Here is a 56,876-nt window from a genome sequence, read left to right as displayed (position 1 = left end):
ATTCGTCATGGTTCCGCTCATTCAGTGGTGACTTGCCCTCAGAGGTTCTACTGGCCCCGCTGATCCTTTGGGAAGGCTTTGGGTTGAACTATTACGCGCTTGTGTCATCGCTGCGCCCCTGCAACAGGGTAGTGACGTGCCTCCCGGGCGGCGGCGTGGGGCCGGTCGAGGAACGTCCGCCGCGGGTGGCGCGCCACGCTGGAACGGTTCCTTGAGGGCCGAGCCGTGATCCGTATGCTCTGCGTAGTCGGAATATGCCTGTGCGTAGTCGAAATGTGCAGGGGCATATCGCACGATTTCCGGCGGCAGAGCCTGCTGCTGCACGGCGGACGGGCAGTGCCGCAACTTCCCAGGAAGGCCTGCCATGTCGGAAAGAGCGAACGGTGACCTGTTCGGCTCGGCCCCGCTCAGCCGTCGCCGGCTGCTTCTCGCCGGCTGCCTCGGCGCCGTGTCCGTGACCGCACTCGACGGCCTGATCCGGCCGCAGTGGGCCGCGGCGTCGGCCCTGCAGCCGCAGACCCCGCTGCGCGGCGCGACCATTCCCAAGTACGTCACCGCGTTGCCCACGTTCCGCGGACAGCGGGTCAGCTCGTCCTCGATGACGACCTCCTTCGTCGAGTTCGCCCAGCACGTCCTGCCGCCCCAGATGTATCCGCCCGCGTATGCGGACGGCACCTGGGTCTGGGGGTACCAGGTCGGGAACCGGCCGCCGAGTTGGCCCGGTTGCACCGTCGAGGCGTTCGAGGGGCGTCCCACCACCGTCCGCTACGTCAACCGGCTTCCCGGGTGCGACCAGGGATCACGGGTGGCGCCGCTGCTCACGGTCGACCGGACCCTGCACTGGGCCGACCCGCTGAACCAGGGGGACTCCTGCGACCCCTACCGCGGCCCGATCCCGGCCGTCGCACACCTGCACGGCGGCGAGGTGTCTTCCGCGGTCGACGGCGGACCGCAGGCCTGGTTCACCGCGGCCGGCCAGCGCGGCTCCGGCTACGCCACGAGCGCCCCGGCGGCACCCGACGAGGCCGTCTACCGGTATCCGAACGCCCAACCGGCGACCACCCTGTGGTTCCACGACCACGCGCTCGGCGTCACCCGGCTCAACGTGTACGCCGGGCTCGCCGCCTTCTACCTGGTGCGCGACCGCTACGACACCGGCCGGCCGGACAATCCGCTCGGGCTCCCCGCCGACCCGTACGAGGTCGAGATCGCGATCCAGGACCGGGAGTTCGACACCAACGGGCAGCTGCTCTTCCCGGACGGCACCAACCCGGACGCCGACCTGGTCATCCCGCCGTCCAACCCGCACGCGCACCCGTACTGGATCCCCTCGTTCCTCGGGGACGCGATGGTGGTCAACGGCCGCACCTGGCCGGTGCTCGCCGTCGAGCCGCGCCGCTACCGCTTCCGCATCCTGAACGGGTGCAACGGCCGCTACCTGTCGATGAGCCTGACCGACGCCCCGAACGCGAGCCAGGGCAACGCGCCGTCCGCGGTGCCGTTCTGGCAGATCGGCACCGACGGCGGGCTGCTCGACACCCCGGTGGAACTCAACACGCCCGGCCGACCGGACGCGCTGCGGCTGATGCTCTCGCCGGCGGAACGTGCCGATGTGATCATCGACTTCGGCGGACTCGAGGGCAGGTCGCTGATCCTGACCAACACGGCCCGCCACTCCTTCCCCACCGGCCCGCTGCCGGACCCGTCGCTGGACGGCCAGATCATGCGGATCGACGTGAACCTCCCGCTCTCCGGCCGGGACACCACGTACGACCCGGCGACCGGCACACCGCTGCGCGGCGGCCGCGGCCGGCCGGCGCCGATCGTCCGGCTCGCCGACCCCGTCACCGGCCAGGTCGCCGCCGGCGTGACGGTGCACGCCGACCGCCAACTGGTGATCAACGAGCCGGAGACGGTCGTCTGCACGCCGCCCGTCCCCGACAGCAGCGGCACGCTCATCGCCCTGGTCAACAACAGCATGTGGACCGGCCTGCGGGCCGGGACCAGCACCCCGATCTCCGGCTCCCGGCGCGACCGGTACGGCCAGGGCCTGTGGCTGACCGAACGGCCGCGGGTCGGGGCCACCGAGGTCTGGGAGATGCTCAACAGCTCGACCTTCGCGCACCCGATGCACCTGCACCTGGTCCAGTTCCAGGTGCTCAACCGGCAGGACATCGATGTCCCGGGCTACCTCGCCGCCTGGGCCGCGGGGTTCCCCGGCGGCACCTACGAAGGCCAGCTCTGCGACGGCACGCTGAGCGAGCACGTCGCCTACCCGCCCGGCGTGGTCATCCCCGGCTACGGTCCGCCCAGCGACTACCTCACCCCGAACGCCGACGGCGCGCTCGGCGGGAACCCGGCCTTCAGCCCCCACCTGACCGGCCCGGTCACGCCACCGGACCCGACCGAGGCGGGCTGGAAGGACACGGTGAACATCAACCCGGGACAGGTGACCAGGGTGATCGCCCGCTGGGCGCCCACCACGACGGCGGTGGACCGCGTCCGCCCGGGCCGGAACCTGTTCCCCTTCGACCCGACCGAGGGACCGGGCTACGTCTGGCACTGCCACATCATCGACCACGAGGACAACGAGATGATGCGGCCGTACGCGCCGACGCACTGACGGGTCACTGGAGAGTGGGAAGTCGGCGTGTCCGACTTCCCACTCCGCACAGATACCAGGTGCACTCCACGCTCCGGGCACGGTATGTTCACGCAGCCTTGCCCTCATCTCGGACGGAACCTGGTGAACGACAGCTTTGCCGCCAGCCTCTTCGGCCTGCTCCTGCTCATCCTCCGCGTCCTCGCCCCGCTCGTCGGAGCCGTGGTCGCCGGCACGCAGATCCGCCGGCGCGGGCGCAGCGCCCGCCTCGCGCTCGCCGGATGCCTGGTGCTGGCGGCGGCGCCGATCGTCTCGGCGCTCGCCGAGGTGCTCGGGCTCGGCGTCGCGATCCGGGTGACCGGCGCACTCATGGCGAGCAACGTGCTCTCCCTGGTCACCCTGCCGTTCGAGCTGACCGGCCTCGGGCTGCTGCTCGCCGCCGCCCTGTCGGCGCCCACGCCGCTCCAGGCGCCGCCGGTCCCGCCGTACGCACCCGACCCCGCCCAGGGCCGGCGCTACTGAGACACGCCCCAGGTCGGTCCTCGCCAAAATACCGATTTCCCACCCGCCTGACGACCTGCCACAATCCCGTGCGTGTCGATCATTGACGAGGTATACGAAGCCCGCTACGGCTGGACCCGGCGGACCGTCCTGGTGACCGCCTTTGCCGTGCTCGCGACGGTGGCGGGGCTGCTGGCCCCCGGCTTCTCGATGCCGCTGCGCATCGCGGCCGTGCTGCTCTTCGGGTTCGGCGGCGGGCTGATGGCGTACGGCGCGGCCGGCCGGAAGGTGGCGCTGCGGGTGGACGGCACCGGCATCCTGCTCGGCGGCTCACCGGTGCGCTACGCGCAGACCACCGTGTTCGTGCCCTGGCACGAGGTGGCGGCCGTGGAGCTGTGGACCCAGCGGCTCCGCGGCGGCCACGGCGTCCCGCTCCACCTGCCGTACGTCGGCGTGCACCGCATCGGCGGCGCCCCGGCCGGTGCGGTGGCCCGGGCGGTCAGCGGGACGCTCACCCCGGTCTCCGCCGAGCTGGTGGCCAACAGCCGGGCCGTCAACGGGTGGCCGTTCGACACCAAGGCCTTCACCGACGCGGTGGCCCGCCACGCCCCGCAGCTCCAGATCAGGGTCGCCGCGAACTTCCCCGCCAAGCGCTGACCGGCCGGCGCCCACTCGCGGTCGTTCTCAACCAGGCTGGAAGAACGCGAGCAGCTTCCGGGCGGCGTCCGGCGAGCTCAGCAGCGCATGCATGTCCGCGGACTTCCGAGCGGCGGCCCCGGTGCGTTCGAACATCTCGCGTTCGTACGCTCCGACCGCGGCGGGAACGTCGTCCGGGTGCGCGGCCAGCGCGAGACCGAGCGCGGCGCCGTCGAGCAGCGCCAGGTTGGCGCCCTGCCCCACAGCCGGCATCAGGTGCGCGGCATCGCCGAGCAGCGTGACACCAGGCCTCGACGGCCAGGTCAGGCCGATCGGGAGGGTCGTGATCGACCGCGCCAGGACCGTGTCGTCGCAGGCCTCGATCAGCGCGGTGAACCGTGGGTCCCAGCCGGGGAGGAGTTCGATCAGCCGCGCCCGGGCGGCGGCCGGGTCGTCGAACGGGATCCCGCTGGTGGCGAACCAGTCCTCGCCGGTGTTGTAGAAGCTGACGCCGATCCGGACGCGGCCGTCGCCGTTGCGCTGCGCAGCCAGGGATATCCCGTTGCCGAGCACCCAGTAGGTGCCGCGCCCGACCATCGCCGCGAGGTCGGGGTGCGTGCGGTCGATGTCGGGAATGCCGACCTCGACGACGTTCTTGCCGGTGTGAACCGGGCGGGCGTCGGTGACCAGCGCGCGGACCCGGGAGGCCGCGCCGTCCGCGCCGACCAGCAGGTCGTACGGCGCACTGCTGCCGTCGGCGAAGTGCAGCAGGCCGCCGGCGGCGGAACGGAACGCGTGGCCCCAGCGCACCACGTCCCCGGGGAGCGAATCCAGCAACATGGTGCGCAGGTCGGCTCGGTCGACCTCGGGCCGCGCGAGCGGGGCGTCCTCGGGCGTGTCCTCCTGGAGCAGCAGGGTGCCGTCCGGCTCGAGGAGCCGCATGTCCTGGCCTTCGCCACGGGCGATCGCGTGGAACTGCTCGATCAGACCGGCCTCGCGCAGCGCCCGCTGGCCGGAGTGGATGTCGAGCATGCCGCCCTGCCCGCGGGCCTCGCGCGAGGAGTCGCGTTCGTACACGACGGCATCGATGCCGTTCACGTGCAGCACCCGGGCCAGGGCCAAGCCGCCCAGGCCGGCTCCGACGATGGCGATGGCGATGGCGATGGTCATGGTTGCCCCCGGTGCATCGGATCGGTCGATCCACCGTATCGCCACCGCCGGATCGATCGGTACTGGATCGACCGGTGCCGGGTCAGTGCGGGGCGGTCAGACCTTCTGCAGGCCGGCCTGGACGTCGTCGAAGTTCATCACCGGCATGAAGCTGATCCGGGCGCCGAGGTCCTGGAAGAACGGTTCGGCGATGCTCGGGATGTCGGACGGCTCCTTCAGGTCGAAGACGACGAACCCCGTCCGCAGCCCGTCCACCGCGCCGAAGTACGCGGCTTCCGGCTTGATCCGTTCGAAGACCGACTTCATGGTGTCGGCCAGCGTCTTGGCGACGATGGCCTCGTTCGCCTTCTCCGTGTCCAGTTGGACCGTCAGCATCATCCTCATGCTCGCACCACCTCGTGATCGGCGTTCGGCACACGCGTGCCTCTCCAGATGCTGGTCGCGGACCGTGGTGGTCGCAGCCCGGGTGGGGCATCAGGGGGACGACGGCCCGTCAGCCCGGCAGGGCGACCAGGCCCGCCTGGTACGCGGTGATCACCAGTTGGACCCGGTCCCGGGCGTCCAGCTTGGCCAGCAGGCGGGCCACGCAGGTCTTCACGGTCGCCGTGCTGATCACCAGGTCGGCGGCGATCTCGGTGTTGGAGCGGCCCAGGCCGATCAGGCTCAGCACCTCCCGCTCGCGCTCGGTCAGCCCGGGCAGCACCCGGGTGCCCGGGCCGGGTGCCGCGGCGCGGGCCGCGGGTTCGGCGCGGCCGGCGAACTCCTCGATCAGGCGGCGGGTGACGCTCGGCGCGATCAGCGCGTCCCCCGCAGCGACCACCCGGACCGCCGCCAGGATCCCCTCCAGTTCCATGTCCTTGACCAGGAACCCCGAGGCGCCGGCGCGCAGCGCGCCGTAGACGTGGTCGTCGTCGAAGGTGGTCAGCACCAGGACCCGGGCGCCGCCGGGGCCGGCCAGTACCTGGCGGGTGGCCTCGATGCCGTCCATCCCGGGCATCCGGATGTCCATCAGCACCACGTCGGGGCGCAGTTCGGCGGCCAGTCGGACCGCGCCCGCGCATCGGCCTCCGGTCTTCAGCCCCCGGGATGACGGCGGCCCCGACGACTGTCCCCGCAGGTCCGATGCCCGGCAGCCGCTCGGCCCGGCACGGTGGGGACGTGATCGACGTTCAGCACCTGACGAAGCGCTACGGCCGCACCACCGCGGTCGACGACCTGACCTTCACCGTCGAACCGGGCCACGTCACCGGGTTCTTCGGCCCGAACGGCGCGGGCAAGAGCACCACGCTGCGGATGATCCTCGGCCTGGGGACCCCGACCAGCGGCACCGCGACGGTGGCCGGGCGCTCGTTCCGCGACCGGCCGTACGGCCTGCGGCACGCCGGGGCGCTGCTCGACGCCGGCGACGTGCACGGCGGGCGGACCGCCCGGGCGCGCCTGACGGCGCTCGCCCGGTCCAACGCGATCCCGGCCGGCCGGGTGACCGAGCTGCTGGCCGAGGTCGGGCTGGCGAGCGCGGCCGACCGGCGGATCGGCGGGTTCTCGCTGGGCATGCGCCAGCGCCTGGGCATCGCCGGCGCGCTGCTCGGGGATCCGCCGGTGCTGCTCTTCGACGAGCCGTTCAACGGTCTGGACCCGGAGGGCGTGCTCTGGGTGCGCGGCCTGTTCCGCCGGCTGGCCGCCGAGGGGCGGACGGTCTTCGTCTCCAGTCACCTGATGAGCGAGATGGAGCGCACCGCCACCCGGCTGGTCGTGGTGGGCCGCGGTGAGCTGCTGGCCGCCGAGTCCGTCCGGGAGTTCGCCGCCCGGAGCACCGCGGGGCGGGTGACGGTTCGCAGCCCGGCTTCAGCGACTTGCTCGCCGCCGAATGGCTCAAGGTGTGGTCGCTGCGCTCCACTCCGTGGGCGCTGGCGGTCAGCGCGCTCGGGATCGTCGGCGCGAGCCTGAACGCGGCGGTCGCCGACTACGACCGCTGGCCCACGCTGAGTCCGCAGGAGCAGGCCTACGTCCGGCACAGCGGCGCGATCTTCGACGCCTACCCCGACACCGCGGCGATGATCGCCATGCTGGCGACCGGCTGTCTGGGCGCCGTCGCGATCGTCAGCGAGTACGCCGGCGGCCTGGTCCGCACCACTTTCGCGGCCGTGCCCGCCCGGCGCGCGGTGCTCGGCGCCAAGGTCGGTGTGCTGTCCGCGGTGATGCTGGTCTTCGGCCTGGTCACCGCCACGGTCTCGTTCGGCGCCGCGCAGGCGGTGCTGGCCGGCCGGCACGCCACGGTGGCGGCGGGCGGCACGGCGGTGGTGCAGGCCGTGGCGGCCTCCGCCCTGCTGCCGGTGGTCTGCGCGCTGGTCGGCCTGGGCGTGGGCGCGCTGGTCCGGCACAGTGCGACCGGTATGGTGGCCACGGTCTTCCTGCTGATGCTGCTGCCGGAGTTCTTCACCGCGAAGTACCGCTGGTCGGCCGACCTGGAGTACGCGATGCCGCACTACGCCTGGGCGCACCTGGCCGCTGAGCAGTTCGTCCACACGCCGCCCTACCCGTAGACCACCACCAGTGCCTGGCTGGTGTTCGCGCTCTGGCCGCTGGTGGCGGTGGCGCTGGCCGCGGTCGCCGTCCACCGCCGGGACCTCTGACCCGGGCCGCAGCCGGCTTCGCGTCACCGCACCGGGCCCAGGGGGGTGCTCGAACTCCGCGCCGGCACACGGCTGCTCGGGATTTCCGCCGGTTCGGGAATCGGGCGGAAGATCCACCGCGACCGCTGTAGTGTGCATGCAATGGAACGGGGACAGCCTGTCGTCGCTGGCGTGGCGATCGCTTTCATCGGCTACACCAGCACCTTCGCGGCCGTGCTGGCCGGCCTGCGGGCCGCCGGGGCGACTCCGGCCCAGGCCACCTCGGGTCTGGTGGCGCTCTGCCTCTCGCTCGGCCTGGGCTCGCTCTGGCTGAGCCGGCGCAACCGGATGCCGATCACCGCCGCCTGGTCGACACCGGGGGCCGCCGTGCTGGCCAGCGCGGGACAGGTGGCGGGCGGGTGGCCGGCGGCCGTGGGCGGGTTCGTGGTCGCCGGTCTGCTGGTGGTGTTGACCGGGTTCTGGCCGCGGCTGGGCGCCCTGGTGGCGGCGATCCCGGCACCGATCGCACAGGCCATGCTCGCGGGTGTCCTGCTCGAACTCTGCCTGGTCCCCGTCCAGGCGCTCGCCTCCCACCCCTGGGAGGTCGTGCCGATCCTCGCCACCTGGCTGATCGCCGTGGTGACCGCGCCGCGTTGGGCCGTGCTCGCCGCCTTCGGGGCGACCGTCGTCGTGGTCGGTGTCCTCGCCGCCCGGGGTGACGGGCTGCACGGGCCGTGGCTGCCCGGGCTCTCCCTGACGGTCCCCCACCTGTCCTGGGCCGCGATCGCCGGCATCGCGCTGCCGCTGTACGTCGTGACGATGGCGGCGCAGAACGTGCCCGGCGTCGCGATCATGAGCTCCTTCGGCTACCGGGTGCCGTGGCGGGCCGCGATGGCGGTCACCGGCGCCGGCAGCGTGCTCGCCGCTCCGTTCGGCGGGCACGCCGTCAACCTCGCGGCGATCAGCGCGGCGCTGCCCGCCTCGCCCGAGGCGCACCCGGACCCGGCGCGCCGGTGGCCGGCCTCCCAGGCGTTCGGTGTCACCTACCTCGGGCTCGCCGCGGGGACCACGGCCCTCACCAGCTTCCTCGCCGTCGCCCCGGCGGACGTGGTCGGCACCGTGGCCGGTCTGGGCCTGCTCGGGTCCCTGGGGCACGCCCTGACCGCCGCGGTCGTCGGCTCCGGCGGCCCGGCGGCGTCCGGCGGCGGGTCGGCGGCCACCGCCACCGCCGGCGCCGGCTCGCCGGCGGACCGGACGGCGGCGACCGTCACCTTCGTCGTCGCCGCCTCCGGCACCACGCTGGCCGGGGTCAGCTCCGCCTTCTGGGCGCTGGTCGCCGGCCTGCTGGTACGGCTGGCCGTCACGGCTTCGCTGCGCGGCGCCGTGGCGGAGCCAGTCGTCGAGGACGAACCGGCCTGACCGCCACGGGGAGCGCCGCAGTGCTCCAGGTCGGTCCGTGCCCGGCGCGGAGAGCCGCGCCGGGGCCGCCGCCGGCCGGCGTCAGCCGCGCGATCTGACGCCCGGAGGCAGGTTCGGCGCCTGCTCCGAGAGCGTCACCCAGACCGCGCCGTCCACGACTTCGGCCCGGTGCACCCGGACGGGCCGCTCCGCGGGCGGGGCGTCCACCGCGCCGGTGCGCAGGTCGAAGCGCGACATGTGCAGCGGACACTCCACGATGCAGCCGTCGACCCAGCCCTCCGAGAGCGCGGCGGCCTGGTGCGTGCAGGAGTCGTCCACCGCGTGGACCGTTCCGTCCGCGGTGACGAAGACCGCGAGCGGCGGTGACGTGGTGGTGACCCGGTATCCCTTGTCCGTCGAGAGGTCCGACAGCTCGCAGACCTTGATCCGATCGGCCGCCATGCTTCCCCCCTCCTCCCCGTGTCAGAGCTCGATGGAGTGGTTCTGGTACCGGACCTTGTCCCGGTAGGTCTTGCGCAGCAGGTCGTTCTGCGGGACGACGGTCAGGTTCACCGTGCCGGCGACCGTGATGCCCCGGTCGGTCAACCCGCTCGCCTTCTCCGGATTGTTGGACATCAGCGTCACCGAGCCGACGCCGAAGAACTCCAGGATCTCCGCCGCCCGGTCGAAGGACCGCGCATCGCGCTGGAACCCGAGCTGCGCGTAGGCCTCGGTCTGCGCGACCCCCTCCTCCCGGAGGCGGGCCGTGAGCAGTTCGGCCATCCGGCCGTTGCCCTTGCCGTCCTGGTCCAGCCAGATGACCAGGCCGCTGCCCGCCTCGTCGATCCTCTGTTGGGCCATGGCCATCTGCTCGCGGCAGTCGCACTCGATGCCGTTGAAGACGTGCGCGGTGGTGCAGTGCGAGTGGACCCGGCACAGCACCTCGTCCCGGCCGGCGATGTCCCCCTGGACGATGGCGATCGACTCGCTCCGGCCGTCGTAGAACAGGTACTCCGTGAAGTCGCCGAACCGCGTGTGCAACGGCCCCTGGGCCAGCAGGACGATCACTTCGCACCGTCCACCGTGGACCGGGGGCCGGTGGCGATCAGGAGCTGGGAGTGCGAGAGGTTGTTGAAGTGGACGTCCTTGTCCGCGGTGTTGGTGATCCGGGCGGCGGGGTGGGCGGTGAGGAAGCAGCCGACGAAGTTCTTCGCCATCACCATGCCGAGGTTGCGGCCGGGGCAGCTGCGCCGTCCCTTGCCGAAGGGCATCACGTACGGCTCGGCCCCCTTCTCCGTCCCCAGGAACCGCTCGGGCTCGAAGGCGCCGCCGTACTCGGCGTGCAGGGCGTGGATGTTGGGCATCACGCGGGTGCCCGCCTTCAGCAGGTACCGGCGTCCCTCGACCGCCACGTCGAAGTCCGCGACGACCTTGTTGTTGATCACCGAGCCCGGCGGGCTCAGGCGCAGCGTCTCGCTGACGCACGCCTCGACCAGCTCGTCCTGCTCCTCCCCGGTGGCGGCCGCGATCGCGTCGCGCCACTTCTCGTTCTCGGGGAGCAGGACGTACCAGAGGGTCGCCAGGATGGTGTTCTGCACGGTGTCCAGGCCGGCGATGGAGGCGGTCAGCAGGTCGTCCCGGGTGATCTCGGTCGGGATGCCGAACTGCGCGTTGCCCGTGGCCACCTGCTCCCACACCGTGCCGGGCCCGGGCGTCCGCCGGAGCACTCCGGCCAGGTGGTGCTGCAGGCTCCGGATGTTGTGCTGCAGGCGGCGCGCCTCCCGGGTGACGGGCCAGGTCGCCAGTGGGAAGTGGACCCGGTTCCAGAACCGGTTGGAGTAGAACCGCAGTCCCGTGAAGGTCTCGTTCAGGGCGAACATGAAGGGCACCTGCGACACGGCGCCGTCGGGGTCCTTGAAGGGGACCGTCAGACCCATCGCCTCCTCGCCCCAGACGAACTCCCCCATGACGTCCCGGGTGTAGTCGCCGGCGATGCGCTTCATGTCGAGCGGCGCGTCGTCCCCGGCGGCCGGGCGGCACGACTCGGCGGCCCGTCGGGCCGAGATCGCGAAGATCCTGGCCTGGTCGAAACCCTTGCCGAGGTTCCGCTTGCGGTCCCCGAAGTGTTCCGTGGTGATCTTCTGGAAGGTCATGGCGGACGGCGAGAGCTGTCCGAAGGAGTAGCGGGCGGGCGTGTCCCGGTCGATGTACCGGCCGGTGACGGACGGGCTGACCAGCACCTCCGTCGTCTGCTTGTTCACGGCGTAGAGCTGGATGTCGAACCCGCGGATGCTCCCGACGAAGTCGGTGGCCGGGTGGTCCAGGTACAGGTAGTCCCGCGTCTTGTTCCGGTTGATCAGGCCGGAGACGTCCGCCTCGGACCCGATGAACGGGTAGGTCCGGCTGAAGGCGACGCCCTGCCGCTCGTAGTACCTGCGGTCCAGGACCGTGCGCGTCACCTTGGCGGCGAAGGCGAGCGAGGCGGCGCCGGCCAGCGCCGCCGAGGCGTACAGGGGTGACTTCGGTAACTTCATGAGGACTCCTCAACAGGTCATGGTCAGGCGGGAGTCGGCGGTCGGGTCGTCGTCGACCCCGGTACCGCCGGACTCACCTGTGAACGGGCCCGCAGCGCACGGTCGGCAGCAGCGCCGGGTCAGTCCGGTCTGCCGCCGGAGCGGGTCTGCTCGGTCTCCTTCTCCAGCCGGTCCCGCGCGGCGCAGATCCGCTCGCAGCGGTCCCGGTCGACGGGGCCGTGCCAGGCACCGCCGGTCTTGACCGAACTGCCGACGACGGCGCCGTCGGTGTGGGCGAAGACGTCGCCCAGGTTGTCCGCCGTCACGCCGGATCCGGCGACGAGCGGCAGGTCCGTGGCCGCGCGGATGATCCGCAGTTGCTCGGTCCGGGGCGGGTCACCGAGCCGGGTGCCGGTGACGATCAGCGCGTCGGCGTCGAACCAGGCCGCGTCCTTCGCCTGCTCGGCCAAGGACCGGTCCGCCGTGATCGCGTGCGCCCCGAGCTTGACCTGGACATCGGCCCAGACGGTGACGTGGTCGGCGCCGATCGCCCGCCGGTAGCGCACCAGCCGGCCGGCCCGCCCCTCGACGAGGCCCTCGTTGGCCACGTAGGCGTTGACCCACTGGTTGGCACGCACGAACCGGGCGCCCGCCGCCGCGGCGACGGCGAGCGAGCGGTCGACGGCGTTCGCCAGGCAGTTGATGCCCAGCGGGACCGCGACGCTGCGCGCCACCTCGGCCGCGACGACCGCCATGGCTGCCGGGGTCTCCGGGCCGACGTCGTCGGGCTTGAGGAACGGGATGTCCCAGGCGTTCTCGATGACCAGCCCGTCGAACCCGGCCTCGACGAGCACCCGGGCCTCGTCCGTCGCCCGCCGGATCACCTCCGCCATCCCGCGTTCCGGGGTGAACCGCGGCGACCCGGGAAGCGGCAGCAGGTGGATCATGCCGACGAGGGCGAACCGCCGCCCGAAGAGCCTCGCCAGATCACCGCACTCGGGGACTCTGCCGGCAGCGGCACGGTCGGTCACGGTCGCTCCTCCTGCAGATCTCGGCGAGGCTCTGGCAGAACCCGACGAGCGTAACCGCTCCCTCACTCCCTGCGCTACACCCCGCGGAGCATCACGGCTGCACACGAATCACCCGTGCCCGAGGCGGTGCCTGAGGTTGACGGCGGAAGCCCTGGCCACGGCCGCGGGGTTCAGGAAGCGCAGCGGACCGATCAGCCGGGACGCGAACAGGTGCATGTGCCGCGCCATCGACGCGTCGCGCGCCGCCGCCGAGAACATCAGCCGCTCCAGGGGGTTGAACGGGCGGGCCGTGGCGTAGTCGGCCGCCAGGAACTGGTGGCCGCGCAACCGGCGCCGGTGTTCGCGTCCGTAGGCCGCGAGCGACCGGTCGAGGTCGCCCCGACCGGCGGCGGCCGGGCCGACCGCGGCGGCCAGCCACCGCGCGGACTGCAGGGCCCACCCGCAGCCCACGCCCCACAGCGGATCGCCGGTCAGGGCGGCGTCGCCGATCAGCGCGAGGCCCGGCGCGGTCGGCCGGCGGCTGTGCAGCGGGTAGTCGACGGTGCCGATGATCTTCGAGATGCGCTCGGCGGAGTCGACGGGCGGAGCCTCGGGCAGGGCGCGGACGAAGGCGAGGAAGCTGCCCTCCAGGTCCTCCCGGAAGGCCGGCAGGTGCTTCTTGTCCGGCAGCACCGCGAGGACCGTCACCCCGTCGTCGTTGGGGAAGGCGTACGCCATGTCGGGTTCGAGGAACCAGGTCTGACCGATTCCGCCGTGCAGCGGGAGGTTGCGGAAGTAGGCGAGGTAGCCGAATCGCCGGTTCTCGTGGTGCCGCACGGGCACCTCGGCGAACCTGGCCACGGCCGAGTCCTTGCCGTCGGCGCCCACCACCAGGCGGGCCCGCAGCTCGACCTCGCCCCCGGGGGTCGAGGCGCGCACCCCCGCGGTGCGCCCGGCTTCCCGGAGCAGCCCGGTCACCTGGTGACCGAGGAGCAGCTCGACGCCCGGAGTCTGCGCCGCATGGGCCCTGATCAGCGGGTCGAGGGTGCTGCGGCGGACGTTGTACGCGTACGGCAGCTCGGGGCCCGCCGGTCCGGCCTTCGGCTCGATCCAGCCCCAACGGGTGTACCAGCGGGCGTCGTTGCGGACCGCTCCGGCCGCCTCGAGCGCGGGTATCAGGCCGAGTTCGGCCAGCACCGGGTAGGCGTTGGCCGTCATCGCGTGGGTGCAGAGCACCTTGTACGCGGCTGGGTCCGAGCGGCGCTCCAGCAGCGCGACCCGGGCGCCGCGGCGCGCCAGCAGGATCGCCGCGGCGCTGCCGGCGAGGCTCGCTCCGCTGATCACCACGTCGTACTCGTCCCCCGCGCGCCCATGCTCGGTCATGCGCTGATCGCCCCCTTCGGAGTGCGCTGCCGTTCGTGGCAGTGCTTGCAGTGCCACTGGTGTCAGGAGCATGAGCAGTTGTCAAGAGTCGGCGTCGTCGATGGTCCGTCAGCCCAGGTCAGGAGGGGGGTCGAAGATCGAGTAGCCTTCTGTTCCGGTCGATCTGCCGACGGACAGTGGGGTGGTGGAGGCGTGGTTGCCGTGGTGGCCGGGGCCTGGACGACCGAGGGCACGGGCTGATGGGCGCGCTGGACGACCTCGGTGACAGCCTCGAAGGCCTGTACAAGGACGGCAAGAAGGGCTTCGGCATCACCGTCGACCAGGTCTCCCACCTGGGCGGCGACGCGCTCGACCTGGTCGGCCTGCACGACGCGGCCAAGGCGGTGGACGACTTCGGCGACGGTGTCGCCGACGACATGGGCGCGCAGGTCGGTGAGAAGCAGCTCGGTGAGTCGGACGACCCCAAGGACCTGGTGCACGGGGATGCCAAGGCGCTGAAGGACGCGGCGGACAAGCTGGGCAAGTTCCACGACGCGTTCGAGGAGACCGGCGGCGGCCTGCAGGCGATGGACTCCGCGCACTGGCAGGGCCAGGCCGCCGAGGCGTTCCGGGCCAAGTTCGAGCCGCACCCGCGCCTGTGGCTCACCGCAGCCGACGCCTGCGGCACGGCCGCCACCACCCTCGCCGGCTTCGCCAAGACCGTCAGTTGGGCCCAGGACCAGGCCAAGCAGGCCATCGACGCCTACAACGCGGCGAAGAAGGCCTACCAGCAGGCCCTGGACGCCCACAACACGAGCGTCGACGGCTACAACAAGGCGATCAAGACCTACAACGCGGCGGTCAAGGCCAACAAGGACCCCGGCACCAAGCCGACCGATCCGGGTGGCTTCCACGACCCGACCACCGGTCAGCTCTCGCACGCCCGGGACCTGCTGCGCGGCGCCCGTACGGCCCGCGACCAGGCGGCCACCAGCGCCGCCGCCGCGGTGCAGGCCGCCACCGGTACCGCGCCGGCGGAGCCCAGCTTCACCCAGCGGATGAAGCTGGACTCGATCGACCTGGCCGAGGGCGGCATGACCGGGGTGACCCACGTCTACGGCGGCCTGGCCAAGGGTGCGGCGGACATCGTGGACTTCGGGCGCAGCATGAACCCGATGGACCTCTACAACATCACCCACCCCGCCACCTACCTCGACCACCTCAACAGCGTGGCGGCCGGTCTGGTGCACGCCGAGTTCCACCCCACCGACGTGCTCAAGGGCGTGGTGGGCTCGGGCTGGGGCTCCGACCCGTTCGAGGCGGGCGGCAAGCTGATCACCAACATCGCCTTCGGCGTGGCGACCGACGGCGGCGGCGAGGCGGCCGCCGCCGAGGACGCCACCAAGGCCACCGTCGACACCGCCGGCAAGGACACCGCCCAGGACGCGGCGCACCCCGCCCCGGTGGCGGCTCCCCCGCCCGACCCGATGGCGGCGGCCGTCAACCCGAACGTCGACCTCGACGCGATCGGGCCGAACAAGCCGGTCTACCGGACCACTAACGAACCGCTCTACCGCGTGGGCAACCGGCCGCCCGAGGTGAACTTCAAGGTCGGCTTCGAGCCGTGGGACACCGACAAGACCGACCTGCTGGCGTACGCGAAGGGCGGCGGCTACGAGTCCGCGTTCGTCGGCACCAGCTGGGACACCAACATCAGCACCAAGCTCCCGCGCCTCTACAAGTACCTGATCGACGCGCCCGGCGGCATCGACGTCAACGCCACCCTGGGCGAGCTGTCGCCGCACCCCGGCGAGAACGAGATCGCCTTCCCCGGCGGCATCCGTCCCGAGTTCATCAAGGGCGCCTGGCGGATGGGACCCGACGGGACACCGGCGGAGTGGATTCCGAACCCCAACTACGTGCCCAGGGCTCCCTAGGCTCCGCTGTTCTCCACCCTCCTCCCCGGCCGCTCGGCCGGGCCGACCGCGAAGGCATCCCCCTCATGAACACCGAGTTGCGCAGCGACCGCCCCGACGCCCTGGCCCTGGGGCCGGCGGGCGAGGCGGTCCGCTGCCAGGTCAGCTGCCACTTCGACCCCTACGCCGACGACCGCGCGCTGTACACCGTGCGGGCGCAGGGGCCGTGGGGTGCGGTCGAGGGCACGGGCGGCGACGCCTTCGGCGCGCTGCTCGCGGTGCGCCGGCAGGTGGAGCCGCTGGGGTGGCTGCTCGCCCTGGCGGGGGCGCGCCGGGACGTGTGGCCCAGTGGGATGCTGCGCCAGTCGGGTGGCGAGGAGGGCTACCTGCTGCTGCCGCACGACGCGGCCGGCGACTCCCCGCTGGTGCCGATCCTCGACGACGCGCCGCTGGACCTCGTGGTCACCGTCGCCGAGCAGGAGGCCGCCTACGACCGGTGGTGGGAGCAGCGCCGCTCCCACACCTGAGGGAGCCCCAGCCCGTGATGCCGGCGGGCCTCAGGCTTCGTCGGCGGCGGCGAGGTCGTCGACCGGCAGGGTCACCGAGAGGCGACTGCCCGGGTTCAGGCACAGGTCCAACCCGGTGACGGCGGCGCCGAGTTCACGGCCGGTCACGGTGATGCTGCCGGCCCAGCCGGTCGGCAGGTACGCGGGCGAGGTGCAGGCCTGCAGCACCTGCCGGCCGCCCTCGCCGGCGACCACCTGCGGGCCGGACCGGTCGGCCCGCAGCAGCAGCGGGGTCTCCAGCAGCGCGGCCAGCAGCTCCGCCTCGCCGCCGTGGCCGGTGGCCGCGTTCTGCAGCGCGGCCTCCGCGGCGTTGCGCGGCGCGGGCAGCTCCAGGGCCTGCGGGGAGGGGCGGTAGTCCGGGTTGTGCTGGAAGCCGGTGATCGCACCCTGGTGGTCGACCTGCCAGGCTCCGATCACCCCGTACGGCGGCACCGACCCGTTCGGGTCGAAGGCCGGGTCGATGGCGTACAGCCACTGGCCGGGGCAGGCGCGGGCCTGCTCGCGCAGGGCGGCGGTCAGCGGCGGGGTGGCGGGCGTGCTCGGGGTGGGCGGGGTGGTCATCAGGCTTCCGATCTCGTACGGGACTTCGAGGAGCGGGCGGGGCGGGGCGGTGCGGGCCGTCAGGGGGTGAGCGCCACGCTGACCAACCCCTCGGGCAGCAGCACCACCAGGTGGCCGGCGTCGTCCACCAGCAGGGCCCGGGCCGGCGCGCCCAGGCGCAGCTCGACCGTCCGGCCCGGCTCGGCCAGGCAGCAGAGCCGGATCAGCCCGTCCGCCCACCCCGAGGCCACCACCAGACCGCGTGGCCCCAGCCCGATGGCGACCGCGGTCACCGGGCAGCCGTGCCCGTCCACCGGCTTGGGCAACGGCGGGTGGCCCGGCTTCCAGGCCCGCACCAGCCCGTCGGCGCCGCCGCTGACGAGCAGGGCCACCTGCTCGTCGCCGGTGGGGCCGTGGTCGGTCAGCAGCACGCCGTCCAACGCGGTGACCGCCCCGGTGTGCAGGGCCGCGCCGGCTCCGGTCGGCAGCCAGTGCACCGTGCCCGAGCGGTCACCGCAAGCCGGCAGGGCGGCGAGCGCGCTCACCGCGAGCCCGTCCCAGCGTTCCGACTGCGCGCCGAACAACGCCCGCGGCGCTCCCGTCGCGTCCAGCGCGGCGAAGGTGCCGTCCGCCCGGCCCGCCAGCGTGCGCAGTCGCTCGGGCAGATCCGGCCACGCGGTCGGTGCCTGCGCACCCGTGGCGGATCGAACAGCCGCACCCGGCCCCGCTCGTCGGCCACCACCACCCACCGCGCGTACGGCCCCCGGCCGAGCGCGGCCACCGCCAACTCGCCCGCCGGCAGCGGCTCCCCCGGCGCCTCCGCCGGCTCGGGGGACGTCCAGTGTGCCCAGCGCGCCCGCCAGCCGACCCCGCCGGGGGCGGGGTGCTCGACCGGGGGTGCGGTGCCCAGCAGGTGGGTGCGCAGCACCTCGGCCCGCACCGCTGCGTCCGGCTCCTCGATGAGCGCGGGGAGGGCCCGCCGCCAGGCGGCGGCCGGCGGTTCGGCCGGGCGGGCCGCGAGCGCGGCGGTGACGGCGCGCGGATCGGCCCAGGTCAGAACGGACGGCTGCGCCGACCACGGCGCCTCGGTCCCGCCGCGCACCGCGTCCAGCACCAGCAGGCCGAGCAGCCCGGCCTCCTCGGCCGGCGGCAAGGTCCCGGCGGTCACCGCCGCGTGCAGGGCGGACGCGATCCCCACCCCGAGCCCCGTACCGAGCTCCGCCCCGAGCGCCGGACCCACCGCCCGGTCTTCGGCCGGCAGTCCGCCGTCCTCGCCCACCCACCCGGCGGGCACGGACCAGGACCCGCCGACCGCGGTGTGCGACGGGACGAGCGCGGCGGCCCGCTCCACCGCCGCAGCGCCGGCCAGCGCCGACCACTGGGCCCGGCTGAGCGGTCGTCCGACGCGCGCCAGCGCCGACACGGCCGGCCGGACCTCCGCCGGCAGCGCGGCCCACCAGGCGGCCGCCACCCCGGTGCCGCAACCGGCCTCCGGGGGCACCAGGGCGGCCAGCCGGGCGAGTCCCGGATTGGGGTACACCTGCTCCGCGCCGAACGGCGACCCGGCCGCCAGACTCCGGTACCAGCGCTCGAACCGGGCCGCGTCCGTCCACTGCGGGTCGTCCAGCTCGAGCACGGCCGCGCCGGCCGGCACCGCGCACCCCGGCGCCGCCTCCAGCACGATCCGCAGGCCGCGCACCGGGGACCGGGCGCCGAGCAGCGCGGTGACGATCCGTCCGGGATCGACGGCCCGGTTCAGGTCCCAGAGCACCAGCAGTTGCGGCGCCGACCGCTCGGACAGGGCTTCCAGCAGCTGATCCACCGTCCGGGCGCCGACACCCAGCCGCCGGGCCAGCACGGCCACCGCACCCTCCAGGCCGAGCCCGGCCAGCGAGACCGCCGCCGCCGGGCGCACCGTCCCCGGCGCACCCGGCCCACCAGCCGCCGACGCCAACCAGCAGAGCAGGTGCGACTTCCCGCTCCCCTGCGCACCGGAGACCCAGCACACCCCGGGCGCCCGCTCGTCGGCCAGCCAGGCCAGCAGCGCCCGCCCGGCCCCCTGACGCCCCGCCCGCAACGGCGGCAGACCGCCGACAGCTCCCCGCACCACATCCCCTTCGTTCGTCGGGGATCAGCCTACGACCCGCGTGACCGGCCGCTGACCTGGGCCGACGGAACGGGGAGCGCCACCGGGCGGGCGGGGCGGGGCGCTCAGGACTCCTGCTGCGGGCGGCGTGCTGGAGCGGATCCCGGGGGCGGGAGCGGGCGGCTGAGGCCGTCAGGCAGGGTGTTCGACGGTGGCCGGCCAGACACCCCGTTCGGACAGGTGGAGCACCAGGGCGGCGATGTTCCAGGCGTCGTCCTCGCCGCGGTGGTGTCGGCCTTCGAGCCGGCGCCCGGCGAGTTGCAGGGCCTGCGCCATGCCGGGCCGCTTGCGCAGCCCGTAGGCCTCGGTGAAGACCGCCTTGGCGTTGGTGTGGTGCCGGCCGAAGGGGTAGGGGGTGCGGGTGTCCTGGCACTGCCGGGTGAACTGGTGGCGGTCGTAGTCGCCCCAACTGACCCACGGCCGGGCCCCTGCCCGGTGCTCGGCCGCCAGCAGCCGGCACGCCTGGGCGAAGCCGACCCCCTGCTCCACCTCGTGCTGGGTGAGGCCGGTCAGCTCGGTGCAGAACTCGCTGACCGTGGACCGGACGGGCTTCACCAGGATCCGGTGCCGGGCCAGGCGCTCGCCGGCCGCCAGGTCGATGACGGTCAGTCCGATCTCGATGATCTCGCTGACCGCGCCGGGCGGCTGGGCACCGTCCCAGCAGGTGGCTTCGACGTCCACGACGTTGACCAGGTGGTCGGTCCAGGTGCTGTCCATGGCGGGAAGCGTAGGGAGGAGCCCCGGGTGGGGCACCTGGTTTTCGGCAGGCCGGTACCGGTTGTTCTCGGCAGGCCGGTACCGGGCCGCCGGCGCTGGGCTACCGGTGCTGGGCTACCGGTGCTGGGCTACCGGTGCTGGCCGCCCTCAGCGCTCGGTCAGCCGCGCCACGCCGTGCAGCACCCGCCCGGCGGCACGGGCGGCCTCGCAGGCCGCGGTGACCTGCGCGGCCTGCGACGGGTCGGGTCCGGTGGCGGGCGGCCAGGTCCCGGGCGGGACCACGATCACCACCACGGCCGCCCGGCCGCGGGCCGCGGCCAGCCACCGCGCACTCGCGCCGAAGGAGGTGAACGCCAGCAGGCGCCGGCCGCCCAGCAGGACCACCTCCGCCACCCGCCCGTCGACCACCTGCACCGAGGCGGTGGTCGCGGGCGGGGTGCCGATGGCCGTCTCGAAGCCGGAGTCGAGCAGATCGGGCACCAGGTCGGCATGCTGCCGCGCGCCCACCTCCAGGACCAGCTCGGCGAAGGCCGGCCCGGTCCGGGGCACCCGCACCGCGAACGCCAGCTGCACGAGGACCTCCCACCCACCATCGGCGCCCCACCACTGCCCGGGGCACGACCGCACGGACGGGAGCAGCCGGGCCCGATACCACGGTCTCACGAATCACCCCCCGCGGCCGGGCAGCCGCCCCGGGCATCGCCCCGGCCGACGGCCCGAGGCGCGCGCCGCCCCTGGTGACCTGGTGGCCTGCCCGGCTGCGGTCGCCGGCTGCTTCTGGTGGACCCTGCGTCAGTCGTGCAGGTCCCACAGGCCGTCGAGGTCAGTGCGGCCGAACTCCGCGCGGATCCGGACGGTGAGCAGCTGCAGGACCAGAACGGCGAACAGGACGTCGAAGGAGACGCCGAGTTCGACGATCGGCGGCACCCAGGAGGTGGCGAGGAAGGCGACGGCGGTGATGCCGTTGTCAATCAGCAGGAAGCCGACGACCTGGGAGAGCGCGCGACGACGGGTGACCTCGGTGAAGCAGCCGATCAGGACGACGGCGAACCCGACCGGCAGAGCCCGGGTGGCGGGCGCGGGCGCGAGTTCGGTGAGCGGGTGGGCGGCGGCCCAGGCGAGCAGGACGAGCGCGGCGGCGGCCGGCAGCGAGGCGGCGGCGGTGGCCAGCGGCGCCGTCTTCTGGGCTTCCCCGCCGGCCACCAGGGCCCGGCGCACCAGGTGCGGGAGCAGGCCGGCGCGCAGGACCGCGACGAGGGCCGCGACCGCGAACAGGTCCCAGCGGTGCTGGTGAAGGCCGAGCAGGACGGCGATGGCGGCGAGCGCCAGCCCTTGGACGGCGAAGACCCGGATGATGGCGGCGAGTTCGCGTCGCCACAGGACCAGGACGGCGGCGAGCAGGAAGACGCCGCAGGCCAGGTCGAGCAGTTGGGCGTACCGGGCGGTGCTCATCGCGCCCCGGCCCGGGGACGAGGTCCACCGGCAGCACGTCGGACACCGCGCCGTCCGGTGTCGCGGATCCTGCGCAGCAGACCCATCACAGACCTCATCCACGTCGGCCAGCCATGTGACAACTTGCAGAGATTAGCAACTGCAACATCCGGCAGGACAGTGGCGATCACTGGCGTGTCGACCGACCGGTCCATGGGTGATCGCGGGCTGTGCGCGATTGCTAAAGTCGGTAATTGAACAGTTCCGCCTTGTCCGGGCCCGATGGAGACGGTGACGCCTTGAACGCCGAGACCCCCGCCACGCCTCCCGTGGTCGGTGCGCCGCTCTACCAGCTGAAGGCGGAGTTCTTCAAGACGCTCGGCCACCCGGTGCGCATCCGGGTCCTGGAGCTGCTCAGCGAGCGCGAGCGGGCGGTCGCCGAGATGCTGCCCGAGGTCGGCGTCGAGGCCTCCCACCTCTCCCAGCAGCTCGCCGTGCTGCGCCGGGCCAAGCTCGTCACCTCCCGCCGCGAGGGCTCGACCGTCTACTACAGCCTCACCAGCCCCCAGGTCGCCGAGCTGCTGCGGGTCGCGCGCGCCATCCTCGGCGGCGTCATCACCGGCCAGGCCGAGCTCCTCGACGGGCTCCTCACCCCCGCCGCGGGCAGTCCGGACGTCCGGGCGTAGCGGAGCCGGCCGGCCGGACTGCGCCTGTTGACCGGTGCTGATCGCAGCGGATCAGTCGTGCATGGATCGGTCACATGCACAATCAGCTATTTGAAAAATTCTTCATATTCATACATGCTGGCCCGTGCCCACCGCCCGGGACGCGCGCAAGGAGCCACCGTGAGCGACGCCGTCAACGACGAGAAGACCAGGCGCAAAGCCGCGCTCATCCGCGCCGCCATCTACATCGCCGGCACGCACTTCTTCGCCTTCTTCGTCATGCTCCTCTTCTTCCTGGGCAGCCACCGCCACTGAGTGATCAGGCGAGACCGTTCGCTAGGTTGGCCGCATGACGATGCCGAAGGCCGACCCCGTGAACCTGGCCGCGATGATCGAGGACCTGCGGACCCTGGTCGAGGTCGAGTCCCCGTCGCGCGACGTCGCCGCCCTGACCGCGTCGGCCAAGGCCGTCGCCGCCGTGCTGGAGAACCGCCTCGGCGGGCAGGCCGGCTTCGTCGGGAGCGACGCCGGGCCGCACGTCCACTGGTCCGCGGGTGGCGAGCCCAAGGTGCTGATCCTCGGTCACCACGACACGGTCTTCCCGCTCGGCACCCTGGCCCGCCGCCCGTTCACGGTCGAGCACGGGCACGCCACCGGACCGGGCGTCTTCGACATGCTGGGCGGTCTCGTGCAGGCCGTGCACGGAGTGGCGCTGCTCGCGGACCGGTCGGGCATCGAGATCCTGGTGACCTGTGACGAGGAGGTCGGCTCGGGCTCCTCGCGGGCACTGATCGAGGAGCGGGCCCTGGCCTGCGGCGCCGTCCTGGTCGTCGAGGGCGCGGCCGAGGGCGGGGCGGTGAAGACGGGCCGCAAGGGCTGCGGCACCTTCGAGGTCACCGTCACGGGCCGGGCCGCACACGCCGGCCTCGAGCCCGAAGCCGGCGTCAACGCCCTGGTCGAAGCCGCGCACCAGGTGCTGGACATCGCGGCGCTCGGGCGCCCCGAGGTGGGCACGACCGTCGTCCCCACCGTCGCGTCGGCCGGCACCACGGACAACGTCGTCCCTGCCGGGGCAACCGTTCTCGTGGACGTCCGGGTCGAGACCGCCGAGGAGAAGGAGCGCGTCGAGGCCGCGTTCGCGGCGCTGGCCCCGCACCTCGACGGGGCGGCGGTCTCGGTCCGGGGAGCCGTCGGCCGGCCCCCGATGCCCGGGTCGGCCTCGGCCGGGCTCTTCGCGGTGGCGCAGCGGCTGCAGCCCGGCCTCGAGGGCACAGCGGTGGGCGGCGGAAGCGACGGCAACTTCACGGCCGCCCTCGGGGTGCCGACCCTCGACGGCCTGGGCGCGGTCGGCGGCGGTGCGCACGCCGACCACGAGTACCTGGTGGTCGACGCCATGCCCGGGCGGGCGACGCTGATCGCCGGCCTGGTGAACGCGATCCGGAACGGCGAGTTCTGAAGCCGCTACTTCACCGATCCCGCCGTGAGGCCTGAGACCACGTGGCGTTCGATGGTCGCGAAGAGCACGATGACCGGGACGATGGCGACCAGGGAGGCGGCGAAGACGTAGTTCCACTGGACGCTGTAGGCGCCGATCATGTTGTTGATGCCGACGGTGAGGGGTTGGCGGTCGGGGGTGTTGGTCAGGGTCAGGCCCATGATGAACTCGTTCCAGGCCGAGATGAAGGTGAAGATGACGGCGGTGACGACGCCGGGCAGGGCCAGGGGCAGGGTGACGCGGAAGAGTGCGCCGATGCGGTTGTTGCCGTCGATCATGGCGGCTTCTTCCAGCTCGATCGGGATGGAGCCGATGTAGGCGCTGAGGATCCAGATGGCGAAGGCCAGGTTGAAGGCGGCGTTGGCGATCACCAGGACGGTGACGGTGTCGAGCAGGTTCAGGGTGGAGAACTCGCGGTAGAGGCCGACCTGCAGGGCGGTGGGCTGGAACATCTGGGTGACCAGGACCAGGAGCAGGAAGGCCTTGCGGCCGCGGAAGCTGACCCGGGCGGTGTAGTAGGCGGCGGGCAGGGCGACGACCAGGACCAGCAGGGTGGCGCCGGCGGCGATCAGCAGGCTGTTGGTGAGGTTCTGGCCGAGGGTGGTGTCGGTCCAGACCTTGGTGAAGGCGGAGAGGTCGAAGTGGCTGGGGAGGTAGGCGTTGTCGCGTAGTTGGCCGGCCGGGCGGGCGGCGGTGACCAGCATCTCCAGGTAGGGCAGCAGGAAGAGCGCGGCCAGCGCCCAGGCAACCGTGGTGACCAGGACGGTGCGGGCGGGCGGCCGCCGGGTGGGCCGCGGCAGGCGAGCGGCGGTGGTCATCGGGTCTCCTCCTGGTTCCAGCGGGTGACGAGCAGGAAGAGGGCGACCATGATGATCACGACGGCGAAGTTGACCACGGACATGGCGGCGGACTCGGCGACGTCGTAGCTGCGCAGCATGTACATGAACACGGTGCTGGTGGCGGTGTCGGCGTTGGGGCCGCCCTGGGTCATGCCCCAGATGACGGGGAAGGAGTTGAAGACGTTGATCAGGTTGATCACCAGGCCGACGAGGAAGGCGGGGCGTAGCAGGGGCAGGGTGACCTTGCGGTAGGTCTGCCAGGGGGTGGCGCCGTCGACGTGGGCGGCTTCGTAGACCTCGGTGGGGATGGTCTGCAGGCCGGCGAGCAGCGTGTAGGTGGTGAACGGCAGGGAGACGAAGACCGCGACGAAGACCAGCCAGGGCTTGGAGTGCCCGGCGTCGCCCAGCCAGGCCTGGGCGTGGCCGATCAGGTGCAGGTCGAGCAGCAGGCGGTTGAGGACGCCGGAGACCTGGTCGAGCATCCAGCGGAAGCCGATGGCGGTCATCAGCACCGAGGCGGCCCAGGGGGCGATGAGGGCCCAGCGGGTGAGGCGGCGGCCGGGGAAGTTCTGGTTGAAGAGTTGGGCCAGGGCGAGGGAGAGCAGCATGGTCAGCGCGACCACGGCGATGGTCCACACCGCGGTCCAGGTGAGGACGTCGGGCAGCCGCGGATCGGCGAAGAGTTTGCGGTACTTGACCAGGCCGGCGGGGCCGTGGTCGGTGCCGGTGGTGTCGATGCGGCGCAGCGAGGTGCTGACCATCTCGACCACCGGCCAGATCACCACGGCCAGGATGAGCAGCACCGCGGGCGCGATCCACGGCAACGGGCCGAGCCGGACGAACAGTGAGCGGCGCCGGGCGGGCGGTCCCGCGGGCGCCGCCCGCCGGGCAGCGCGACCCGGCGGGCGAACGGGGGTGGTGCTGTGGGACACGGGGTTGCTTTCCTGTCGGGTTGCCTGCCGGGTTGCCTGACGCGGACGCTGACGGACCGTCACTGTCCGGCCTGCTGGGCGGCCTGCTGCAGCGTGTCGAGGGTCTTCTTCGGGTCGCCGAGGGCGCTGCCGATCTGGGTCTTGATCTGGGCGGAGACGGCCGGCCAGGTCGGGTCGCTGAGCGGGTAGAAGGTGGCGGTGGGCAGGATCTGCAGGAACGGCTGCAGCGGCTTCTCGTCCGGATCGCTCTGGAACTCGGTCAGCGCCGACTGGGTGACCGGCATCAGGTCGTACTCCTTCTCGAACTTCACCGTGTTCTCCTTGCGGTAGGCGAAGTCGAGGAAGGCCTTGATCTGCTCCTGGTGCCCGCCCTTCTTGAAGGCCATCATCCAGTCGGCCACGCCCAGGGTGGACTTGGTGACTCCGTCCTTGCTCGGCATCGCGGCCCAGGTGACGTCCATGTTCTTCACGTCGGCCAGCTGACCGGGGAAGCCGTCGAGCATGCCGACCTTGCCGGAGGCGAAGTCCTTCTGCAGGTCGGTGCGGTTGACCGAGGCCGGGCTCTGCTCGGTCAGGCCGGCGTCCGCCCAGCTCTTCAACTGCGTGAACGTCGCAATGTTGGCAGGTGAGTTGATGGTGTACTGGCCGCTGGAGTCCTGGTAGCCGCCGTGGTTCTCCATCATCCAGATGAAGGACTCGGCCTGCGCCTCCTCGTGGCCCAGCGGGATGCCGAGCGGGACCTCGACGCCGGCCTTCTTCAGCGCGGTGGCGTCGGCGGTGACCTCGTCCCAGGTGGTCGGCGGCTTGGTCGGGTCCAGGCCGGCCTGCTTGAACAGGGTGTTGTTGATCAGGAACATCCGGGCGCTGGAGACGAACGGGATGCCGTACTGGGTGCCGTTCTGCTGGCCGGCGAGGGCCATCGTGGGCAGGAAGTCGGTGGCGGTGGAGCCGGACAGCACGTCCTGCGCGGGGTAGAGCAACCCGTCCTTGGCGTAGTCGGCGTAGCCGCCGGTCTGCAGCAGGTCCGGCTCGTTGCCGTTCTGCACCATGGTCTTGACCTGGGTGTCGATGTCGTTCCAGTTGATCACCTGCAGGTCGACCTTGATCTTCGGATTCTGCTGCTCGAAGGCGGAGATGACGCCCTGCCAGTAGGCCTGGCTCGGGTTCTGCCCGTTGGAGCCGTAGTCCGCCGCGACGAACTTGATGGTCGTGGTGCCGTCGGCGGAGGAGCCGGAGCCGCCGCCGGACCCGCAGGCCGAGAGCGCGAGCGCGCCGACCGCAGCGGCGGCCGAGAGGACGAGGAAGCGACGATTCATCGCGGGTACCGCCTTCGAACGGTGGGGGAAGAGTGCGCTCACCTGTGCGCGAAGATGACTGATTCAATGCTACTTCGAGCAGATGTGAGCGTCGATGGCGAGAGTGTGCCGCGCCGGCGCCAGCGGGACCAGAGGGCGTTACCAAAGCGTTGCCGAAGTTCCGCCGGGGCCGACCAATGCCCTCGCACGTCTTGACGCGGCGGGACACCCACCCCGAAGCTGTGCGCACACATGATTGAAACTGCTCATTAGGACGCTCATTAGTGCAGCTTCAATCAGTACCGGAAGGAACCCCCACCGTGACCAGACGCCTCCTTCACCGGGCCGCGCCCGCCCTGCTGGGCACCGCGCTGCTCGTCGCCGGCTCACCCCTCACCAGCACCCCGGCCAGCGCAAACGACGGCGTGAACCAGAGCGCCGCCAACTTCTCCGCCGCCGCCAACCCCCAGGGGCCGCTCGCCGCCGCCCCGCCGATGGGGTTCAACAACTGGGCCCGCGCCCAGTGCACGCCGCAGGCCCCGTTGGACAACTCGAACCGGGCCGGCTACTCCTTCCAGCAGTACATGGAGGACAACGCCAAGGCCCTCGCCGACTCCGGCCTGATCTCCGCGGGCTACCGGACGGTCACCGTCGACGACTGCTGGATGTACCGCAACAGCTCCGGTTACCTGCACGGCGCGCAGAACTGGGGCGGGCAGACCGACGTCCGCGACACCACCCGGCAGCCCGGCTTCGACTCCGACCTGACCGCCTACGGTGCCTACCTGCACGGCCTCGGCGCCAAGTTCGGCATCTACGAGACCTCCGGCACCCACACCTGCAGCACCGTCCCGCCGACCTCGCCCAACCTGCCCAACGGCAGCGAGGGTTACGAGCAGAACGACGCCAACTCCTTCGTCGCCTGGGGAGTCGACGAGCTGAAGTACGACAACTGCGGCCAGCAGGAGCCCATGCAGACGCTCGACGCCCGGATGTCCGGCGACCTCGCCACCGCCGTCGGCAACGCCAACGCCGCGGGTACGGCCGCCCCCAACGTGATGTTCGACATCTCCGCCCCGGCCGCCTACGGCAACGGGCCCACCAAGTTCGCGGCCATGGACTGGGTGCGCGGCCTCGGCCAACTGTGGCGGGTCGGCCCGGACATCTACAACGACCAGGACAACGCCGCCACCGACCCGTGGAACGAGCCGCTGGGCGTCCAGTCCTCCTACAACGTCGGTGCCTACCAGAGCTTCGACAACTCCCTGGAGCTCAGCCGCTACCAGGGCCCGGGCAACTGGAACGACGCCGACATGCTGCTGATCGGCGACAACGGCATGACCACCGCCGAGGAGCGCAGCCAGATGTCGCTCTTCTCCGCCCTCGCCGCTCCCCTGGTGATCTCCACCGACGCCCGCAAGTTCGAGCCCTCGTACATCTCCTCGCTCGCCGCCACCGACCCGGCGACGGCCACGCACCTGCAGAACTCGGTCGCCATCCTGGGCAACTCCGAGGTCATCGCGGTGGACCAGGACCCGCTGGGGGCCGGCGGCTACCGCGTCCTCGGCGGCGGCGCGAACGGCGACGGCACCCCGGCCGCGAGCAGCGGCATCGACGTCGTGGTCAAGCCGCTCGCCGACGGCAGCCGCGCCGTCGTGGTGACCAACAAGGGCGACTCCACCGCCGACTACACGCTCGACCTGCCCGGCCTCGGCTTCGACGCCACCAGCGGCAGCTACACCGTGCGCGACCTGTGGGCGCACAGCACCAGCAGCTCGACCGGCACGGTCGCGCTCACCATCGCCCCGCACGACAGCGCGATGCTGAAGATCACCCCGCCGAGCGGCACCGGCTTCACCCCGCGCGGCCAGATCACCGCCTCCCGCGACAGCTGGGGCAAGGCCTCGCTCTGCCTGGACAACTACCAGTCCCGGACCACCGGCACCGCCGTCGACGTCTACCCGTGCTCCGGCGGCAGCAACCAGCAGTGGCAGCTGAACGGCGACGGCTCCGTCCAGCTGCTCCAGAGCGGCACCACCAACCTCTGCCTGACCGCCCCGAGTTCGACCAGCGCAGGCGTGGTCAACGGGCAGCAGGGCCAGTGGGTCGGCGTCGCCCCGTGCGGTTCCGCACCCGGGTACCAGAGCTGGACGTACAACCGCGACGGCAACATGAAGCTGGCCGGCACCAGCAGCTGCCTCGACGTCTACAGCGGCACCACGACCACGCCCGGCACCCCGGTCGACCTGTACGACTGCGGCGCCGCCCCCGACGCCGTCCAGACCAACCAGACCTGGGCCGCCCCCTTCGCCGCACCGCCCGGCGCCTGAGCCCCCGACCAGCGGGGGTGCGGGAGGAGAGCCCGCACCCCCGGCACACCGCGCAGCAGAGCGCACCGGACACCACTCCAGGAGGACCCCGTGACGTACGTCGCCGACGAGATCGCCAGCCAGCCCGCATGCTGGCGCCGGGCCATGGGCCTGGCGCCCGACGGCCTGCCCCCGACCGGCGAGCGGGTGGCCGTCATCGGCTGCGGCACCTCGCTCTACATCGCCCAGGCCTACGCCGCCCTGCGGGAGGCCGCGGGCCTCGGCGAGACGGACGCCTTCGCGGCCTCGGAGTTCCCGGCCGGCCGCCGCTACGACCGGCTGCTGGCGATCAGCCGCTCCGGCACCACCACCGAGGTGCTGGACACCCTGCGGCGGGCCGTGCTGGACGGCACCCCCACGGTCGCGATCACCGGGGACCCGGCCACGCCGATCAGCTCGGCCGCCGCCACCGTGGTCGACCTGGGGTTCGCCGACGAGAAGTCCGTGGTGCAGACGCGCTTCGCCACCACGGCGCTGGTCCTGCTCCGCGCCCAGCTGGGCCTGCTGCCGGCCGACCTGCCCGAGCAGGCCGAGCGCGCCCTGCTCACGCCGCTCCCCCGCGGGGCCGCCGAGGCCGTCCAGTTCACCTTCCTCGGTACCGGCTGGACGGTCGGCCTCGCCCACGAGGCGGCCCTCAAGGTCCGCGAGGCGTCCGGGTCCTGGACGGAGTCCTACCCGGCGATGGAGTACCGGCACGGACCGATCAGCGTCACCGGCCCGGACAGCGTGCTCTGGTTCTTCGGCGCGCCGCCGGCCGGCCTGCTGGACCAGGTCCGGGCCACCGGGGCCGTCGCCTCGGTCGCGCCGTTCGACCCGCTCGCCGACCTGATCCGGGCCCAGCGCCTCGCAGTCGAGCTGGCCACCGTCCGTGGCCTCGACCCCGACCGGCCGCGGGGCCTCACCCGCTCGATCATCCTGGCCGCGTCGTGACCGTCATCGCGCTGGACGTCGGCGGCACCCAGATCAAGGCCGGGGTGCTGGCCGACGACGGCTCACTGGTGCACGCCGAACGCCGGGCCACCGGTGCCGAACGCGGGCCGGACGCCGTCATCGAGACCGTCCTCGGCTGCGCCGCCGAGCTCGCCCGCGGGTGCGCACCCGTCGCGGCGGGCATCGCGGTCCCCGGCCTGGTCGACGAAGCGTCGGGCACGGCCGTCTTCGCGCCCAACCTCGGCTGGCACCAGGTGCCGGTGCGCGACTGGCTCGCGGAGGAGCTCGGGCTCCCGGTCGCCTTCGGCCACGACGTCCGCGCCGGCGGGCTGGCCGAGGCCAGGCTCGGCGCGGGCCGCGGCAGCCGCTCCTTCCTGTTCGTCCCGGTCGGCACCGGCATCGCCGCCGCCGTCGTGCTCGACGGCGAGCCGCTGCACGGCGCCCACGGCTTCGCCGGGGAACTCGGCCACCTGGTGGTCCGACCCGGCGGGGAGGCGTGCCCCTGTGGCAACCGGGGCTGCCTGGAGACGGTCGCCTCCGCAACCGCCATCGCCCGCCGCTACGCCCGCGCCACCGGGCAGCACGGGTTCAGCGCCAAGAACGTCCAGGGGATCGCCAGGACGGGCGACCCGGTCGCCGCCGCGGTCTGGCGCGAGGCCGTCGAGGCGCTCGCCGACGGCCTGGCCGCCGCGGTCAACCTGCTCGACCCCGAACGGATCGTCATCGGCGGCGGCCTGGCGCAGGCCGGGGCCTCCTACTTCACCCCGCTGCGCACCGCGCTGGCCGAGCGCCTGACCTTCCGGCACGCGCCCCCGGTCGTCCCGGCCCGACTCGGCCACCAGGCGGGCTGCCTGGGCGCCGGACTGCTCGCCCAGGACCTCCGGCCCTCCCCCAGCACCGCGGTGTCCCGCAGGCCGACGCCGGGGAAGCTCGGATGATCCTCACCGTCACGCTCAACGCCGCGCTCGACCTCACCCACCGGGTCGACCGGCTGCGCCCGCACGCGAGCAACCGGGTCCGGTCGGTCGCCGCCCGCGCGGGCGGCAAGGGCGTCAACGTCTCCCGGGTACTGCACGCACTCGGCCACCAGACCGTCGTGACCGGGCTGGCCGGCGGCCCGACCGGCGCCGCCGTCCGCCGCGACCTGGCAGCCGCCGGGATCGCGGACGAGCTGGTCCCGATCACCGGCGAGAGCCGCCGCACCGTCGCCGTCTTCGACGAGCAGCAGGGCGACACCACCGTCCTGCTGGAGCCGGGGCCGATGGTCACCGGCGCCGAATGGGAGCGGTTCCTCGACCGCTTCGAGCAGCTGGTCACCCGGGCGGCGGCCGTGGTGCTCTCCGGCAGCCTGCCCGGCGGCCTGCGGCACGACGCGTACGCCGAGCTGATCCACCGCGCTCGCGCCCACCGGGTCCCCGCCGTGCTCGACACCGCCGGGCCGGCTCTGCTCGCCGCTCTCGGCGCCGGCCCCGCCCTCGTCAAGCCCAACGGCGACGAACTCGCCGCCGCGGTCGGACGGGCCGATCCGCGGGCCGGCGCGGAGGCCCTGCGCACGGCCGGCGCCGGGGCGGTGGTCGCCTCGCTCGGACCGCAGGGCCTGATCGCCCACACCCCGCACGGCTGTTGGCGGGCCGGGCCGCCGCACGGAGTCGCCGGCAATCCCACCGGCGCCGGGGACGCCGCCGTGGCGGCCCTCACCCTCGGCCTGGTCTCCGGCACCCCGTGGCCCGACCGGCTCACCCAGGCGGTCGCCCTGTCGGCCGCCGCCGTCGCCGCCCCGCTGGCCGGCGACTTCGACCCCGAACTGCACCGCCGCCTGCTCCCGCAGGTGACGGTCGAGCCCCTCCCCCCGTACGAAGGAGACACCCCATGCCCCTGACCGGAACCGGCGAGATCGTCGCCCGAGCCGCCGGCGAGCGGCGGGGGGTCGGCGCGTTCAACGTCATCCAGCTCGAGCACGCCCAGGCCGTCGTGGCCGGCGCCGAGGCCGCCGGCGCCCCGGTGATCCTGCAGCTCAGCGAGAACGCCGTCCGCTACCACGGTGCGCTCTCCCCCATCGGCACCGCCGTGCTCGCCGCCGCCGAGGCCGCGGCGGTCCCGGTGGCGGTCCACCTCGACCACGCCACCTCCGCGGACCTGGTCCGCGAGGCCGTCGACCTCGGCTTCACCTCGGTGATGTTCGACGCCTCCGTGTGCGAGTACGACGACAACGTCCGGACCACCGCCGAGGTCGTCGCCCGCTGCCACGACGCGGCCGTCTGGGTGGAGGCCGAGCTCGGCGAGGTCGGCGGCAAGGACGGCGTGCACGCGCCCGGGGCGCGGACCGTCCCGGAGGAGGCGGTCGCCTTCGTGGCCGCCACGGGTGTGGACGCGCTCGCCGTCGCCGTCGGCACCTCGCACGCCATGCTCACCCGCGACGCCGCGCTCGACTTCGAGCTGATCGCCGCGCTGCGCGCCGCCGTTCCGGTGCCGCTGGTGCTGCACGGCTCCTCGGGCGTCGCGGACGAGCACCTGGCGGCGGCGGTGCGGCACGGCATGACCAAGGTCAACATCGCCACGCACCTCAACCAGGTCTTCACCGCTGCCGTCCGCGAAGCCCTCGGCGCGGACCGGCGGCTGGTCGACACCCGACGCTACCTCGGCGCCGGCCGCTCGGCCATGGCCGCCGAGGTCGCCCGGCTGGTCGGCGTCCTGGACGCGGCGACCGGGGTCCCTGCCGCGCACGGCTGCTGAGCGGCCTGCCGGCACGGGTGCCGGGGCCGGGGGCCGTGCCTGCGCCCGGTCCGGAGCGCGCCCGCTACCCGGTCGGCTGCTCCCTCGGCGCAGCAGCCGACCGCTCCAGCGCCTCCAGCAGCACGTCGCGGAGCCTGGCGATGTCACCGGCCATGTCGATCGACGGGTCGAGCAGCCACTGCTGCTGGAGCCCGTCGGTCGCGGCGATCAGCACCCGGGCGGCCCAGTCCGGGTCGGCGGCGGCGCCGGGTGCGGCCGACGGCTGATCGGCCGGGCGGCCGGCCGCGAACGCGTTCGCGTAGCGCCGCCGCAGCACCTGGTAACGCTCGGTGAAGAACTCGTGCGCCGGGTGCCCGGGCTCGGCCGCGGCGGCGGACAGGTCCACGAACAGCTTGACCAGGCCGGGCGTGCCGGCGTTCTCGGTCAGCATCTCGGCGTGCCAGAGCGCCGCCTCCTCGCCGAACTTCTGCGCGGCGACGACGTCCCGGGCCTCCAGGACCGCGGTGAGCAGCGCCTCCCGCCCACCGAAGTGGTGCAGGACGCCGGCGTCGGTCAGCCCGACCCGCTCGGCGATGTCCCGGACCGAGACGCCCCGGCTGCCGGCCTCCGCGTAGGCCGCCAAGGCGGCCTCCAGGATCAGCTGCCGCCGCGCCGCACTCTTCGCATAGGGACCACGTGGACCACGAGTACTCACCCGAGCACTCTAGGGCCTGGCTGACGATTCCCGCCGGGCGCGCGACGCCGGGCATCCCTCCCCCAGCCTTCGGCCGGGAGGTGCCCCCACGGACGCACCGGCGAATCATCCAAGTACGACCCAGTACGAGGACGATCCGCCGGCACGCCCAGCCGGGCGCCCAACGCCGCGCTGATCCGACGCGAATCGTCAGCCAGGCCCTGGCCCGCGCGGCAGCAGGCCGTTCCCCAAAACCTTGCTTCGCTAAGTTTTGGGATTTACCGTGGCAGGACGGGCTCGGCGCCCACGGCCGGCCCAGTCCCACCGAAAGGCCCTGCCATGTTCGCCTGTGCCGAAGGCATGCCGTTTCCGGACGGATTCCTGTTCGGGGCGTCCACCTCCGCCCACCAGACCGAAGGCGGCAACACCACCAGTGACTGGTGGCACCTGGAGAACCGCGACGGTACGCCGCTCCCCGAACCCAGCGGCGACGCCGCCGACAGCTACCACCGCTGGCCCGTCGACATGGACCTGCTCGCCGAACTCGGCTTCACCGACTACCGGTTCGGCGTCGAATGGGCCCGGATCGAACCCGAACCCGGGCAGTTCTCCCGAGCCGCCATCGCGCACTACCGCCGCATGGTCGACGGAGCGCTCGACTGCGGCCTGCGCCCCATGATCACCCTGCACCACTTCACGCTGCCGCACTGGTTCGCCGAGCGGGGCGGCTGGGCGGCCCCCGACGCCGTCGACCGCTTCGCCCGGTACGCGGCCGCGATCGCGCCGATCCTCGGCGAGGGGGTCGAGTACGTCTGCACCATCAACGAGCCCAACCTGGTCGCCGCCCGCACCGCGCCGGGCGCCCTGTCCCCGCCCAGCACCGGACTCCCGCTGCCCTCCGCCGAGTTGACCGAAACGCTCATCGCGGCGCACCGGGCCGCCGGCGCCGCCGTCAAGGCGATCGCACCCGCCGTCCGGACCGGCTGGTCGGTGGCCAACCAGGTCTGCCAGGCCGTCCCCGGCGCCGAGGAGACCATGCTCGCCTACCGCCGCCCCCGCGAGGACGTCTTCATCGAAGCGGCCCGCGAGGACGACTGGATCGGCGTGCAGGCCTACACCCGCACCCGCGTCGGGCGCCACGGCCCGCTGCCCGTCCCCGAAGGCGCCGAGGTCACCCTCACCGGCTGGGAGTACTACCCCGCCGCCCTCGGCCAAGCCCTGCGCCACACCGCCGCGCTGGTCGGCGACGTCCCCATCATCGTCACCGAGAACGGCATCGCCACCCGCGACGACCACCGCCGGGTCGCCTACACCCACCGAGCCCTCCAGGACCTGGCCCGGGCCCTCGCCGACGGCCTGGACATCCGCGGCTACCTGCACTGGAGCGCCCTCGACACCTACGAGTGGGGTTCCTACCGACCCACCTTCGGACTGATCGCCGTCGACCCGCACAGCTTCCTGCGCGTGCCCAAGCCGTCCGCCCGCTGGCTCGGCCGGATGGCCCGCAGCGGCACGCTCCCCCCACCGACCCTCTGACCCGCGGCACCCGGCAGCACCCCCAGCACCCCCAGCACCCGCAGCACCCGGCCGTCCCGGCCCCGTCACACGTCGCGCTGCGCCGCCACCGACGGCACGTGATGATGGAGCCGTCCGAGAGGAACCCCGCCATGCCCCAGCAACCGCCGTCCCTGGCCCAGGCGCCCCTGCTGCCCCCCGCCTTCCTGCCGCCGCCCGAGCCCGTGACCGCCGCCGACGGCACCCGCCGCTTCGACGGCGCCACCTACGCCAGGACCTCCGGCTACCGCCCGCGCCTGCTGGACCTGCACCGGCCGGCGGGCGACGAGGTCGTGCCCCTGGTGGTGTGGATCCACGGTGGCGGCTGGGCCGACGGCGACCGCCGCTACCCGCCGCCCACCGTCCCCGCCGAACTCCTCTTCGGCTCGCTGGTGCGCGCCGGGCTGGCCGTCGCCACCATCGACTACCGGCACAGCCTCGAAGCCCCCTTCCCCGCCCAGTTGCACGACGTCCGCTACCTGCGCCACTTCGCCGACCACCTCCGCCTCGACCCCGACCGCGTCGGCCTGTGGGGCGAGTCGGCCGGCGCGCACCTCGCCGCGCTCGCCGCGCTGGCCCCCGCCACGACGCCCGAGGGCCTGGACCTCGAAGGCCGGGAAGGTGTCAGCGGGAGCGCCGGCAGCGGGCGCATCCGCGCCGTCGTCGACTGGTACGGCCCCACCGAACTCGGCGCGGCGGCCGACGCCTTCCCGGCCGTTCTGGCGCTGCCGCCGGTCGGCAACCCGGTCACCGCCCTGCTCGGCGCGGAATCCGGCAGCCGGCCCGACCTGCTGCGTGCCGCCAGCCCGCTGAACCACGCCGACCACCCCGCACCGCCGTTCCTGATCATCCACGGCACCGCCGACCAGGTCGTGCCGTACGCCCAGAGCCGGCTGCTCGCCGACCGGCTCGCCCAGCACGGCGAGGTCGAGTTGGTCCCGGTCCCGGGCGCCGACCACATCTTCGCCGACGCCTCGGACGTCGAATCCCTGGTCACCCGCAGCGTCGACTTCCTCGCCGGGCACCTGGCCGCCCGGCCCTGACCCGACCCGCCGGCCTGCCGGGGCACCCGGCGCCCGGCGCCCACTCAGGCCGCCGGGTGCCCCGGCCGGCGCGGCCGGCTCAGCGGGCGATGCCGAGGGTGGCCGCGATGGCCGGGGCCAGGGTGCGGACCACGTCCTCGGTGTCCAGCGCGGTCACCGCGGGCAGCCGGATCAGGTAACGGCTGACGGCCAGTCCGAGGAGCTGGGCGGAGAAGACGCCGCCGGCCCGGGCGGCGGTCTCCGGGCCGAGCGCGGTGACCAGCGCCGGGGCCACCTGACGGGCGAAGACCTCGTGCAGTCGGCCGGCGGCCTTCTCGTTGGTGACGGCGGAGCGCAGCAGCATCAGCAGCGCGTCGTCCACCGGGGCGTGCTCCCAGCGGTGCAGGAAGTGGCGGACCATCAGCTCGGGGAGCTCGCCCGGCGGGACGGTGGTCAGGTCGGGCAGCTGCAGGTCGACGGTCAGCGCGGCGTCGAAGAGCTGCTCCTTGCTGCCGAAGTAGCGCATGACCATGGACGGGTCGATCTCCGCGTCCGCGGCGACCGCGCGGATGGTGGTGCGCTCGTAGCCGTGCGCGGCGAAGTGCTCGCGGGCGCTGCGCAGGATCACGGCGCGGGTGGCCTCGGCGGAGCGGCGGGCGGGGGCGGGCCGGCCGGCCTGACGCTGGCGATCACCCTCGCCGAGGCCGGCATCGACTTCGTCCTGCTGGACGCCCTGGCCGAGGGCGCCAACACCTCGCGGGCCGCCGTGGTGCACGCCCGCACCCTGGAGGTCCTGGACCGACTGGGCGCCGCCGAGGAGTTGGTGAGCACCGGCCTGACGCTGGATCACTTCGCCGTCCGCGACGGCTCCCGCCCGCTGGCCCGGGTCTCCTTCGCCGAACTGCCGACCGCGTACCCGTTCGCGCTGCTCACCCCGCAGGACCGGACCGAGCGGGTGCTGCTGGCGCGACTGCGGGCGCTCGGCGGGGACGTCCACCGGCCCTGGCAGGTCGCCGGCGTGGTGCAGGACGCGGACGGGGTCACCCTCACCACGACCACCGGGGAGCACCTGCGCGCCGACTACGCGGTGGGGGCCGACGGCATGCACAGCACGGTGCGCGAGGCAGCCGGGATCGGCTTCACCGGGGCCGGCTACGCGGAGTCGTTCGTGCTGGCCGACGTGCGGATGGACTGGGCGCCGGGGGCCGACGAGGTCGCCATGACCTTCGGGAACGCCGGGATGTTCGTGGTCGCGCCGCTGCCCGGAGGGCGCTACCGGGTGGTGGCGATCGTGCCACAGGCGCCGGCCCGGCCGGACCTCGCCTTCGTGCAGCGACTGTTGGACGAGCGGGCGCCGGGCCAGGCGGTGGTCCACGAGGTGGTCTGGTCCTCGCGCTTCCGGGTGCACCACCGGGTGGCCGACCGCTACCGCGCCGGGCGGCTCCTCCTGGCCGGCGACGCGGCCCACGTGCACAGCCCGGCGGGCGGGCAGGGCATGAACACCGGCATCCAGGACGCCTACGCGCTCGGTCGCGCCTTCGCCACCGGCACCCTGGACGACTACGAGGCCCGGCGGCGCCCGGTCGCCCTGCGGGTGGTGGCCTTCACCGACCGGATGACCCGGATGGCCACGGCCACCGGCGCGAAGCGGGCGGTGCGCAACGCCGTGCTGCCGCTGCTCTCCCGGATCCCGGCCGTCCAGCGCAAGCTGGCGCGCGAACTCGCGGAGCTGGACTACCGCTGAGCGCGCGGGCCGGCGCACCCACCGGCCGGCAAGCGCGAGCTGCGCGCCGGGTCGCCGGGTCGCCGGGGCCCTGTTGACTCGTCAGTAACAGAACACTAGCTTTTGACATGCTCCGCACAACCTACACGGTTGGCCCGAGCTCGACACTTTCGCGCAGATTTCCTCATCGGATCAGCAGCCAAGGAGTGTTCTGACATGACGCAGTCCCAGTGGTCCTCCCGCGGCGGGCGTCGCCTGCGCGCCGCCATCGCCGTGACCGGCATCGCCGCCGCCTGCCTGGGCGTGCTGCCGGCGGCCTCGGCCTCGGCGGCGCCCCGCATCGTCGTTCCCGGATCCCTCTGGATCGAGAACGGCGCGTTCACCAACTTCGTGCTCTGCGCCGACGCCACCGACCAGTCGGTCCTGCTGGAGTCCACCCAGGCCGCCGCCAACAACCTGTACTGCCAGTGGATGCAGATCGGCCCCGACTCCCAGTTCGGCCTGTGGAACCTCGGCAAGAACCAGGTGATGGCCTACACGGGCGGCAACCAAGGCGCCGTGGTGATGGAGCAGTCCGGCTCCTCCGGCCTGGGCTCCAACGCGGAGCAGTGGTCCTGGGGCGGGCAGGAGGACTGGGGCGCCTACGCGTTGCAGTCGTTCTACGACAGCGGACAGAACGTCGACGCCATGTCCCCCGGCGGGGACTACCCCCGTACCGACGCGGTCCACACCCGCGGCTGGCGCCACGGCTACCAGCGCGAGCTGACCTGGAACAAGGTCGCCGCACAGTGACCCCGTAGCCCGTATCCCGCAGCCCGTACTCCTGGGCCCCGGCCCGCCCGGTCCTCACGCAGCGTCACCACGAGGTTCGCTGCGGTGGCGGCCGGGCGGCGCCGGGGGCACCGTCGTTCCAGGCGGGCCGATGCCACGGCCCAGGACCCGGAGCTCCGACGATGCGACTCTCAAGGCTTCTCGTGTCCGTCACCGCTGCCGCGACACTGGCCGCCGCCGCCGGCTGCGTCAGCGCCCTCGGGGACCCCTCGTCGCCCGGCTCCGGATCCCCGGGCTCGCCCGCGGCCGGCGCCGCGTCGGGCTCGCTCGCCTCCACCCCGCCGACCCAGCCGGCGGCGCAGCTGTCCCAGGCCCAGGTCTCCGGGGCGCTCGCGCAGCTGGACGGCGTGGTCCAGAACGCCATGCAGCACACCGGTGTGCCGGGAGTCGCCGTCGGCGTGGTCTACCAGGACAAGGCCGTGTACACCAAGGGCTTCGGCGTGCGCCAGGTGGGCAAGCCCGACCAGGTCGATGCGGACACCGTCTTCCAGCTGGCCTCGGTGTCCAAACCGCTGTCGTCCACCGTGGTGGCGCAGGCCGTCGGCCAGAAGGTCGTGGGGTGGGACAACCCCGTGGTCGGCTACGATCCCGGCTTCGCGCTCAAGGACCCGTACGTGACCGCCAACGTGACGGTGGCCGACCTGTTCTCGCACCGCAGCGGCCTGCCGGACCACGCCGGCGACCTGCTGGAGGACCTGGGCTACGACGCCGGCTACATCACCTCGCACCTGCGGCTGGAGCCGCTGAGCCCGTTCCGGGCCAGCTACGCCTACACCAACTACGGCCTCTCCGAAGCGGGCTTCGCGGTGGCCGACGCGGACAAGACCACCTGGCCCGACCTGGCCGCCAACGCCGTGTTCAAGCCGCTCGGCATGAACCACAGCAGTTTCCGGCGCGCCGACTACGACCAGGCCGGCGACAAGGCGAGCGCGCACGTCCAGGTCAACGGGCAGTGGCAGGTGTCGACGACCGAGAACGCCGACTCCCAGGCCCCGGCGGGCGGCGCCAGCTCGACCGTCAACGACATGACCAACTGGATGCGGCTGCAGATCGACAACGGCTCCTTCGGCGGCAAGCAGGTCGTCGACCCCGCCGCCCTGGACCAGACCCGCGTCCCGCACTCGATCTCCAACCCCCCGCGCAGCTCCGACGCCGCGCCCCAGTTCTACGGTCTGGGCTGGAACGTCACCTACGACGACCACGGCCGGCTCAGGCTGAGCCACTCGGGCGGCTTCGAGCTGGGCGCGGCGACCACCGTCTACCTGCTCCCCACCGAGCAGCTGGGGATCGTGGTGCTCACCAACGGAGCGCCCATCGGCGTCCCGGAGGCGATCGCCAACTCCTTCCTCGACATCGCCCAGAACGGCAGGCAGACGGTCGACTGGCTCACCTTCTACGGCGGGCTCTTCCAGGCCGTGAACAGCGCGGGCACCTCCCCCACCGACTACGGCAAGCCGCCCGCCTCCCCCCAGCCCGCGAAGGCGGCCGGCGCCTACACCGGCACCTACACCAACGACTTCTACGGACCGGCCACCGTCACCGACACCGGGAACGGGCAACTCGCCCTGGTCCTCGGCCCGCAGCAGCAGACCTTCCCGCTGACCCACTACACCGGGGACACCTTCAGCTACCAGACCAAGGGCGAGAACGCCGTCGGCCTCTCCGGCGTCACCTTCCACCCCGGGTCCAACGGCACCAGCGGCACCGTCACCATCGAGAACCTCGACACCACCGGCCTGGGCACGTTCAACCGCTCCTGACCGTCGGACCCCGGCCGGCTGCCTCGTGGCGGCGGCTCACCTGGGCCGGCTGCCCGGGGTCCACCACCACAGCAGCCAGCCGCCGGTGGCGAGGATCAGCAGGTTGGCGGCCAGCTGCCAGGGCGCCTCGCCGAGGCCGAGGATCGGCCGGGAGAACCAGTCGGTGCCCACGGTGTCGGAGCCGAGCAGCACGTAGACCAGGATCTTCGCCAGCACGTAGAGGGCCGCGTCGGTGGCCAGGAAGATCGGCAACATGACCGCCGGGTGCGCACGCGGCCGGGGCATGGACTGGAGCACCGAGAGGGCCACGGTGAAGACCACCAGCATGGGCACGAACTGGGAGCTCAGCTCGCCCCAGTGGTTCCACGGCAGCCCCGCGCCGACGATCCAGAACAGCGCCATGCAGCCGACGAACCGCACCGTGCGGGCCAGCGCGGGGCCGGCGGCCGAGGGCTGCGGCTGCGCGCCGATCGCCGCGGCGGGCGTGGACTGGGCGAAGACGGCGACGGGGGACGCCGGGTAGGGCCCGGGCGGGTAGGCGGGCGCGGGGTACCCGGCGGGCGCCGAGCCGTAGCCGGTCGGTGCGGGGCCGTGGCTCACCGGAGCCGGCGCATGGCTCGGCGCCGGCACCTGGCCCGGCGTCGGGGCGTAGGCCGGTGCGGGTCCGTACCCCGCGGGCGTTGGCCCGTAGCCGGTCGGCACGGGTGCGTAACCGGTCGGCGCGGGTGCGTAGCTCGGTGGCGGCGGCGCCGCCGGTGCGGCGGGCTCCGCGATCCGGGTCGGGGTCGGCTGCGGTGGCAGCGCTCCCGCGGCCTCGCCGCGCGCCACCGCCTCGAGCGCGGCCAGGGCCTGATCCGCGGTCAGCCGCTGCGCCGGGTCCTTGGCCAGCAGGCGGGCCAGCACCGGGGTGAGGCTGCCGGCCCGCTGCGGCGGGCGCGGCTCCTTGGTGACCACCGCGACGCACAGCGCGCCAAAGCTGGTGGCCTCGAACGGGGCGGTGCCCTCCACCGCGGTGTAGAGCGTGGCGCCGAGCGACCAGAGGTCGTTGGCGGGGGTCGGCGGTCGGCCGTCCAGCTGCTCGGGCGACATGTAGGCGGGGGTGCCGATCGCCACGCCGGTGCCGGTGAGCTCCGTGGTGGTGTCGGAGACGTGGGCGATGCCGAAGTCGGTGATGATCACCCGATCGCCCATCAGCAGCACATTGTCCGGCTTGAGGTCGCGGTGCACGATGCCGGCCGCGTGCGCCTGCTGCAGCGCCCGCACCATGGCGGCACCGATCTCGGCCACCCGGGCGACCGGCAGCCCCTCGGCCGCGCGAACGGCCGCGGCCAGCGAGGACCCGGTGACGTACTCCATCACGATCACCGGCGCGCCCTGGTGCTCCACCACGTCGTGCACGGTGATGATGCCCGGGTGGTTGAGCCGCGCGGCCGATCTCGCCTCGCGCAGCACCCGCTGGACCAACTCGGTCCGTTCGCCCGGCGCCACGCCCTCGGGCAGCAGCAGCTCCTTGACGGCCACGTCGCGCCCGAGGGTCTCGTCCGTCCCCCGCCACACGCGGCCCATGCCGCCCTGCCCGATCAGCTGCAGGAGCCGGTAGCGGCTCCCGATCAGTTCCCCCACTGCTGTCACGGCATACACCCTAGCCAGTGCCCGCGCCGCGGAGAATTCCGCAGGCCGCAGCCGCCGCCACTCCGCCACGAAGTCGACACACCATCAGAAGAAGATATGACGTGTGACATTGTTCTCTCGGCCACCCGATGGCAAGATGCAGGTCGGTTCCCCCCTCGCCTTGACGCCAGGTCAGACTCCACCCACACGGAGAAGGACAACAAGTGCGCCTGCGAATACCGACCCCTTCGCTCCCCACCCTGCTGACCGGCCTGGTCGCCGGTTGCACCGTCGCCGCCACCCTGCTGCCGGTGCCCGCCCTGGCCGCGTCCGGCCCGAACTCCCCCAGGCCGCCGGCCGCCGGCTCCCCCGCCGTCCCCAAGCCGCTCGGCCCGATCGTCGCCGCCGGCTCCGCGGACCGGGCAGCCACCGCCGCCCCGCTGCCCCCGGCGCTGCTCGGCCAGGTCGAGCTGGGCCAGCCGGCCGGCACCGCCGTGCAGACCACCCCGCGCCAGGCCGCGCCAGGCACCGCAGCCGCCCGTACCGTCCGCACCACCCAGCAGGGCTGCACCCCGGCCGACTTCGGCAGCCGCAGCGGCACGGCCCTGGCCTCCTTCGTCGAGTCCGCGACCACGGACTGCGTCAACACGCTCTTCGACGTCACCGCCACCGACGCCGCCGGCGTCTTCAAGGAGCAGCAGATGCTCTCCGTCGCCAAGGCCTTCCAGGGCCTGGCGACGAACTACACCGGCGACGACTCGACCGGCATCTGGCAACTCGTGCTCTTCCTGCGCGCCGGCTACTACGTGCAGTCCTACAACGCGGGCGTCGTGGGCCCCTACGACGCCGCGCTCACCGGCGCCACCAAGGCCGGGCTCGACGCCTTCTTCGGCAGCCGGCACCGGACCGACGTCAGCGACGACAACGGCAAGGTGCTCTACGACGTGCTGACCCTGACCGACAGCGCGAACCTGCAGGGCGACTACCTGAACGTCTACCAGCAGGTCCTGAGCGGCTACAACGCCTCCTACAACGCGTTCCCCAAGCTGGCGAACGCGGTCAACGCCGTGCTGTCGGCGCCGCTCTGGCGGGCCAACTGGAACCCGGACTTCGTCAACGCGGTCGCCGCCGACCCCGGCCTGCTGAAGACCCTGAGCAGCTTCGCGATCGACCACCGCGACCTGCTCACCGGCCCCGACGCCTTCCTCGACTACAACGCCGGCAACGACCTCGCCCGCATCGCAGGGGACGATGCGACCATCGAGGCCGCCGCCAAGCCGCTGGTCAAGGCGGTGCTCGACGCCTCCCAGCCGACCGGCGCCACCGGCCCGCTCTACGTGCACACCGCCTACCAGGCCGACCAGTACGACGCGGCCCAGTGCTCCTACTACGGCACCTGCGACCTGACCGCCAAGCTGAAGGCCGCGGTGCTGCCGCACACCCTGGTCTGCGACAACCGCACCATCGAGGCCGAGGCGCTCGACCCGGCCGAGCTGGCCGCGGTCTGCACCAGCCTGCGGGGCGAGGACACCTTCTTCCACCACCTGGTCCACGACAACGGCCCGGTGCCCGGCCAGTACGACAAGAACTACACACTCGCCGTCTTCGCCGGCAACGCCGACTACGTCACCTACTCCTGGGCGATCTTCGGCAACTCCACCGACAACGGCGGCGAGACCCTGATGGATCCGACCGACCCCACCAACCAGGCCGCGTCGGTGACCTACCAGAAGGCCTACGCCGACGGCTTCACCGCCGACGTGTGGAACCTCAACCACGAGTACACGCACTACCTCGACGGCATCTACGACATGAAGGGCAGCTTCGCCACCTCCACCTCGGTGCCGGACATCTGGTGGATCGAAGGGGTCGCCGAATACGAGTCCTACGCCTACCGCGGCACCACCGACATCGAGGCGATGCAGGAGGCGGCCAAGCACACCTACAAACTCAGCACCATCTTCCAGAACACCTACGCCAACTCCGACACGGTGCGCACCTACCCGTGGGGCTACCTCGCCGTCCGGTACATGTTCGAAAAGCACCCGGCCGACATCACCGCCATGCTCGGCCACTTCCGGGCCGGTGACTTCCAGGGCGCCTACCAGGTCTACAACAGCATCGGCACCGCCTACGACGCCGACTTCGACGCCTGGCTGAACGGCTGCGCCGCCGGCGCCTGCTACGCCACCGGGCCGACGGCGCTGTTCGACCAGTCGGTGAACGGCGCGACGGTCAGCCTGACCGACCGCTCCGTGGAGACCGGCAACGGCAGGCTCACCTCCTGGCACTGGAGCTTCGGCGACGGCACCGCCTCCGACCAGCAGAACCCGACGCACAGCTACGCGACCGCCGGCACCTACACCGTCGCCCTCACCGCCACCGACAGCACCGGCAAGAACGCCAGCACCCCGGAGTCGGTCACCGTGACCGTCGGCGCCGGGACCACGCTGCCCGCCTGCACCGACGCCAGCCCCGACGCAATGGGCCGCAACTGCTCCCGGTCCGACCGGGCCGAGCCCGCCGGCCACACCGACTACCTCTACGTCTACCTGCCGGCCGGCACCACCACGCTGAAGGTCACCACCTCCGGCGGCACGGGCACCGTGGGCCTGTACTACGACCCGAGCACCTGGGCCTCGCCGCACACCTTCACCGCCTCCTCCACCGGCCCCGGCACCACCCAGTCCCTCACCGTCACCGACACCACCGCCGGCTACCGCCACCTCAGCCTGTACGCCGTCACCGACTTCAGCGGCGTGACGGTCAGCACCCAGTACTGACCCCGACCCCGAACCGTGGACCCTGCCGGCCGGCTGAGCGCATCAGCCGGCCGGCAGCACGCCCAGGAAGAGCGCGGCCAGTTGAAGCGCCGCGCCGCCGCCTTCGGCGCCTGGCCCCCGAGGGCGCGCAGCGTCGGCACCAGGGCCGCCAGGGTGAGTTGCCCGCCCACCCCCCCACACCGTCGCCGCGAGCAACTCCGGGCGGGCGGTGGTGCCGCTCCGGCCGGATCTTCACAGAGGAGATACCGGCACGGGCCGGATCCGCGAGGTCGCCAACTCGACCGGGTGTACGGCACGTCAGCCGGTTGACGTACACCTCTCGCCTCAGCGCACCGCCACCAGCACGCAGCTGTCGCCGCAGCGCCAGACCGTCCCGGCCTCGCGGAAGCCGGCCGCCAGCAGCAACTCCTCGTGGGCCCGCGCCGAGAGGCCGTTGCCGTCACCGGTCGCGGGGGCCGGCCGCAGGTCACGGGCGGCCAGCAGGTCGGCGAACTCGGGGACCCGGCGCACCTCCGCCCACCACCCCGCCCAGTCCTCCCCGCTCGCCGCACCCAGGCGCTGCTCGCAGCCGCGGCCGACCGCCGTGGCGAGCGAGGAGAGGGCCGGGCCGCCGTCCGGCGCCAGGTGGTCGCCGTTGACCAGCACGCCCCCGGGACGGAGCGCGGCGGCCAGCTCGCGGTAGATCGCGCGCAGCCGGTCCGGCTCGGGGTAGTGCAGGGCCGTGGTGGAGACCGCGGCGTCCAGCGGCCGGTCCAGCTCCAGGGCCGCCAGCCAGCCGTCCTCGCCGATCAGCGCCTGGACGTAGCGGGCGGCCTCCGGCGCGCGGGTGCGGCCGAGTTCGAGCAGCAGCGGATCGACGTCCACTGCGAGGATCCGCGCGTGCGGCAGGCGGGCCGCGAGCCGGATCGCCAGCGAGCCGGGGCCGCTGCCGAGATCGGCCACCAGCGGCGCCGGCTGCCCCCGGGTCACCTCCTCGACGACGTCGGCGATCGCCGCGAAGCGCTCCTCGCGGCCCACCGCGTAGCGCTCCTGCTGCCGCTCCCACCGGTCCACCCAGGCCTCGGCCAGGGTCATGCTCACAGCCATCGTGCTCCTCGTCCGCACCGCTCCGTCCTGCGCGCCTCCATCCTAGGCGACACCTGGAAACGAAAACCGTTTCGGCTGAGCCGCTCGGTGATCACGCTGCTCACAACGCGTCACATCGCGCGCAGCACCTCGACCAGCCGGTCGACCTCCTCCGGCGTGTTGTGGACGTGCAGGCTCACCCGCACCGAGCCGTTGCGCTCGTCCGCCCCGGCCTGGCAGAGGCTGTCGGCGCGGACCAGGAAGCCGTGGCTGGCCAGCACGAAGCCCAGGTCGTCGGACCTGATCCCGTGGTGCCGGAAGGTCACGATGCCATGGCGCTGCTGGACCGGCGAGTCGGCGGCGAGGCTGCGCTGGCATCCGAGGACCTCGTACTGGTCCAGCCGGCGCAAGCTTTCGGTGAGCCGCGCGGCCAGCGCGACCGTCCACCGTTCGATCCGGGTCACTCCGGCGGCCTCCAGCCAGTCCAGCGCCGCCAGCAGGCTGACGACACCGCTGGTGTTCGGCGTGCCGGCCCAGCCGGCGGGCTCGAACCTCGGCCCCCGGGCGTTGCGCGCCCAGAGCGCGCCGCTGCCGGGCAGGGCCATCGCCTTGTGGCCGGAGAAGACCACGAAGTCGACGTCGAGCCGGCCCACGTCCAGCGGCAGGTGACCGATCCCCTGGGCGGCGTCCAGGCAGATCGGCACCCGGGGGCCGACCGCCGCGCGGATCCGGTGCACGTTCATGTCGCCGCCGTAGACGTGGTGCACGTGGGTGGCGGCGACGAAGGCCGTCCGCCCGGTGACCAGCTCGGCGAGCGCGGCCGGATCGTAGTCGTGCGAGCCGGCCTGGTACGGCAGCGCCCGGACGGCGATCCGCGCGCCACGGGCCGCGAGCAGGCGCTGGGCCTCCAGCCACGGCAGCAGGTTGGCCTGGTGGTCGGCGAACGGCACGATGATCTCGTCGCCGTCGGCCAGGTACTCGGTCAGCCAGTCCCGGGCCACGGTGCGCAGGCCCTCGCTGGTGCCGCTGACGAAGTGCACCGCGGAGCCGTCCTCGTGGCCGAAGGCCTGATCGCCGAGGAAGCGGGCGACCCGCTGCCGGGTCTCGGCCAGCAGCGCGGTGGTGCGGTTCGCCCAGGGGTAGCTGCCGCGCCCGGCGTTGGCGTTGGTCGTGGTCAGGTAGGCGTGCACGGCGTCGAGCACCGCCTGCGGCTTCTGCGCGGTGGCCGCGCTGTCCAGGTAGACGAGCTCGGGGTTGGCCACCACGATCGGGAACTGCACCCGCAACGCGTCCTGCCAGTCCCGCAGTTCCTCCAGTTCGCCGCCCATGGTGTCCCCTCCGCTCCGCACTCCTCAGTCCCGCACCAGCGGGGCGCCGGCATCGCGCCACCCGACGATCCCGCCGGCCAGGCTGCGCGCGTCCCGGTGCCCCATCCGGGTCAGCAGGGCCGCGTACGCCGCCGATTTCTCGCCGACCGGGCAGGCCAGCAGGACCGGCTGGGTGCGGCCGAACGGCAGGCCGCCGTGCAGCAGTTCGTCGAACAGCTCGTCGACGATGTTGATCGAGCCCTCGATGTGCAGCGCGGCGTAGGCGAACGGGCCGCGCAGGTCGACCACCAGCGGGCGTTCGGCGGCGATCCACTTGCGGGCCGCCTCCACGTCGAGGTACTTCGCGGCGGCGATCTCGGCCGGGCCGAGGGTGGCGACCGAGTTGGGCCGCGCCGGCCGGCCGAACAGCTCCGGACGACGCGTGCGGAGGTAGCTGAGGTAGCTCTCCACCCGGTCGCAGACGATGAAGACGGCGGTCCGGCGCCGGGTCGACCCGGCCGCCACCCGCCGCAGGTGGCGCACCGCGCCGTAGTACGCCGCGCCGCCGGTCGGCCCGGCCAGGATGCCGCAGCGGCGGATCAGGGTGAGCATGCCGTCGATGGCCTGGTCGGAGGTGACCGACTCGATGCCGTCGTAGGTGGCCGGGTCGAACAGGCCCACCTCGTGCACCTCGTCGATGGTGCGGATGCCCGGGATGAAGTCGGACTTGTCGGCGACCAGGCCGAGCACGTCGAGCCCGGGACCGCTCGCCCGCAGCGCGGCGGCCACGCCGGTGGAGGAGCCGGCGGTGCCCACGCAGGCGATGAAGTGGTCGGGTGCCCGCCCGTCCAGGTCGCGCAGGATCTCCGGGCCGGTCCCGGTCAGGTGCGCCTCGGTGTTGAGCGGGCTGTAGTACTGGTCGGTGTGCAGGTAGCCGCCGTCCGACTCGGCGAGCATCCGGTGCATCCGGGTGAGCGGGTCGTCGGTGTCGGTGGGGTCCAGGCACTCGGCCTGGCCCGGCAGTTCCTCGATCTCGGCACCGAGCAGCAGGAGCAGGTCCTTGATCTCCGGCACCTTCATCCGGTTGGTCACGCTGCGGAACCGCAGCCCGTGCATGCCGGCAATCAACGCGAGGGCCTTGGCCGTGTTGCCGCTGGAGAGTTCCACGATCGTGTCGCCGCGCTCGACGGCGCCGGGCAGCGCCGCGCGGGTCATCTGCCAGGCCGCGCGGTCCTTCACCGACCCGAACGGGTTGAGCAGTTCCAGCTTGGCGTACAGGTCGATGCCGCGCAGGCCGTGCACCTCCGGGCTGATCCGCAGCAGCGGGGTGTCCCCGATGGCCTCGGTGATGCTGTCGTATCTCAACTGCGCTCCCCCGTCCCCTCCATGGGCCAGTACTGATCGTCGAGCCGCCAGCGCCAACTGCCGGCGTCCAGGTAGAGCGCGGCGGTCCGGGCCACGGGCTGGTGCATCGCGTGATGGGCGGTGAAGTCCATGCAGTACCCCGCGGTGTTGGCGAAGGCCAACAGGTCACCGGCGCGCGGCAGCTCGGGCAGGAAGACCAGGCGACGGGTGATCAGATCACCCTCCAGGCAGAGGTTCCCGACCAGGTGGACACCGACCGGGCCCGCCGTCGCCGGCGGGGCCGCCCGTCGGGTGACGAGCAGCGGGTCCATCAGCACCCCGTGCTGTTCCAGACTGATGTCGGCCGCGTTCGCCGCCAGCCGGACCAGCGGCGCACCAGCCCCGGTGCGGCGGACCTCGACCACCCTCGCCAGCACCGCGCCGCACTGGTCGACCAGGGCCCGCCCCGGCTCGATGTGCAGGTCGTACAGGTTCTCCAGCAGCAGCGTGGCCAGCGGGCGGCCCATCGCGGGCGCCAGGCCGGACAGCAGCTCGTCGAGGTACCCCTCGGCGGCGACCGCCCGGTGCGCCGGGTAGAGGGTGAGCGCACCGCGCAGCCGGCCCGCCTCGGCGCGCAGGCCGTAGCCGTGCCCCTGCCAGGTCAGGGCCGGCCGGCTGCCCAGCACGGCGTTGCCCAGCTCGGTGGTGTAGCGCTGCCACTGCTCCTGGTGCGCCAGGTAGTTGACGCCGAACCCGCCGCCGACGTCCACGGCCCGCGGGTCCAGCCCGCGGCGGCGGCACTCGTCCGCCGCTGCGATGCACCCCTCCAGGGCCGCCGCCTTCTCCGGCAGGCCGACGGTGTCGAGGTGGTACGCCACACCGGCGAGGTCGACCGCGTCCCGGTGCCGCTCGACCGCGTCGAGCAGCCCGGCCAGCCCGGCCGCGTCGGTGCCGAACCGGCTCGGCCGGCTCAGCACCTTCGCGCCCGGCGCCCGGAAACCGGACAGGCGCAGCAGGACGGGCACCCGCGGCAGCGCGTGCTTGCGGATGAGCGCGGCCAGTTCGTCCAGCTCGGCCCGGGAGTCCAGGTTGACCGTGGCGCCGACCCGGGCCGCCAGCCAGAGGAACTCGGTGGTCTTGGGGCCGGTCGCCATGATCCGGTCGCCGGTGAAGCCGGCGCCGAGCGCGTGCTGCAGTTCGCCCGTCGAGGCGACGTCGATGCCGGCCTCGGTGGCGGCGAGGCGGCGGACCAGCGCGCTCGAGCGGTTCGCCTTGTGCGCGTAGTGGATCCGCCCCGCCAGGTGGTGGCGCCGGTAGACCGCGCGGAACCGGGTGACGTTCTCGGCCAGTTGCTCGGGGAGCACGATGTTGAGCGGGGAGCCGAGCGCGTCCACCAGCGAGTGCAGCAGCTCGGTCGCCTCCAGGGCCGACCGCAGGCGTGGTTCGAGCCGCGGTTCCAGGTACAGGGGTTCCGGGCTCGGCAGGTCGGGGTACGGCGGGTCGGGATCGGGTGGTGCGGGGTCCGATGGCGGTAACCGTGGTGGCAGGTGCTGCATGGCGACGAGACTCCCCCCGCCTCTCGCGTGTGAACGAGGTGCCCGATCACGGTAATCGCTTCGGGCGTTCGACGACAGGCCACCTGTCGGACACCTCGCACACGGGCCGCTACGCCTACTCCTTCGCTTCCACCACCGCCGCGGCTGCGGGCGCGACTGCCGGCCCCCCGGCCACTGCCGTGACCGGCTTGGGCGTCCAGCGGGCCTCGACCTTGCCGAAGCGCCAGTAGAGCACGGCGACGATCCAGGTCGCCGCGAAGAGCCCGGCGATCGCGAATCCGGCCTTGTTGATGTCGAAGTTCGCCATGAAGTCCCAGAACGGACCGCTCAGGTGCAGCTCGGAGGTGAGCACGCCGAACATCTCGATGGTGCCGATCAGGAAGGCCGCCGCGATCGACAGACCGGTGATGACGAGGTTGTAGTACACCTTGCGGACGGGGTTGGCGAAGGCCCAGCCGTAGGCGAAGTTCATGAAGCAGCCGTCCAGGGTGTCGAACAGCGTCATGCCGCCGGCGAAGAGCAGCGGCAGCGCGAGGACGGCGTAGAACGGCAGGCCGGAGCTGGCGGCGTAGGCGGTCGCGGCGAGCAGCACGACCTCGGTGGCGGTGTCGAACCCGATGCCGAAGATCAGGCCGACGAAGAACATCTGCCAGGTGTGCTTGATCGTGCGCATGAAGCGGCCGAAGAAGCGGTACATCAGCCCGCGCTGCTGGAGCTGGTGCTCCAGCTCCTCCTCGTTGAAGGTGCCCTGGCGCATCGCGCGGAAGACCTTGATGATGCCGGCCAGCACGATCAGGTTGAGCAGGGCGATGAGGTAGAGGAAGCTCGCCGAGGTGACGGTGCCGATGACACCGCCGACGGTCTCGTAGGTGGAGTTCGGGTCGACCATCGCCCCGAAGACGGCCTTGGCCGCGACGGTGATGCCGATGCCGACCACGCAGATGATGGTGGAGTGGCCCAGGGCGAAGAAGAAGCCGGTGCCCAGCGGGCGCTTCTTGTCCGCCATCAGCTTGCGGGTGACGTTGTCGATCGCCGAGATGTGGTCGGCGTCGAAGGCGTGCCGGGCGCCCAGCGTCCACGCGGTGAACGCGACGCCCATGCCGATGCCGAGGCCGTCGTAGTGGAAGTGGTGCGGCAGGACGGCGAAGACGAAGATGCCCCAGCCGAAGCCGTTGAGGGCGAGGATCACCAGGGCCATGATGCCCAGGCGCCCCCACTCCGACGGGTGCAGCGCGTCGCGGATCGATCTGAACCGGGTTGCCGGTGCGGTCAAGGCATCCTCCTCGGGATGCTCGCGGACAGGGCGGCACCCGAGGCGGCCTCGATGGGCCGAGCGGTTCCGTCCTTCCGACGAGGCGGGGAATCCGAGGTGCGGCAGCAGGCGACCGGGCTCGTCCCCGTCGAGGGGCATCACCGTTGCGGGACAGTGCCGGGTTCACACCGGACTTCGCTACTGGCGCACCGTCACAGCTGGCAGCTGCAACCTTGCCAGCCTAGTGAGCCGCTCGAGCCGTCCTCAAGTCCGCCCAGCTCAACACCCCGGGAACTCCCAGTCCACGGTCAGCTTCCGTTCGAGGCGGCGAGCTGATCCCCCAACGACCGGTCCCGGTCGCGGGGTTGCCGTCGCCCTGCGGCGGCGGCAACCCCTCGGCGGCAGGCGGGTTACGGCGCGGTGATGCCCGGGGCGGTGCCGGCGCCGAAGGACCAGCCCTCGTCGGTGCCGGGGGCCGGGGTGTAGCTCGCGGCGCCGAGGTCGCTGTAGGTCCACGAACCACCGGGAGTGGCGTGCCAGTAGGACCAGTAGGCGGTGGCGGGGGCGCCGTTGCACGGGTCGGGCTGGGTGTTGATCGCGCAGATGAAGCCCGGGAAGCGCGGCACGAAGCCGTAGCTGAAGCCGGCACCGGTCAGGGCGGCCAGGCCGTTGGCCGGCGAGCCCTGGGCGCAGCCGGTCTGGACGCCGCCGCCGAGGGCGGTGAAGTCGACCACGACGGTGACCCCGGAGCAGCTGGGGTCGGCGTGCGCGGCGGGTGCGGCGGCGGCCGTGCCGCCGAGCAGCGCGGCGGTGAGGGCGGCCGCGGCGGCGAGCGAGCCGAGCAGGCGGCGGCGCGGGCGGGCGGTGGGCGTGCTGGTGGTCATGACGGCTCTCCTCTGACTGGTCGTCAGTTGCTGGGGCAGGCGAGGGTGGGGGCAGCGGGGTTGGCGCCCTGGGCGCTGAGGTCGACCAGGGCGACGCCGGAGAGGCCGAGCACCGCCTGGGTGGTGGCGCGCACGGCGTTGGCGGCGTTGAAGCCGGTGCTGTCGTAGGCGATGGCGCCCTGGGTGCCGGCGGCGCCGGAGCAGCCGACCTGGAGCTTGTACAGCGCACTCCAGGCCTTCAGGCCGGGCAGCAGCCGGCCCTGGCTGAGCAGCGCCTCGCCGGCCAGGCCGGTGCTGTTGGCGTTGCCGGCCGTGGCGGTACCGGTGGCGAAGCTGCCGTCCGTGCCCTGGTGGGCGGTGAGCCAGTCGAGGCCGGCCGAGGCGGCGGCCGGACGGCCGGTGGCGGCCAGGGCCTGGACGGCCATCGCGGTGGCGTCCGGGTCACTGGTGCAGGTCGGCTGGCCGAACGCGGCCGGGAAGCCGCCGTCGGCGCACGCGCTGCCGGCCAGGAAGTCGGCGGCGCTCGCCGGGGCGCCGCCGGGGGTGCGGTCGAGGGCGATCAGGGCGAGCGACTGGCCGAAGGTGTTGCTGTAGTCGCCGTACTGGGAGTGGTCGGAGAACCGGCCGCTCGGGGTGAGCAGGGCCCGCAGCCGGGTGGGCAGGTCGACGCCGCCGAAGCTGGTCGGGTCGGTGCCGCGCACCTCCGCGGCCAGCAGCAGCTTGGCGGTGGCCCCGGCGTAGGACTCGGTGACGCCGTCGCCGAGGTAGCCGCTGAGGTTGGCGGGCTGGGCCAGCCAGGCGGTGGCCTTGGCGGCGGTCTGGTCGGCGGAGTGCGAGGCGGCGAAGGCGAGGACGGCGTCGATGGTCAGGCCCTGGTCGGGGTAGCCGACGCCGCCGAAGCTGGTCTCCAGGTGGTCGCCGTTCACGAACTGGCGGGACAGCCAGCCGGCGGCCGCGGCGTCGGGGAGCAGGGTGGCGCCGGTCCCGGCGGTGCCGAGCTGCGGGGTTCCGGTGGGGGTGGTGGCACTCGCGGTGGTGACCGGCAGGAACGCGGTGACGGCGAGCGCGGCGGCGCCGAGCAGGGCGGCGGAGCGGCGGGTGACGGGCATGGTGGACCTTTCGGTACGGGGCATGGGTACGGGAAGTACGGGGCAGTTGCTCAGGCCGGCGGGGTGAACCGCACCGGCGCTTCGAAGACGGCCCGCCGGGCGGCCCGCCGGAAGACGGTGAGCACCGCCGGCCCGGCGATCAGCACGCCGAGGAAGGTGGTGACCGCCCGGCCGGTGTCCCAGCCGAGCGAGGTGGTGGCGTCGAAGAGCAGGTAGCGGTGCCACTGTTCGGTGAACGGCAGGCCTGGCAGGTAGGCGATCGAGCTGTGCGGGTCGAGCGAGAAGGGCCAGAAGGAGAGGTTGAGCAGCAGGCCGAACAGGTAGCCCGAGCAGGCGCCGTAACCGGCCAGCAGCAGCAGTTCCCAGCGACCGCGGGCGCGCGGCAGCACCCCGGCGAGCAGGCCGACGAAGGCGCAGCCGAACATCTGGTAGGGCATCCACGGCCCCACTCCCCCGGTGATCAGGGCCGAGGCGAAGAGCGAGGTGCAGCCGAGGACGAAGCCGAAGCCGGGCCCGAACACCCGCCCGGCCAGCACCAGCAGGAAGAAGACCGTCTCGACCCCCGCGGTCCCGGCCCCGAGCGGGCGCAGGGCCGCGTTGACCGCGGAGAGCACGCCGAGCATGGCGAGCGCCTTGGCGTCGATGCCGCCCTCGGCGATCTCGGCGAGGACCACGGCGAGCACCAGCAGGAGCAGCGCGCCGAAGATCAGCGGCGGCGCGTATGCGGAGCCGAAGCGTCCGGGTGCCACCACGAAGGGCCACAGGAAGGCGACCAGGCCGAGGGCGGCGGCGAGCGTGATCACCAGTCCGGCCCGGCCGGGTATCCGCACGGCCACTCGGCTCACCGGGTCACCTCCCGTCGCGCTTCGGCAACCTGAGTGACCGTCAGGTAGGGCAGCGGCGCGAGGATCTTGGCGGTCTGCGGCGCGAACGCCGGTGAGGCGACCACCACGTGCGCGGTGGGGCCGTCGGCGACCAGCTCGCCCTCGGCCATCACCAGCACCCGGTCGGCGGCCGCGGCGACGAACTCCACGTCGTGGGTGGAGACGACGACCGCGCGTCCCTCGGCGGCCAGCACGTCCAGGGTGCGGACCAGCGCCTGCTTGGCCTGGTAGTCGAGGCCGCGGGTGGGCTCGTCGAGCAGCAGCACGCCGGGCGCGGCCGTGAGCTGGATGGCGAGCACCAGGGCGAGTTGCTGGCCCGCGGACAGGTCGCGGGGGTGGGTGGCATCCTCGATGCCGGGGGCGAGCGCGTCCAGGATCTCCCGGGCCGGGCGGGGTGCGGGGGTCGTGCCGGTGGCCGATTCCCGGTCGGCCTCGGCGAGTTCGGCGGCGACCGAGTCCAGGTAGAGCAGGTCACTGGGGGTCTGCGGGACCAGGCCGACCAGGCGCCGGGCCGCGGCTGCGCCGAGCCGCTTGGGGTCGCGCGACTTGGCACCGGGCTCCCGCGGGTCGCGAACCTTGACGCTGCCGCCCTGCCGGGGCCCGGCACCCTGGAGAGCCCAGAGCAGCGAGGACTTGCCGGAGCCGTTGCGGCCCATCAGCGCGGTCACCTCACCTGCGGACAGCTCCAGGTCCACCTCACGGACCGCGGTGAGGTCGCCGTAGCGGACCACCAGCCCGTGGGCGTCGAGCACGGGGTGGGTGGTGGCGGAGCTGCGGGCGGGCGGTGGTGGCACGTCCGCCAGGCGTTCGCGCAGCCCGGCGGCGGCGCGGCGGGCGTCGCGCACCGACAGCGGCAGCGGATCCCAGCCGGCCAGGCGGCCCAGTTCGACCACCGGCGGCGCCACCGTGGTGTGGCGGAACAGCTCGCCGGGCGGGCCCGCGGTGACGGTGCCGTCCCCGCCCAGGTGCACCACCCGGTCGGCGTACTGGACCACCCGCTCCAGCCGGTGCTCGGCCAGCAGCACGGTGACCCCGAGGTCGTGCACCAGCCGGGTGATCGCGGCCAGCACCTCCTCGGCGGCGGTCGGGTCGAGCGCGGAGGTGGGCTCGTCCAGCACCAGGACCCGCGGATGGGCGGTGAGCACGGCACCGATCGCCACCCGCTGCTGCTGGCCGCCAGAGAGTTCGGCGAGCGCGCGGTGCCGCAGCTCGGCCAGGCCGAGCAGGTCGAGGGTCTCCTCCACCCGCTTGCGCATCACGTCGGCGGGCAGCGCCAGCTGCTCCATGACGTAGGCGAGTTCCTCCTCCACCGTGTCGGTGGTGAAGCCGGCGGCCGGGTCCTGGCCCACCACGCCGACCAGGTCGGCCAGTTCGCGCGGCGGGTGGTGGGCGGTGTCCCGGCCGCCGACGGTGACCCGGCCGGCCAGCGTGCCGCCGGTGAAGTGCGGCACCAGGCCGTTGACGGCGCCGAGCAGGGTGGACTTCCCGGCGCCGGTGCGGCCGACCACCAGGCAGAGTTCGCCCTCCTCGACGTGCAGGTCGACCTCGCGCAGCACGGGCGCGGGGGCGTCGTGGTAGGTCACGGTGACCTGGTCGAAGCGGATCACGTGGTCACCTCGGAGGCAGCGGGACGGCGGGCGGGCGGCGGGGCGGCCACGCCGGCCACGGCGGCGAGCAGCACGGCCACCGCCGGCACGGCCGGCAGGGTGGGCCAACTCAGCGGGTAGAGGGAAGGGTTGAGCTCGGCGGCGCGGTAGCCGACGCTGACCAGCAGCAGCACCGCGGAGGTGACCCCGCAGAGCGCCACCGTCCACTCGGGCCAGCGCCAGGGGTCGGGCCGGTAGCTGGTGCGCTGCACCCGGCGCCCGCCCAGCACCAGCCCGCCCGCGCAGAGCACGGCGCCGGCCGGCAACGCGGTCAGGCCCAGGGCGCGCGGCGCGGAGCCGTCCAGCAGGCCGTAGGCACCCGCGCAGAGACCGAGCATGCCGGCGAGCATCAGTGCACCGGTCACTCGGCGAGTGGTCTTGCTCGCCGTACCGGAGCGGCCGTAGCCGCGGGAGTCCATCGCGGCGGCCAGCCGCAGCGAGCGCTCCAACGCGTCCTCCAGCACCGGCACCACGATGCCGCGCAGCGCGCGCAGTCCCTTGTCCGACGCGGCGCGCAGCCGCCTGGCCCGGCGCACCCGCTGGACGCTCTCCACCAGCTGCGGCGCGACGCTGATCGACACCGTGACGGCGACGCCGAGTTCGTAGAGCGCGCCCGGCAGCACCCGCAGCGCGCGCTTGGGGTTGGCCAGCGTGTTGGCGGCGCCGACGCAGCAGACCAGGCAGGCCAGCCGCAGCCCGTCGATCGCCGAGGAGAGGGTGGCCTCCAGCGAGACCGGGCCGCCGATCCGGATCCCCGCGTACCAGGACGGGGTCGGCAGGTGCGGCAGGGTGAAGAGGATGTGGTCGCCCGGGGTGATCCCGCTGGCGAAGACGCAGCGGAAGGCCACCCGGACGGCGATCACGGTCAGCGCCAGCCCGAGGTAGTACGGGAAGCCCCGGGCCCAGGGCGCGTCGGTGCGCCGGGCAGTGATCACGAAGCCGAGCACGGCCAGCACCAGCAGGAGCAGCAGCGGGTTGGTGGTGCGGCTGGCCGCCGTACCGAGCCCGATCGCCCACAGCCACCAGGCCACCGGGTGCAGGGTGCGCGGGGCCCGGCGGCCGTCACCGGGCTGCCCGGCGCGCGCGGCGGGCCGGGCGATCGTCGAGGAGGGATGCACCGGATCAGCCGTCCGACCGGCTTCGTCGCCGGGCGGCGGCCACCGTGGCGCCGCCGAGGCCGAGCACCGCCAGGACGCCGACCAGGACCGGCAGGACCGAACCCGCGGAGTGCTTGGCCGGGGTGGTGGGTGCGGCGTCGACGATCCGCGGCGCGCCGGCGCTCGGGGAAGCCGCCGCCGCGGTCGGGGAGCTCGGGTCGGCGCTCCCCGTCGTGGCGCTGGGAGCCGCGGTCGCGGCGGCGCTGGTGGACGGCGCGGCGGCGGAGGCGGTGGCGGAGGCGGACGGCCCGATGCCCGTGGCGGGCGGGGTCGGCGAGGCGACAGGTGCCGCGCCGGGCGGCGGCACGGACGGACGGCCCGGGTGCGAGCCGCCGAC

At 73.3% G+C, this 56,876-nt stretch carries 52 protein-coding genes, 2 pseudogenes and 1 riboswitch (1 of these 55 running past the window's edge); of the genes and pseudogenes, 22 read left to right on the top strand and 32 right to left on the bottom strand.

The genetic code is table 11. From position 1 onward, the window contains the following. Positions 1-9 carry the 5' portion of an RDD family protein gene (locus ACQRUO_RS09070; RefSeq protein WP_428315238.1) on the bottom strand. 687 nt of this gene lie to the left of the window's left edge, so 9 of the gene's 696 nt are visible here — the first part of the coding sequence; it begins with the start codon at positions 7-9; its stop codon lies off the left edge, out of view. A 355-nt stretch (positions 10-364) separates the two neighbouring features. Between ACQRUO_RS09070 and ACQRUO_RS09065 the strand changes: the two genes are divergently transcribed. The 3 genes from ACQRUO_RS09065 (at position 365) to ACQRUO_RS09055 (ending at position 3,760) form a co-directional block, all read left to right on the top strand. Further along, positions 365-2,623, top strand: coding sequence for a multicopper oxidase family protein (locus ACQRUO_RS09065; protein ID WP_428315237.1), 2,259 nt, complete (start codon positions 365-367; stop codon positions 2,621-2,623). A gap of 123 nt (positions 2,624-2,746) precedes the next feature. Continuing rightward, positions 2,747-3,124 (top strand): hypothetical protein, encoded by a 378-nt coding sequence (locus ACQRUO_RS09060; protein WP_428315236.1) that lies wholly within the window; start codon positions 2,747-2,749, stop codon positions 3,122-3,124. Between the two features lie 72 nt (positions 3,125-3,196). After that, positions 3,197-3,760 (top strand): hypothetical protein, encoded by a 564-nt coding sequence (locus ACQRUO_RS09055; protein ID WP_428315235.1) that lies wholly within the window; start codon positions 3,197-3,199, stop codon positions 3,758-3,760. 27 nt (positions 3,761-3,787) lie between these two features. Here ACQRUO_RS09055 and ACQRUO_RS09050 read toward each other — a convergent pair whose 3' ends face one another. The 3 genes and pseudogenes from ACQRUO_RS09050 to ACQRUO_RS09040 form a co-directional block, all read right to left on the bottom strand. Beyond that, complete coding sequence (locus ACQRUO_RS09050; RefSeq protein WP_428315245.1) at positions 3,788-4,897, bottom strand: FAD-dependent oxidoreductase; 1,110 nt, start codon at positions 4,895-4,897, stop codon at positions 3,788-3,790. Positions 4,898-5,005: 108 nt separating this feature from the next. After that, positions 5,006-5,293 (bottom strand): DUF3303 family protein, encoded by a 288-nt coding sequence (locus ACQRUO_RS09045; RefSeq protein WP_428315234.1) that lies wholly within the window; start codon positions 5,291-5,293, stop codon positions 5,006-5,008. A 109-nt stretch (positions 5,294-5,402) separates the two neighbouring features. Continuing rightward, positions 5,403-5,966 (bottom strand): annotated as a pseudogene (locus ACQRUO_RS09040) (response regulator); the annotation flags it as partial. A 101-nt stretch (positions 5,967-6,067) separates the two neighbouring features. Between ACQRUO_RS09040 and ACQRUO_RS09035 the strand changes: the two are divergent. The 3 genes from ACQRUO_RS09035 (at position 6,068) to ACQRUO_RS09025 (ending at position 8,940) form a co-directional block, all read left to right on the top strand. After that, entirely contained in the window at positions 6,068-6,856 is a 789-nt protein-coding gene (locus ACQRUO_RS09035; protein ID WP_428315233.1) for an ABC transporter ATP-binding protein, read from the top strand. Beyond that, positions 6,763-7,452 carry an ABC transporter permease gene (locus tag ACQRUO_RS09030; protein ID WP_428315232.1) on the top strand — a complete coding sequence of 230 codons (690 nt, stop codon included), beginning with the start codon at positions 6,763-6,765 and terminating at the stop codon, positions 7,450-7,452. The genes ACQRUO_RS09035 and ACQRUO_RS09030 overlap by 94 nt, the downstream gene beginning before the upstream one ends. A gap of 261 nt (positions 7,453-7,713) precedes the next feature. Next, positions 7,714-8,940, top strand: a complete 1,227-nt coding sequence (locus ACQRUO_RS09025; RefSeq protein WP_428315231.1) for a benzoate/H(+) symporter BenE family transporter — start codon at positions 7,714-7,716, stop codon at positions 8,938-8,940. 81 nt (positions 8,941-9,021) lie between these two features. On the opposite strand, the gene ACQRUO_RS09020 is transcribed toward ACQRUO_RS09025, so the two are convergent. The 5 genes from ACQRUO_RS09020 to ACQRUO_RS09000 form a co-directional block, all read right to left on the bottom strand. After that, complete coding sequence (locus ACQRUO_RS09020) at positions 9,022-9,381, bottom strand: bifunctional 3-phenylpropionate/cinnamic acid dioxygenase ferredoxin subunit (RefSeq protein ID WP_428315230.1); 360 nt, start codon at positions 9,379-9,381, stop codon at positions 9,022-9,024. A gap of 21 nt (positions 9,382-9,402) precedes the next feature. Then, complete coding sequence (locus tag ACQRUO_RS09015) at positions 9,403-9,987, bottom strand: GTP cyclohydrolase II (protein ID WP_428315229.1); 585 nt, start codon at positions 9,985-9,987, stop codon at positions 9,403-9,405. Continuing rightward, positions 9,984-11,453, bottom strand: a complete 1,470-nt coding sequence (locus ACQRUO_RS09010; protein ID WP_428315228.1) for a cytochrome P450 — start codon at positions 11,451-11,453, stop codon at positions 9,984-9,986. Before ACQRUO_RS09010 ends, ACQRUO_RS09015 begins: the two co-directional genes overlap by 4 nt. A 119-nt stretch (positions 11,454-11,572) precedes the next feature. Continuing rightward, complete coding sequence (locus ACQRUO_RS09005) at positions 11,573-12,463, bottom strand: BtpA/SgcQ family protein (protein ID WP_428315227.1); 891 nt, start codon at positions 12,461-12,463, stop codon at positions 11,573-11,575. Between the two features lie 108 nt (positions 12,464-12,571). Next, the gene (locus ACQRUO_RS09000; protein ID WP_428315226.1) at positions 12,572-13,825 is read right to left on the bottom strand and encodes an NAD(P)/FAD-dependent oxidoreductase; all 1,254 of its coding nucleotides are present in this window, start codon (positions 13,823-13,825) and stop codon (positions 12,572-12,574) included. Between the two features lie 239 nt (positions 13,826-14,064). Between ACQRUO_RS09000 and ACQRUO_RS08995 the strand changes: the two genes are divergently transcribed. After that, positions 14,065-15,741, top strand: coding sequence for a putative T7SS-secreted protein (locus tag ACQRUO_RS08995; protein WP_428315225.1), 1,677 nt, complete (start codon positions 14,065-14,067; stop codon positions 15,739-15,741). Positions 15,742-15,806: 65 nt separating this feature from the next. Beyond that, positions 15,807-16,247: a hypothetical protein gene (locus tag ACQRUO_RS08990; RefSeq protein ID WP_428315224.1), complete on the top strand. Its 441-nt coding sequence runs from the start codon at positions 15,807-15,809 to the stop codon at positions 16,245-16,247. 30 nt (positions 16,248-16,277) lie between these two features. On the opposite strand, the gene ACQRUO_RS08985 is transcribed toward ACQRUO_RS08990, so the two are convergent. From ACQRUO_RS08985 to ACQRUO_RS08960, 6 genes are all read right to left on the bottom strand, one after another. After that, on the bottom strand, positions 16,278-16,847 hold the full coding sequence (locus ACQRUO_RS08985; protein WP_428315223.1) for a type VII secretion system-associated protein: 570 nt from the start codon (positions 16,845-16,847) through the stop codon (positions 16,278-16,280). Between the two features lie 59 nt (positions 16,848-16,906). After that, positions 16,907-17,371 (bottom strand): hypothetical protein, encoded by a 465-nt coding sequence (locus tag ACQRUO_RS08980; RefSeq protein ID WP_428315222.1) that lies wholly within the window; start codon positions 17,369-17,371, stop codon positions 16,907-16,909. Beyond that, positions 17,368-18,933: a hypothetical protein gene (locus tag ACQRUO_RS08975; RefSeq protein ID WP_428315221.1), complete on the bottom strand. Its 1,566-nt coding sequence runs from the start codon at positions 18,931-18,933 to the stop codon at positions 17,368-17,370. The genes ACQRUO_RS08980 and ACQRUO_RS08975 overlap by 4 nt, the downstream gene beginning before the upstream one ends. A gap of 171 nt (positions 18,934-19,104) precedes the next feature. Then, positions 19,105-19,689: an exonuclease domain-containing protein gene (locus tag ACQRUO_RS08970; protein WP_428315220.1), complete on the bottom strand. Its 585-nt coding sequence runs from the start codon at positions 19,687-19,689 to the stop codon at positions 19,105-19,107. A 147-nt stretch (positions 19,690-19,836) separates the two neighbouring features. Then, on the bottom strand, positions 19,837-20,262 hold the full coding sequence (locus tag ACQRUO_RS08965; protein ID WP_428315219.1) for a hypothetical protein: 426 nt from the start codon (positions 20,260-20,262) through the stop codon (positions 19,837-19,839). A 219-nt stretch (positions 20,263-20,481) separates the two neighbouring features. Further along, complete coding sequence (locus tag ACQRUO_RS08960) at positions 20,482-21,141, bottom strand: hypothetical protein (RefSeq protein WP_428315218.1); 660 nt, start codon at positions 21,139-21,141, stop codon at positions 20,482-20,484. Positions 21,142-21,419: 278 nt separating this feature from the next. Here ACQRUO_RS08960 and ACQRUO_RS08955 point away from each other — a divergent pair, with 278 nt between their 5' ends. The 3 genes from ACQRUO_RS08955 to ACQRUO_RS08945 all read left to right on the top strand — a co-directional run bounded on the left by ACQRUO_RS08955 (position 21,420) and on the right by ACQRUO_RS08945 (position 23,241). After that, positions 21,420-21,806: an ArsR/SmtB family transcription factor gene (locus tag ACQRUO_RS08955; protein WP_428315217.1), complete on the top strand. Its 387-nt coding sequence runs from the start codon at positions 21,420-21,422 to the stop codon at positions 21,804-21,806. A 159-nt stretch (positions 21,807-21,965) separates the two neighbouring features. Further along, a complete protein-coding gene (locus ACQRUO_RS08950) occupies positions 21,966-22,100 on the top strand; it encodes a DUF6126 family protein (protein ID WP_428315216.1) in 135 nt (44 codons plus the stop codon). 34 nt (positions 22,101-22,134) lie between these two features. Continuing rightward, complete coding sequence (locus tag ACQRUO_RS08945) at positions 22,135-23,241, top strand: M20 family metallopeptidase (protein ID WP_428315215.1); 1,107 nt, start codon at positions 22,135-22,137, stop codon at positions 23,239-23,241. Between the two features lie 5 nt (positions 23,242-23,246). Here ACQRUO_RS08945 and ACQRUO_RS08940 read toward each other — a convergent pair whose 3' ends face one another. The 3 genes from ACQRUO_RS08940 to ACQRUO_RS08930 are packed head-to-tail and all read right to left on the bottom strand — an operon-like array spanning position 23,247 to position 26,367. Then, positions 23,247-24,098, bottom strand: a complete 852-nt coding sequence (locus ACQRUO_RS08940) for a carbohydrate ABC transporter permease (protein ID WP_428315214.1) — start codon at positions 24,096-24,098, stop codon at positions 23,247-23,249. After that, complete coding sequence (locus tag ACQRUO_RS08935) at positions 24,095-25,051, bottom strand: carbohydrate ABC transporter permease (protein WP_428315213.1); 957 nt, start codon at positions 25,049-25,051, stop codon at positions 24,095-24,097. Before ACQRUO_RS08935 ends, ACQRUO_RS08940 begins: the two co-directional genes overlap by 4 nt. Before the next feature lie 59 nt (positions 25,052-25,110). Next, positions 25,111-26,367, bottom strand: coding sequence for an extracellular solute-binding protein (locus tag ACQRUO_RS08930; RefSeq protein WP_428315212.1), 1,257 nt, complete (start codon positions 26,365-26,367; stop codon positions 25,111-25,113). A gap of 299 nt (positions 26,368-26,666) precedes the next feature. Between ACQRUO_RS08930 and ACQRUO_RS08925 the strand changes: the two genes are divergently transcribed. The 5 genes from ACQRUO_RS08925 to ACQRUO_RS08905 all read left to right on the top strand — a co-directional run bounded on the left by ACQRUO_RS08925 (position 26,667) and on the right by ACQRUO_RS08905 (position 32,378). After that, positions 26,667-28,676 carry a ricin-type beta-trefoil lectin domain protein gene (locus ACQRUO_RS08925; protein ID WP_428315211.1) on the top strand — a complete coding sequence of 670 codons (2,010 nt, stop codon included), beginning with the start codon at positions 26,667-26,669 and terminating at the stop codon, positions 28,674-28,676. Positions 28,677-28,766: 90 nt separating this feature from the next. Continuing rightward, on the top strand, positions 28,767-29,645 hold the full coding sequence (locus tag ACQRUO_RS08920) for an SIS domain-containing protein (protein WP_428315210.1): 879 nt from the start codon (positions 28,767-28,769) through the stop codon (positions 29,643-29,645). After that, positions 29,642-30,583 carry an ROK family protein gene (locus ACQRUO_RS08915; RefSeq protein ID WP_428315209.1) on the top strand — a complete coding sequence of 314 codons (942 nt, stop codon included), beginning with the start codon at positions 29,642-29,644 and terminating at the stop codon, positions 30,581-30,583. Before ACQRUO_RS08920 ends, ACQRUO_RS08915 begins: the two co-directional genes overlap by 4 nt. Further along, the gene (locus tag ACQRUO_RS08910; protein ID WP_428315208.1) at positions 30,580-31,524 is read left to right on the top strand and encodes a 1-phosphofructokinase family hexose kinase; all 945 of its coding nucleotides are present in this window, start codon (positions 30,580-30,582) and stop codon (positions 31,522-31,524) included. The genes ACQRUO_RS08915 and ACQRUO_RS08910 overlap by 4 nt, the downstream gene beginning before the upstream one ends. After that, entirely contained in the window at positions 31,515-32,378 is an 864-nt protein-coding gene (locus ACQRUO_RS08905) for a class II fructose-bisphosphate aldolase (protein ID WP_428315207.1), read from the top strand. The genes ACQRUO_RS08910 and ACQRUO_RS08905 overlap by 10 nt, the downstream gene beginning before the upstream one ends. Before the next feature lie 64 nt (positions 32,379-32,442). Here ACQRUO_RS08905 and ACQRUO_RS08900 read toward each other — a convergent pair whose 3' ends face one another. After that, positions 32,443-33,072, bottom strand: a complete 630-nt coding sequence (locus ACQRUO_RS08900) for a TetR family transcriptional regulator (protein WP_428315206.1) — start codon at positions 33,070-33,072, stop codon at positions 32,443-32,445. Between the two features lie 339 nt (positions 33,073-33,411). Between ACQRUO_RS08900 and ACQRUO_RS08895 the strand changes: the two genes are divergently transcribed. Further along, positions 33,412-34,587: a glycoside hydrolase family 1 protein gene (locus tag ACQRUO_RS08895; protein WP_428315205.1), complete on the top strand. Its 1,176-nt coding sequence runs from the start codon at positions 33,412-33,414 to the stop codon at positions 34,585-34,587. A gap of 131 nt (positions 34,588-34,718) precedes the next feature. Next, positions 34,719-35,648, top strand: a complete 930-nt coding sequence (locus ACQRUO_RS08890) for an alpha/beta hydrolase fold domain-containing protein (protein WP_428315204.1) — start codon at positions 34,719-34,721, stop codon at positions 35,646-35,648. A 79-nt stretch (positions 35,649-35,727) separates the two neighbouring features. Here ACQRUO_RS08890 and ACQRUO_RS08885 read toward each other — a convergent pair whose 3' ends face one another. Beyond that, entirely contained in the window at positions 35,728-36,255 is a 528-nt protein-coding gene (locus ACQRUO_RS08885; protein ID WP_428315203.1) for a TetR family transcriptional regulator, read from the bottom strand. On the opposite strand from ACQRUO_RS08885, the gene ACQRUO_RS08880 reads away from it, so the two are divergent. From ACQRUO_RS08880 to ACQRUO_RS08870, 3 genes are all read left to right on the top strand, one after another. Beyond that, positions 36,217-37,371 carry an FAD-dependent monooxygenase gene (locus tag ACQRUO_RS08880; RefSeq protein ID WP_428315202.1) on the top strand — a complete coding sequence of 385 codons (1,155 nt, stop codon included), beginning with the start codon at positions 36,217-36,219 and terminating at the stop codon, positions 37,369-37,371. The genes ACQRUO_RS08885 and ACQRUO_RS08880 overlap by 39 nt on opposite strands. A gap of 195 nt (positions 37,372-37,566) precedes the next feature. Next, positions 37,567-38,142, top strand: coding sequence for a hypothetical protein (locus tag ACQRUO_RS08875; RefSeq protein WP_428315201.1), 576 nt, complete (start codon positions 37,567-37,569; stop codon positions 38,140-38,142). Positions 38,143-38,324: 182 nt separating this feature from the next. Beyond that, on the top strand, positions 38,325-39,941 hold the full coding sequence (locus ACQRUO_RS08870) for a serine hydrolase (protein WP_428315200.1): 1,617 nt from the start codon (positions 38,325-38,327) through the stop codon (positions 39,939-39,941). A gap of 36 nt (positions 39,942-39,977) precedes the next feature. On the opposite strand, the gene ACQRUO_RS08865 is transcribed toward ACQRUO_RS08870, so the two are convergent. Beyond that, a complete protein-coding gene (locus ACQRUO_RS08865) occupies positions 39,978-41,573 on the bottom strand; it encodes a protein kinase domain-containing protein (RefSeq protein WP_428315199.1) in 1,596 nt (531 codons plus the stop codon). A gap of 203 nt (positions 41,574-41,776) precedes the next feature. Between ACQRUO_RS08865 and ACQRUO_RS08860 the strand changes: the two genes are divergently transcribed. After that, positions 41,777-44,335: a collagenase gene (locus tag ACQRUO_RS08860; RefSeq protein ID WP_428315198.1), complete on the top strand. Its 2,559-nt coding sequence runs from the start codon at positions 41,777-41,779 to the stop codon at positions 44,333-44,335. Between the two features lie 324 nt (positions 44,336-44,659). Here the strand turns inward: ACQRUO_RS08860 and ACQRUO_RS08855 are convergent, their stop codons facing one another. The 11 genes and pseudogenes from ACQRUO_RS08855 to ACQRUO_RS08805 form a co-directional block, all read right to left on the bottom strand. After that, positions 44,660-45,421 (bottom strand): class I SAM-dependent methyltransferase, encoded by a 762-nt coding sequence (locus ACQRUO_RS08855; RefSeq protein WP_428315197.1) that lies wholly within the window; start codon positions 45,419-45,421, stop codon positions 44,660-44,662. 110 nt (positions 45,422-45,531) lie between these two features. Next, on the bottom strand, positions 45,532-46,728 hold the full coding sequence (locus ACQRUO_RS08850) for an aminotransferase class V-fold PLP-dependent enzyme (protein ID WP_428315196.1): 1,197 nt from the start codon (positions 46,726-46,728) through the stop codon (positions 45,532-45,534). A gap of 24 nt (positions 46,729-46,752) precedes the next feature. Then, positions 46,753-48,072 (bottom strand): pyridoxal-phosphate dependent enzyme, encoded by a 1,320-nt coding sequence (locus ACQRUO_RS08845; protein ID WP_428315195.1) that lies wholly within the window; start codon positions 48,070-48,072, stop codon positions 46,753-46,755. Further along, complete coding sequence (locus ACQRUO_RS08840) at positions 48,069-49,607, bottom strand: Y4yA family PLP-dependent enzyme (RefSeq protein WP_428315194.1); 1,539 nt, start codon at positions 49,605-49,607, stop codon at positions 48,069-48,071. Before ACQRUO_RS08840 ends, ACQRUO_RS08845 begins: the two co-directional genes overlap by 4 nt. A 115-nt stretch (positions 49,608-49,722) precedes the next feature. Further along, positions 49,723-50,880: a HoxN/HupN/NixA family nickel/cobalt transporter gene (locus ACQRUO_RS08835; RefSeq protein ID WP_428315193.1), complete on the bottom strand. Its 1,158-nt coding sequence runs from the start codon at positions 50,878-50,880 to the stop codon at positions 49,723-49,725. A 59-nt stretch (positions 50,881-50,939) separates the two neighbouring features. Further along, a riboswitch (adenosylcobalamin (AdoCbl) riboswitch) is annotated at positions 50,940-51,083 on the bottom strand. Positions 51,084-51,269: 186 nt separating this feature from the next. Next, positions 51,270-51,743: a flagellar hook-length control protein FliK gene (locus tag ACQRUO_RS08830; RefSeq protein WP_428315192.1), complete on the bottom strand. Its 474-nt coding sequence runs from the start codon at positions 51,741-51,743 to the stop codon at positions 51,270-51,272. Between the two features lie 23 nt (positions 51,744-51,766). Continuing rightward, positions 51,767-52,852, bottom strand: coding sequence for a peptidase (locus ACQRUO_RS08825; RefSeq protein ID WP_428315191.1), 1,086 nt, complete (start codon positions 52,850-52,852; stop codon positions 51,767-51,769). 50 nt (positions 52,853-52,902) lie between these two features. Beyond that, on the bottom strand, positions 52,903-53,697 hold the full coding sequence (locus ACQRUO_RS08820; protein ID WP_428315190.1) for an ECF transporter S component: 795 nt from the start codon (positions 53,695-53,697) through the stop codon (positions 52,903-52,905). Next, positions 53,694-55,343 carry an ABC transporter ATP-binding protein gene (locus tag ACQRUO_RS08815; RefSeq protein ID WP_428315189.1) on the bottom strand — a complete coding sequence of 550 codons (1,650 nt, stop codon included), beginning with the start codon at positions 55,341-55,343 and terminating at the stop codon, positions 53,694-53,696. Before ACQRUO_RS08815 ends, ACQRUO_RS08820 begins: the two co-directional genes overlap by 4 nt. After that, complete coding sequence (locus ACQRUO_RS08810; RefSeq protein WP_428315188.1) at positions 55,340-56,500, bottom strand: CbiQ family ECF transporter T component; 1,161 nt, start codon at positions 56,498-56,500, stop codon at positions 55,340-55,342. Before ACQRUO_RS08810 ends, ACQRUO_RS08815 begins: the two co-directional genes overlap by 4 nt. A gap of 4 nt (positions 56,501-56,504) precedes the next feature. Continuing rightward, positions 56,505-56,876, bottom strand: a pseudogene (locus tag ACQRUO_RS08805) (hypothetical protein); the annotation flags it as partial.

The organism is Kitasatospora sp. LaBMicrA B282 (assembly GCF_050325825.1).
GTDB lineage: Bacteria > Actinomycetota > Actinomycetes > Streptomycetales > Streptomycetaceae > Kitasatospora.
The sequence above is the reverse complement of the archived record's forward strand: the minus strand, read 5'-3'. Positions and strand labels throughout refer to the sequence as shown.

Excerpts from the sequence above, each read along its gene's own strand:
- ACQRUO_RS09065 (WP_428315237.1), top strand. The coding sequence starts at position 365 with ATGTCGGAAAGAGCGAACGGTGACCTGTTCGGCTCGGCCCCGCTCAGC.
- ACQRUO_RS09045 (WP_428315234.1), bottom strand. The coding sequence starts at position 5,293 with ATGAGGATGATGCTGACGGTCCAACTGGACACGGAGAAGGCGAACGAG.
- ACQRUO_RS09020 (WP_428315230.1), bottom strand. The coding sequence starts at position 9,381 with ATGGCGGCCGATCGGATCAAGGTCTGCGAGCTGTCGGACCTCTCGACG.
- ACQRUO_RS09010 (WP_428315228.1), bottom strand. The coding sequence starts at position 11,453 with ATGAAGTTACCGAAGTCACCCCTGTACGCCTCGGCGGCGCTGGCCGGC.
- ACQRUO_RS09000 (WP_428315226.1), bottom strand. The coding sequence starts at position 13,825 with ATGACCGAGCATGGGCGCGCGGGGGACGAGTACGACGTGGTGATCAGC.
- ACQRUO_RS08995 (WP_428315225.1), top strand. The coding sequence starts at position 14,065 with ATGGGCGCGCTGGACGACCTCGGTGACAGCCTCGAAGGCCTGTACAAG.
- ACQRUO_RS08990 (WP_428315224.1), top strand. The coding sequence starts at position 15,807 with ATGAACACCGAGTTGCGCAGCGACCGCCCCGACGCCCTGGCCCTGGGG.
- ACQRUO_RS08985 (WP_428315223.1), bottom strand. The coding sequence starts at position 16,847 with ATGACCACCCCGCCCACCCCGAGCACGCCCGCCACCCCGCCGCTGACC.
- ACQRUO_RS08970 (WP_428315220.1), bottom strand. The coding sequence starts at position 19,689 with ATGGACAGCACCTGGACCGACCACCTGGTCAACGTCGTGGACGTCGAA.
- ACQRUO_RS08960 (WP_428315218.1), bottom strand. The coding sequence starts at position 21,141 with ATGAGCACCGCCCGGTACGCCCAACTGCTCGACCTGGCCTGCGGCGTC.
- ACQRUO_RS08945 (WP_428315215.1), top strand. The coding sequence starts at position 22,135 with ATGACGATGCCGAAGGCCGACCCCGTGAACCTGGCCGCGATGATCGAG.
- ACQRUO_RS08940 (WP_428315214.1), bottom strand. The coding sequence starts at position 24,098 with ATGACCACCGCCGCTCGCCTGCCGCGGCCCACCCGGCGGCCGCCCGCC.
- ACQRUO_RS08930 (WP_428315212.1), bottom strand. The coding sequence starts at position 26,367 with ATGAATCGTCGCTTCCTCGTCCTCTCGGCCGCCGCTGCGGTCGGCGCG.
- ACQRUO_RS08910 (WP_428315208.1), top strand. The coding sequence starts at position 30,580 with ATGATCCTCACCGTCACGCTCAACGCCGCGCTCGACCTCACCCACCGG.
- ACQRUO_RS08905 (WP_428315207.1), top strand. The coding sequence starts at position 31,515 with ATGCCCCTGACCGGAACCGGCGAGATCGTCGCCCGAGCCGCCGGCGAG.
- ACQRUO_RS08895 (WP_428315205.1), top strand. The coding sequence starts at position 33,412 with ATGCCGTTTCCGGACGGATTCCTGTTCGGGGCGTCCACCTCCGCCCAC.
- ACQRUO_RS08890 (WP_428315204.1), top strand. The coding sequence starts at position 34,719 with ATGCCCCAGCAACCGCCGTCCCTGGCCCAGGCGCCCCTGCTGCCCCCC.
- ACQRUO_RS08875 (WP_428315201.1), top strand. The coding sequence starts at position 37,567 with ATGACGCAGTCCCAGTGGTCCTCCCGCGGCGGGCGTCGCCTGCGCGCC.
- ACQRUO_RS08855 (WP_428315197.1), bottom strand. The coding sequence starts at position 45,421 with ATGGCTGTGAGCATGACCCTGGCCGAGGCCTGGGTGGACCGGTGGGAG.
- ACQRUO_RS08850 (WP_428315196.1), bottom strand. The coding sequence starts at position 46,728 with ATGGGCGGCGAACTGGAGGAACTGCGGGACTGGCAGGACGCGTTGCGG.
- ACQRUO_RS08840 (WP_428315194.1), bottom strand. The coding sequence starts at position 49,607 with ATGCAGCACCTGCCACCACGGTTACCGCCATCGGACCCCGCACCACCC.
- ACQRUO_RS08830 (WP_428315192.1), bottom strand. The coding sequence starts at position 51,743 with ATGACCACCAGCACGCCCACCGCCCGCCCGCGCCGCCGCCTGCTCGGC.
- ACQRUO_RS08825 (WP_428315191.1), bottom strand. The coding sequence starts at position 52,852 with ATGCCCGTCACCCGCCGCTCCGCCGCCCTGCTCGGCGCCGCCGCGCTC.